This window comes from Dyadobacter beijingensis DSM 21582 (assembly GCF_000382205.1).
GTDB classification, from domain to species: domain Bacteria; phylum Bacteroidota; class Bacteroidia; order Cytophagales; family Spirosomataceae; genus Dyadobacter; species Dyadobacter beijingensis.
Genome location: NZ_KB907794.1, coordinates 1 through 57,671, shown reverse-complemented (window position 1 = coordinate 57,671; position 57,671 = coordinate 1). Strand labels below are relative to the sequence as shown.

The window sequence follows — 57,671 nt, the reverse complement described above, 5'->3', positions numbered from 1 at the left end:
AGCAATACTTTCGGTTTCGGAGGTCATAATGCGTCAGTCGTTTTCAAAAAGTATGAAGACTGATTAATTCTCTACCATTGGCAAAACGAATTCTTATACCGATACTTTCCCTGTTCAGGAGTGGAACTGCTGAGGATAAAAAATTTAAGGAGTCGATTGCGCATGTTATAGGCGACAAGCCTTCCAATCTCGGCGTTTATCAGCTGGCTTTCAGGCATACTTCCGCTTCCCGCGAAACCGCTATCAAGGGTTTCAGGGAGTCGAACGAGCGTTTGGAATACCTCGGTGATGCAGTGCTGGGCATGGTGGTAGCAGAATTTCTTTTTACCAAATATCCCTACAAGGACGAAGGCTTCCTTACCGAAATCCGCTCACGTATCGTAAACCGCGAATCGTTGAACCAGATTTCACGCAAGCTGGGCCTCGACCGCCTCATCGAATACGACGGGAACCGCCGCGGTATGTCGCCGCGCTCTTCCATGTACGGGGATGCGCTCGAAGCATTCGTGGGTGCCATTTACCTCGACAAAGGGTTCCGTTTCACGCGGACCTTCATTATCAGCAAGCTCATTACGCATTACGATCTGGACAGCATTATCCAGAACAATGTGAACTTCAAGAGCCTCATCATCGAATGGGCGCAGCGCGAAGGGAAGGAAATCCGCTTTGAAATACTCGAAGAACGGGGTACGCGCCATCACCGCGAATTCATTTCCCAGATCCTGGTGAACGACGAGCCGTTTGCGATCGGCAATGGCTTTACAAAGAAAAAAGCCGAGCAATCCGCGTCGGAACAGGCTTGCACCATTCTTGAATTAAAATAACCAGTCCTTATTGAATAGTTATCGCTCATTGGTGTTCCAATGGGCTGATGGTGTTTTTGGCATTTTGTTAGCTCAAATGCAGCCATTTTGTCGGTACTCTAATTTTGATTTTGCAAAAATCGGTCATTTTGTCGCTTATTTTATGTTTTTTTTAGCCCGGAACGGAAGTTGTTACACAGAGGGCATAACCGCAACGGTTAGAAAACTGAAAAACTAAAAACAAAACCTTATAGCAATGAGCACGTTAGTCAAACATTTCGCAGCACCTTCTTATTTGAATGGATTTTTTGGTAAAGACCTTTTCAACGAATACAATGCTCCTGCGTTCGCAGGCACCGTCCCCGCTGTGAACGTGGTTGAAAGTCAAGAAGGGTTCCGCATCGAAGTAGCGGCTCCCGGCCTTCAAAAATCCGACTTCAAATTGAACCTCGAAAAAAATCAACTGACCATTTCGGCTGAGAAAGAGGTGAAAGAAGAAGAGAAAAACGAAAAGTATACCCGGAAAGAATTTAAATATAACTCTTTCCAAAGGACCTTCACCTTGCCTAACACCGTGGATGGCGATAAAATCGAAGCTAACTATGCCGATGGCATTCTGAGCATCGCACTGCCTAAAAGGGAGGAGGCGAAAGAAAAACCAGCCCGCGTGATCGAAATCGCTTAACCGGACTGACCTGCATGATGGGCGTTATTCGTTGGGATAACGCCTTTTTTATGAGCGCCGGAGGATAATCCCGTGGCAGGATATTTTAGTAAATTCCCAAATGGAATATCTTTGTTAAAAGATGTTAAACGAATCCACGACGGGAATAATTTGTTGATCGATTTGCGTTATTTGTCCATAAAAATATAACCCCAACATATGTCTATGAAAACAAATTGGAAAGGTTTGGTGTTGGTTGGGTTGATTTCAAGCGCGTCAACCATAGCTGGCCTCAAACTACTTGGCCCTGATCATGATAGAGATGTAATTTTCAAAGAAGCAGGTTCCGAAAATATAGCACGTTTTACATCGGCAGGTGCTCCTGCGGGTGCGCCGGGAGATTTCGTATATGCGGCTGAGGCTACCACGCCAACGGTAGTCCACATTAAATCCACCAGTACAAGACAGTCTTCCCGCGGCCAGCAGCAGATTCCCGACATTTTCCGTGATTTCTTCGGAGATGATTTCGGCAGCCCGCGCGGCCCGCAGCAGTCCGAAGCAACCGGCTCGGGCGTAATCATTACCAACGACGGCTACATTGTGACGAATAACCACGTGGTGGAAGGCGCGCAGGAGCTGGAAGTAACTTTGCATAATAAAAGCAAATTTCGCGCAAAGGTGATCGGTACCGACCCTTCTACCGACATTGCGGTGATCAAAATCGAAGGTAAAGACCTGCCGGCCGTAACGCTGGGCAATTCCGACGCGGTGAAAGTAGGAGAGTGGGTAGTGGCCGTTGGTAACCCTTTCAACCTCGAATCTACTGTAACAGCGGGTATCGTAAGCGCAAAAGGCCGTGGATTGGGCATTATCGGCCAGTCGCGCCGTAATCAGATGCAGCCAACCGCAGCCGCAGCCGGCGACTCCCCGCTGGAATCGTTTATTCAAACTGACGCTGTCGTGAACCCCGGTAATAGTGGCGGTGCATTGGTGAACCTCAAAGGCGAGCTGATCGGTATCAATACCGCCATCGCCAGCCCGACAGGCAGCTTCGCGGGCTATGCATTCGCCGTGCCTTCGAGCATTGTGAAGAAAGTATCGAGCGACCTGATCAAATTCGGTAATGTACAGCGTGGCTACCTGGGTATTTCCCTGGACGACCTCGATAGCAGAAAAGCCGAAGAATATGGTGTGAAAGTCAATGACGGCGTGTACGTGCGTGATTTCACCGAAAACAGCGCAGCGAAAGCTGGCGGAGTAGCCAAAGGCGACGTGATCGTGAAAGTGGACGGAATGAATATCCATTCGATCCCTGAATTGCAGCAGTCGATCGGCTTGCACAAGCCTGGCGACAAAGTGAATGTGACCGTCAACCGCGATGGTAAGGAGAAAGACCTGAGCATTACATTGCGCAACCGCACAGGCGGTTCCGAAATCATCAAACGCGACGAATCGGCGGCGGTGATGATCTCGCTCGGCGCGCAGTTCGGTAACCTGACGGATCAGGAAAAACAAAGATTATCACGTTATAAAATCGATGGCGGTGTCAAGGTACTCTCGATCGAAGGCGGCAAATTCGCCCGCTCGCAGGTGGAAGAAGGCTTCATCATTACCAAAGTGAATGGCAAGGCTGTGAAAACCGTGAAGGAGTTTGAAGCAGCAATCGCCGGTAAGGAAGAATCGATGGTACAGTTCGAAGGACTTTACCCGGATGCCCCTTACGATATCTACTCATTCGGATTCAGGTTGTAATTCAGTTGAAAGCATAAAGAAAGGGCTGCGGTGATCGTCATCGCAGCCCTTCTTGCTTATAATACCTTGCTTTTACAGCAAAAACTTCAATTTAATCACCTCTTTCTCGCTCAGGAAACGCCATTTGCCGCGGGGCAGGTCTTTTTTGTTCAAACCTGCGAAAACGGTGCGGTCGAGTTTCTGCACTTCGTAGCCCAAATGCTCGAACATCCGGCGCACGATGCGGTTGCGGCCGCTGTGGATTTCCAATCCCACGACGAATGCATCGGGTGTGACAATACCCACTTCGTCGGGACGGATAAATCCGTCTTCGAGTTCGACACCGCGTTTTAATGCTTCGAAATCCTCCGTGGCAATCGGCTTATCAAGCTCCGCCTGGTAAATCTTCTTGATACCGCTCGACGGGTGCGTCAGCTTCTCAGCCAGTTCGCCGTCGTTGGTGAGCAATAGCAAACCGGTCGTATTGCGGTCGAGGCGACCTACGGGGTAAACACGCTCCGAGCATGCTCCTGCGATGAGGTCGAGTACGGTTTTCCGCTCTTCGGGATCGTCGGTGGTCGTAATGTAATCCTTTGGTTTGTTAATGAGGATATACACCATTTTTTCCGGGTTCAATGCCTTCTTGCCGTATTTCACCACGTCGGTAGGGCGTACCTTGTAACCCATTTCGGTGATGATCTTGCCATTCACCGAAATCTGGCCGGAAGAAATGAGGTCGTCGGCCTCGCGGCGCGAGCAAATGCCCGCATTCGCGATGTAGCGGTTGAGACGGATCTCGTCGGTTTCCTCCTTATCTTTCTGTCTTGCCGAAGGCTTCCGTTTATGCTCGTAGCTGTCAAGATTGTAGCGCGGTGCGGTTTCGTACCGTCCTACTCGTCTTTCCAACCCGCTGCGGTCTTGTTCTTCGTCATCCTGAAACCGGGAGCGGTAGGAGTTTTCGTCCCTATCGTCTTTTTTTTTAAAAGAACCTTCGTTACGGTCGAACGAACGTGCCGGCCTGGATTGATCGGGTCTTTCCGATCTTGACCCGCGATCACCATTATCCCTTTCGAAACGTGGTTTGAACTCGCGGTCGCCATGATCCCTGTCGCTCCGTGGTTTGAACTCGCGGTCGCCATGATCCCTGTCGCTCCGTGGTTTGAACTCGCGGTCAGCATTGTCTCTGTCGCCACGTGGTTTGAACTCACGGTCGCCATGATCCCTGTCGCTCCGTGGTTTGAACTCGCGGTCGCCATGATCTCTGTCGCCACGTGGTTTGAACTCGCGTGAATCTCTGTCGGGGCGTGGGCGGAACTCGCGCTCGTCATTGTCACGGTCGAAGCGCGGTTTAAATTCGCGGTTACGATCTCCGCTGAATCCCGGTCTTTCCGGACGGTCGCCAAAAGGCTTTCTGTCGCCTCCACGATCTCCGCCGCGGAACGGGCGCTCATTGCCCCCGTTATCGGAACCGTATTTTTTGAAATCGGGCTTGCCGTAGCCTGGTTTGTCGAAGCGCGGTTTGTCGAAACGTGGCTTTTCGAAGCCCGGCTTGGAGAATCCCGGCTTGTCGAATCCCGGCTTGGAGAAGCCCGGCTTACCGAAGCCCGGCTTGGAAAACCCTCCGCGGTCATCGCGTGGTTTTTCGTGGTCGAAACTAGGGCGGGCTTTCTGGCCTTTGTTGTCGGAAGCGGAAAATTTCAGACTTGATTTTTTGATGCTTGGCTTGGAAAACCGGCTTTCAACTTCCGGCTTTGCACGTTTGAAGAAGCCGCCTCCACCTTTGGAGCCTCCGGCTGACGGGCGGGCACTATTGCCGCCTCTGGAACTATTTCTGTTTCTCATCAGGAATGCAGTATCACTACTGGATTTATTTCCTCTTACAAATTTACCTTGTAACCGATTAGTGCCTTAATTCGCACAAAATGGTATGAATTGCCACTAAAACAGGTTGGCCAACGTATCTGATGGTCAGAGTACTTGTGTTAGAAAAATTTAGCCTGCAAAGATACGGGATTTTTTTGAGTAAATATTTTTCAAAGTGTTTATGTCAAAAGTGATATGGAAACGTTTATAAGTTCTATCGGTAAAATCCGGTCAGGAATGCCGGTTTTCCCTAACTAAACCTTCATTAACAAGTGCATTATGTCAGTTGAGGCGCAGGTTCAACCTTTGTGGAAACCGGGAAGGACCCTGTTGGAACAGTCCAATCTCAAAAAGTATATGGACTGGCTGTTTGTCAAAAAAGGGCTCTATTTCCGTTCCTACCACGATTTATGGGAATGGTCGGTAACCGACCTGGAAGATTTCTGGGAAAGTCTCTGGAATTACTTCAATATCAAATCGCACGATCTATACCTCGAAGTGCTGCAACGTCCCATTAGCGGGCTCATCGGCACACGCTGGTTCACGCGCTCGAAGCTCAATTACGCGGAGCACATTTTCAGGAACAAAACCAAAGACCGTCCGGCGCTCGTATTCCAGTCGGAAAGATCGGAAATGACGGAAATCTCGTGGGAAACGCTCGAACTGCAGGTAGCCGCCGTCTCGACCTGGCTCAAACAGCGGGGCGTGAAACCGGGCGACCGGGTAGCTGCCGTGCTGCCCAATATACCCGAAGCGGTTGTCGCATTCCTCGCTGCCAATGCGGTAGGCGCCGTATGGTCGTCGTGCTCGCCCGATTTCGGCAAACCTGCCATTACCGAACGCTTCTCGCAAATCGAGCCGAAGGTTTTGTTTACGGTAGATGGCTACGTATATAATGGCAGGACTTACGACATTACCTCGTTTGCAGCGGAACTTTCGGCATCGCTGCCCACTGTGAAGGATACTGTTTTGCTCAATAATATCTTCTCGGAAACACGCCCCGACCGGTTCACTGCCTGGGACGACATTCTGCATTTCGAGCATTTCGGCATCGACTTCGAACCCGTACCGTTCGATCACCCGATCTGGATTCTTTATTCTTCCGGTACCACCGCGAAGCCCAAAGCCATTACCCACAGCGTCGGCGGCTGCCTCATCGAGCATATGAAAGCGCTGATGCTGCATCAGAACGTGAAACCGGGCGACCGCTACTTCTGGTATTCGACTACGGGCTGGATGATGTGGAATTATGCATTGGGTTCGCTACTATGCGGTGCAACGCTGGTGCTGTACGACGGCGCGCCGGCCTATCCGTCGTCGCAAGTGCTCTGGACCATGATCGAGAAAGCGCGGATTACGCATTTTGGCAGTGGTGCCGCGTTTTTTATCGCTTCCATGAAAAGCGGCGTGAGCATTACCTCCGAGCGGCTGGGCCATTTGGAAACAATCGGTTCCACGGGTTCGCCATTGCCGCCGGAAGCATTCGAATGGATTTATAAGCAGGTCAAAAAAGACGTATGGCTCATCTCCCTGAGCGGCGGCACGGATGTGTGCAGCGCCTTCGTAGGCGGGTGCCCGCTCCTGCCCGTGTATGCGGGGGAGATCCAATGCAGGATGCTCGGCGCCCGGATCGAGGCATTCGATGAGGATGGCAGGCCCGTACTCGACGAGCTCGGAGAGATGGTCATCACACAGCCGATGCCGTCCATGCCTATTTACTTCTGGAACGACGACCACGACGAAAAATACCTTTCCAGCTATTTCGAAATGTACCCGCACGTGTGGCGGCACGGCGACTGGATCAAAATCACCGACCGGAAATCGGTCATTATCTACGGCCGCTCCGACGCTACCTTAAACCGCGGCGGCGTCCGGATTGGTACGGCGGAGATTTACCGCGCCGTAGAAAGTATCCCGGATGTGAAGGATAGCCTCGCCGTTTACCTCGAAAAATCGAACGGGGAGGGGACGATTTCCCTATTTGTCGTCCTGGCAAAGGATAAGGAGCTCACCGACGAGCTGAAAGGCCAGATCCGGGACACGCTCCGCACCCAGTACAGCCCGCGCCACGTGCCCGACACGATCGAGCAGGTAAGCGACATTCCCTACACGATCAACGGCAAAAAGATGGAAGCGCCCATGAAACGGATACTCATGGGCCAGGACCCGGCCAAGTGCATTAATATCGATACGATGCGCAATCCGGAGTCACTGAAAGCATTCATCTAGAAATACGCGCCGTTGGTCTGTTAACGCCCTGCATTCATTTGCATTAGGCAACCAAAATTGTTTAATTCACGTTGGGGAAAATAGTCTTTTCCTGCACGCATACTCCAAATTTTTAACGGTATGAATCCACATAGCCCCCAACCCCCGATTCAGAACTCGAAATCCACGGTTCGTTTGCCCATCATCATCGCGATCACGTTGGCGGCGGGTGTGCTGCTGGGAAGCACGTTTTTCAGCGGCGGGAAAAAACTTTCCGACGTGGCCAAAGGCTACGGTAAGTTCCGGGAAGTGTTGATGCTCGTGGAAAACAATTATGTGGATTCCGTCAATACCGACGAGCTGGTGGATTTCTCAATTTCCAAAATGCTCGAAAAGCTCGATCCGCATACGGCCTATTTCAATGCGGAGGAAGCCACTGCAGCCCGCTCACAGCTCGAATCAGGGTTTGACGGCATTGGCGTCGAGTTCAACATTTATAATGATACGGTGTACGTGGTGACGCCATTGAGCGGCGGGCCTTCCGAGGCGGCCGGTATTCAGAGCGGAGATCGCATTATTTCTGTCAATAAAGAAAACCTTTCCGGTCCGGGAGTCACCAATGCGCAGGTTTACAAGCTGTTGCGCGGAAAAAGAGGCACGAAAGTCGACCTGGCGATCGAACGTGTCGGTTTGAAAGACAAAATGAATTTCGCCGTCGTGCGCGACCGTATCCCTACCTATTCGGTAGACGCGTCTTATATGGTGGATGACGAAATAGGGTATATCAAGGTTAGCCGTTTTTCAGAAACAACTTTCGACGAGTTTAAGTCCGCATTGAAAACATTGAAATCCAATGGCTTGAAAAACCTCATCCTCGACCTCCGCGGCAACCCCGGCGGCTATATGGAGCGGGCGACGAGCATGGCCGACGAATTCATTTCCGGGGACAAATTATTGGTATACACCGAAGGCAAAGACAGCCGCTTCGACCGCAAAACACGCTCGCATGTAGACGGCCTGTTCGAGCAGGGCCCGTTGATCGTACTCGTGGATGAAGGCAGCGCCTCGGCATCCGAAATCCTGGCAGGCGCATTGCAGGACCACGACCGCGCATTGGTGGTAGGCCGCAGATCTTATGGAAAAGGATTGGTTCAAATGCCGATCAAGCTTTCGGACGGCTCCGAGCTCCGCCTGACCATTTCCCGTTACTACACGCCAAGCGGCCGGAGTATTCAAAAACCTTACGAGCTCGGCAAAGGGGAAGATTACAGCCAGGACCTCGCGCACCGGTACGAGAGCGGTGAGCTTTTCAATGTCGATAGCATTAAATTCGATAAGAGCAAAGTCTATAAAACGGACGGCGGTCGTGTCGTTTACGGCGGCGGCGGCATTACGCCCGACATTTTTGTGGCCAAAGACACTTTGCAGAACAGCAAATACCTGTTTGAATTGTATTCCAAGAATATCATCCGCGAATATGCGCTGCGCTATGCCAACGAAAACCAGAAAAAACTGGAAAAGCAGCCGTTTAAAGAATACCTGAAAACATTCCAGGTGTCCGACGCCATGATGGCGGAACTCGTGAAGGATGCCTCCAGGGCAGGCATCAAGCCCAACGAAAAGGAACTGAACCTCTCCAAATCGCTTATTACCTCGCAAACCAAAGCGATTATCGGCCGGTATGTGTGGGGGAGGAAGCAGAAGAACGGTTTGAACAACGAGGTGTTCCAGGTACTGAATCCGACCGATAATGTATACCAGCAGGCCGTACAGCTTTTCAGTCAGGCGGCACAGCTGGAAAAGGGCGAGTTCAGCAGCCTTAATATTCCCAAAAACAAAAAGTAAAATCACCCCTATTCAATGTCCCGTATTGCATTTGTTACCGGAGCCACATCCGGTATTGGTAAGGCCACGGCAGAAGCGTTTGCCGGCGCCGGTATAGATCTTGTTTTGTGCGGCCGCCGTCAGGACCGCCTGGATGAAGTCGCCGGAGAACTTTCTTCCCAGGTAAAAGTAACCACGCTGTTGTTTGATGTCCGGGATAAGCAAGCCGTTTTAGCGGCGGTGAACTCGCTGCCCGACGAATGGAAAAATATCGATATCCTTGTCAACAATGCAGGTAATGCCCACGGACTCGGCACGCTCGACCAGGGCGATACCGACGATTGGGACGCCATGATCGACGGGAATGTGAAAGGGCTTTTGTATGTTTCAAAAGCCATTATCCCCCTGCTGCTTGCACGCGGTAAGGGGCATATCGTGAACATCAGCTCCATTGCCGGCAAGCAAACCTATGCGAATGGTGCCGTGTATTGTGCTTCCAAAGCGGCGGTAGAAGTGATCAGCGAGGGAATGCGCCTGGAACTCACGCAGCATGGTATTAAAACGACGAATGTCGCGCCCGGTGCGGTAGAGACGGAATTCTCCCTCGTGCGTTTCAAAGGCGATGAGGAAAAGGCCGAAAAGGTGTATCAGGGCTTCGATCCGTTGCAGGCCGGCGACATCGCTGATGCCATTCTCTATGCCGTGAATGCACCCGATCGCGTCACGATTGCTGACATTACCATCCTGGCCGGTGCGCAGTCCGCCGCGACCACTATTCATCGGAAATAGAATTTTCTTTGGTTTCCGGCCATTATGCAGGCTGAAATCAATATCTTTGTCATTCTTTTTTAGGCCCCAACTTCCAGTTTATGCAAGTTGGGGACATTTTTGATTGCCTATGAAAAGTTTTGACCAAAGTTCCCCCGCCGAATCGACGGCCGCCGCAGTTCCAGCCTCTCAGACCGTATTCCCGATCTTGCTGGCACTGAGTTTCTCCCACTTGCTGAACGACACGATGCAATCGCTCATCCCGTCGATCTACCCGATGGTGAAGGAGTCGTTCAACCTCAGTTTTTCACAGATTGGCCTCATTACTTTCACGTTCCAGGTGAGCGCGTCGGTATTCCAGCCGCTCGTGGGCTCTTTCACGGACAAGCGGCCGCAGCCTTATGCATTGGCGGTAGGGATGTGTTTTACGCTGCTGGGACTGATCTCGCTATCCATGGCCGACAGTTTTCAAATTGTATTGCTTTCGGTTGGACTGATCGGCATTGGCTCGGCGGTATTCCACCCGGAAGCGTCGCGGGTGGCGCGGATGGCGTCCGGCGGCAAGCACGGAATGGCGCAATCGCTGTTCCAGGTGGGCGGTAATGCGGGCAGCTCGCTAGGGCCGTTGCTGGCGGCGTTGATATTGCTGCCTTACGGCCGTTTTCAGGTGATCTGGTTTTCGCTCGTCGCATTGCTCGCGATAGTCATTCTTTCGTGGGTAGGCGGCTGGTATAAGCAGAATCTGGGCGGTGTGGTCAAAAAAGCGGTGAACACCGTGAAATCAGAATCGCATCTCTCCAAAGGTAAGATCGTGCTGTCTATCAGCATTCTTCTGCTTTTGATATTCTCGAAATACATTTATATGGCTAGCATTTCGAGCTATTTCACATTTTATCTGATACACAAATTCGGCGTTTCCATTCAAAGCTCGCAGATTTACCTGTTTGCATTCCTGTTTGCCGTGGCTGCGGGCACATTCGTAGGCGGCCCGGTGGGTGATCGCATTGGTCGTAAATACGTAATCTGGATCTCGATCCTCGGCGCTGCACCGTTTGCATTACTGCTGCCGTACGTCAACCTCTTCTGGACAGGCGTATTGAGCTGCATCATCGGCCTGATCCTTTCCTCGGCATTCTCGGCCATTCTCGTGTACGCACAGGAGCTGATACCAGGCAAAGTAGGTATGATCGCCGGCCTGTTCTTCGGTTTTGCATTCGGCATCGCCGGCATCGGATCGGCTATTCTTGGCACGCTGGCAGACAAAACCAGCATCGAATATGTATTCTGGATCTGCTCCTTCCTGCCGCTGATCGGGCTCCTGACTGGGTTTTTGCCTAATCTGGAGCGGAAGGGTTAATCGGCAACCCTCAAAATCAGCCCCGGATCGGGACATAAGTTCCGGTAATAAGCCCAATCATCCGCATGACACACGCCTGGGAAGTCGCCGCGGCGTGTGCCCATATCTCGTATGACCTGGAAATGCAAATGCGGCGGCCAATCGCCGTTTTCCGGGTAGGGGCCTATCGCGGCGAAATGTTCGCCGGCCAGGATGTCTTTTCCTTCGTAAAGCCCATCGAGGGAGGGAAGCGACAAGTGCCCGTAAAGCGTGAAGAATGTCGTGCCGGCCAGCTCGTGCGCGAGGATGATAGTCGGACCGTAATCTCCGTAATGGTCGTTGAATGCAAAACTGTGCACCCTGCCGTTCAGCGGCGCGTGGATCGGCTCGCCGGCTTCCGCCCAGATATCTACGCCCAGGTGAATGCTTCTCGGTTTCTCAGAATCGGCGGTGAAATGCTTGCGGTGCCGGTAAATCACCCGGTCTTCGCCATAGCCGCCGATGCCATTGCAGGTCCCGTTTGAAAGCAATTCACCGAAAACATAGGCGGTAAAATCAGCCGTTTCGGACAAGTCACGCATTAGCAGATCCCCATTCGCCTCGGTGAAATCCAGCTGGCGGTAAGGCTTGCCATTTCGAATGACAGGTTCGAATGCAGGCTGTGCAAGGAGTATTTGAATCAGTTCTGACATTTTATTTTACCTGTAAACCAATCAGGCAAGCCATTACGACTTGCCTGATGATAATGCAACATTATTTCGGATCGAGCGCTTGCTTGATTCGCTCCGAAACATCCCGCAAATGATAGCGGGTGTTCTTGTCGGTGCTTTTGGCGCTAGCCGCCGTGATCGAGGTCTTCAAACTTTCCAGATGCGCCCGCGCGATGGACGGCAAGTCCGTCTTTTCCAATTCCACCGAGCGCGTCGAGAAGCCGTAGGTAATGCCCACCGGGATCGACTGGACATTGGCGCGGCCCGGTTTCAGTAGACTGATTAGCTTTTCCGCATATACCTTTTGCAGGTTTCTGCGGTACAGGTCAATGGCTTTCCCCGTTTTTGTTTCCGACCATATTCCCGCTTCGAGGTCTGTGAAAAGGTCGTCGAGGGTGTAATTTTTGGCAGTAACACCTGTTTCCATCAAACGTACAGCCCGATCGCCGGCGAAAAGCGAAGTCAATGCAAATTCCTGCAACGCCTTCACGGCTTCCACGCCCGTTTCGGGCTTCACTTTGCTGAGGATATTCTGGTCGAGGAGCCAGGTAGGGGTTTTGAAAAGCTGCGCATTCAGGAAGTCGATCGCCTCTTTTTGCGTGGCTTTCGGAACGGTCGTGAACGTCGGGCCTTCCATATCGTAGGTGATCGGCGTGTCGTAGATACCGCCAACATTCTTGATCACATGGCCGAGGTAGCGGCGGTACTGCGTCACCACATTGCCGTAAATTTCGTCCAGTTCCTTGTAGCTCTCGCCGTCTTCCTTACTCCATTCGATCAGGTTCGGGAGAATGCGTTTCAGGTTTCTGATACCATATTCCGACGCTTTCATCGCATTATCACCCAAATCTTCGGTCTGGTACCGCGGGTCGTACGGGCTGATTTCCGTTCCGAAATGCAGGCGGTCATCCTTATAGGCCTCCTTGGTCATGGTGTTCAATGCCAGTTTCTCGGCCTTGGCGTCCTTATCGGTAAAGTTGCTGTAACCCCATTGAATGGCCCATTTGTCATAATCGCCGATGCGCGGAAAGAGGTTGGTAATGCCGTCTTCCGGCTGCGCTACGTAGTTGAATCGCGCATAATCCATGATCGACGACGTGTGCCCGTGTGCATCCACCCACGCTTTGTCGCGGAGCTTTTCCACCGGCGTGGCCGAGCTGGCGCCCATGTTGTGCCGGAGGCCCAGTGTATGGCCGATTTCGTGCGACGATACGAAGCGCACCAACTCGCCCATCAATTGATCGTCAAATTGCTTGCTGCGCGCTTTTGGGTCTACCGCTGCGGCCTGGATAATGTACCAGTTGCGCAAAAGCCGCATGACATTATGGTACCAGCCGATGTGGCTTTCAAGGATCTCGCCGCTGCGCGGGTCGTGTACGTTAGGCCCGTAAGCATTCTGAATATCGGCCGCGAAATAGCGGATCACGGAGTAACGCGCATCTTCCAGGCTCATCGTCGTGTCGCCTTCGGGCCAGTACTCGCCGCGGATGGCGTTTTTCCAGCCTGCTTTTTCAAATGCAACCTGCCAGTCGTCAACGCCCGCTTTCAGGTATTTGCGCCATTTTTCCGGGGTTGCGGGGTCAATATAGTACACAATCGGCTTTTTCGGCTCGATCAGCTCGCCATTCTGCTGCTTACGCGCGTCCTCGGCGTTTTTGGGTTCCAGGCGCCATCTTACGGCAAAAACCTCGGTATCCGACCGCTGCGACTCTTCACCGAATGTCGCATATTGATTGGCAAAATATCCCACCCGGCTGTCGAAAATCCGTTTTTTCATCGGCGTTTTAGGCAGCAGGATGAGCGAAGTGTTCATTTCAAAAGTGACTACACCGGCATCCAGCCCCGATGGCAGGTACTGACCGATCGACGGCACAGGCGTAGGCGTAAGCAGCTGCGGCGTCACAGAAAAGGTTTTCACCGACCGTATTTCCGTATTAATAGGATAGGAGCTGATCTTTTCAATAAACGAAGCTTCTTTTTTAAATGCCGCCAGTTTCAAAAGCTGCTTGCTCACCGAGCTGAGCGAGAAAACCTGATTATCCGCATTGAAATAGTCGGTAACGTCGATCACCGACGACCTGGACGGTTCTTTTTTCACCGCCTTAATATCGAAAACACCGATAATCGGGTCGGAATTGGAGTTTTTGACGGCCTGGAATATCGGTTTGGTGCTGTCGGGGCTCGCTACCACGATCGTTACCGAGCGCAGGAGCAGGTTATTGTCCATCCCTTTTTCCCAGCGGATCATCTGGCGGTTTACTTCCTCACCCCCGAAAATCCCGCCTCCCGCGGCGGTTTTGGAATAGCGGGTCACGGCCATAATGTCGCGGTTCAAAAGTGAATCCGGGATTTCGAAGTACCATTTGTCGTCCATCTTATGCACCGAGATCATGCCTTTCTGGCTCACGGCATTGGTGCTGTCGATGAGGTCTTTAAATGCTTTCGGGCCTTTCTTTTTTTCGTCTTTCAGCTTGTCTTTCACCGCCGAGGCCACGGCTTCCACGGCCTTGTCGATCTTGACGTCTTCCTGTTTGTCTTTCTTTTTCTTTCGTTGAGCCTGCGCGTCGTGCATACATACGAATGCCAGCGCTGCGAGGAAAAGGTAACGCATCAATCTCATAGAGTTGGTTTGGTTTTTGGATAAAGAATTAAAATAAATGGATGGGGTTACGGGACTTAACGGGCCATTAAATCGGCCAGGACGCCTTCTTTGAGGGCATATTTCGACACCTGGATGCGACGGATGCCGTGCGTTTTGAGCACATAATCGATCAGGCACACGGCCACCACGATCATGTCCACACGCAGTTCGATCATACCCGGAATCGCCATGCGTGCATCGTGGTTGCCCGAAAGGATCAGGGCGTAAGCACGGTAAAATTCTTCGAGCGGAATTTCAAAATCAGTTTGCCCGGCAGGCGGCCAGTCGCTGGTGCGATGATGAAAGTCGATATCTACGAGCGTATCGAACGTTCCCGAGGAGCCTACCAGCTTGTCGGGCGCATATTGATGGACCGCGTTGGCGAGCGGAATGAGGTTTTCGTCGAAATGGTTGTAGAGATTGCGGCGGTCGCCCTGGGAGAGCGGGTCATTCCGCATGAATTTTTCCATGAGCCGCTGCCCGCCGATCTCGAAACTTTGTTTCCAGAAGATCTGCGCGCTGTTCCCGATGATGAATTCGACGCTGCCGCCACCGATGTCCATGATCAGCGAGGGGCCATTGCCAATGTCGGCGCCGTGGCGGACGCCCTTATATATGTACTCGGCTTCGCGGTTACCATCGATCACCGTCACTTCGATATTCGTTTTTTGCAGGATTTCGGAGCAGAATTCGTGCCGGTTTTCCGCATTGCGCACGGCGCTGGTGCCGAATGCGAAGGTTTTTTCAGGCATTACCCCGAATGAATCGAGCTTTTCGCGGAAATAGGAGAGCGCTGCGAGCGCGCGGTCCTGCGCTTCGGGGGTGATAATGCGCTTGTTGATACCGCCCAAACCGATCCTGGCCGGTCTGCTTTCGTGGAAAACAGTCTTGAAATGAGCGCCGTTCGGCTCGGCGATGAGCAGGTGAAAAGTGTTGGTGCCTAAATCAATAATTCCCAGTCTCGAACTCATATCGGGCTGTTTAATCTGTTAATGACTTTCGTTTCAATGCAATGGATACAAAAATAAATGAATTTTAACGACTTATTTCTTGATTTTCTGTTGGATATAGTTTTTCTTTGCAGTCCGATTTCAGAAACCAATTCAAAGAACAAAAGAAATTATAAGCATGCTTATTATTAACATTAAAGACAACGAATCGATTGATCGCGCTCTTAAGCGTTACAAGAAGAAATTTGAAAGAACTGGTACAATGCGTGAGCTCCGTGCCCGTACGGCTTTCGAAAAACCATCTGTAAAGCGTCGTTTCGAAGTTTTGCGTGCCGTTTACAAGGAAAAAACTTACGGTCACCTGGAAGACTAATCCTTCACGGAATGGTTCTCTGAAAGACTTCTACAGGATTATTGTATCCATATCATATGAAGAGGAGCTGTCTTGAATAAGATAGCTCCTTTTTGTATGTTCGGACTATGATAACGCCGTTTCTGGAATTCCTCCAATTTGAAAAGCGCGCCAGTGCGCACACGATCAAGTCGTATCAGACTGATCTCGACCAGTTTCAGAAATACCTCCTTTTTCAATATGAATGCGCCGAGCCCGAGATAGCCAAGCCGCCGATGCTGCGGTCGTGGGTGGTGAGTATGATGGAAGAAGGGCTCAATCCATCGTCCATTAACCGGAAAATTGCCGCACTCCGTACTTTTTATGGTTATCTAAGGAAGAAGAAACACATCGACGCCGATCCGACGAAAATCCTCTCGGCCCTGAAAACACGCAAAAAGCTGCCGGCATTCGTGGAAGAGAAATCAATGGAAATGCTTTTCGAGGAAGGCACTTTCACGGACGATTTCGAAGGCCTGCGCGACCGGGTGATCATGGAGCTGCTGTACGGCAGCGGTATCCGGCTCTCGGAGCTCGTGGAGCTCGAAGTGAAGGACCTGAACCTGCCCGCGCGTACGATCCGCGTTTTCGGAAAGCGGTCCAAAGAACGCATTGTGCCCGTTTCTACCGCCCTCGCGCAGCTGCTGCATAAATATACTGAACAGCGCGCCCCGGAGGAAACTACCGATGTTCTCATTCTAACCGATTCACACAAAGCAGTTTATCCTGTGTTCGTTCAAAGAAAAGTAAAACAATACCTCTCAGCCGTCACGACGCTCTCCCAAAAAAGCCCACACGTGCTCCGGCACACGTATGCGACGCACCTGCTCAACCGCGGCGCCGATCTGAACGCGATCAAAGAATTGTTGGGCCATGCCAACCTTGCCGCGACGCAGATTTACACCCACAACTCCATCGAAAAGCTTAAAAAAACGCATCAACAAGCGCACCCCAAGGCCTGAAACCGATTTTTTAAAGTTATATTTGCCTTCAGTGCAAATTTCAAAATATAATTTCGTCACTCCATTATGAATAATAGTTTCCAGGACGCAGTTGTAACGAAGTATAATATTTTTAATAGCCTGTTTCTGAGCTTACCTTATCGCGGTATCTTCCAAACCGGCTCCTTACTTCCGATACTGACCCAGCAGAGTGAGATTGGCTTTCAGGAAGGCAAATCTCCCAAAGAAATCATCGAACTCTTTTTTTCTGAGCTGCTGGAAACGGCTACCCCCAAGGAGCGTGCGGATTTACTTTTTGCATTTATCCAATATATCGAACGGCAGGTCGTGCTTTTCGATTCGGTGGAGGACGCCGCGTTTGAGCAGACCCACGACCTGACCGGCAAGGGCTCGGTAACCTACCTCACCGAACGGCTCGACAATGACGAACTGAAAAAGAAATTGCTCGCCAAGCTGGAAGATTTCAGCGTACGCATTGTCCTCACGGCCCACCCGACGCAGTTCTATTCGGGCAAAGTGCTTGGGATCATCAACGATCTCGAAGACGCGATTAAAGAAAACGACTTCACGGAGGTTAACCAGCTCCTGCTGCAACTCGGCAAAACGGCATTTATCAATCACGAAAAGCCTACGCCATTCGACGAGGCGGTGAGCCTGTGCTGGTTCCTCGAAAATGTATATTACGACGCCATCCCGTCCATCCTCGAAAAGCTGATCAACGGCCTGGGAATGAGCGTGCACGACTGGCCTTACCCAAATGTGTTCCGCCTCGGCTTCTGGCCCGGCGGCGACCGCGACGGTAACCCGTTCGTAAACCCGGAAATTACCCTGAAAGTTGCCGACCGCCTGCGCGAGACGCTGCTCCGCGGCTATTACCGCGATATCCGCCAACTGAAACGCCGCCTTACATTCAAAGGAGTGGACGACGCGGTTTCGCTTGCCGAGAAAAAGATGAACAGCACCATTTTCGGACCGTTCGAGGAAGGGTACGAAAATGCGCAGGAGCTGATCGACGAGCTGTTGAAAGCCCGGGAAGTGCTGGTGAACAAGCACCAGGGGCTGTTTGTGGAGTTGCTGGATAATTTTATCCTGAAACTGAACCTGTTCGGGTTCTTCTTCGCAAGCCTGGACGTACGCCAGGACAGCCGCAAGCACGGCAAGGCATGGGAAGATATTCTGAAAAGGCTTGAAAAGAAAATCCCGCTGCTGAAATACAGCGATTACGAGAGCTGGGACGAAGCGAAAAAAATCGATCTGCTCCTTTCTCTTAATATCCCGCTTCGCGATGAAGATTACGAGGATGAGCTGACGAAGGATATCCTCGGCTCGATCAGGGCCATTAAAACGATCCAGGAAAAGAATGGCGAGAAAGGCGCGCATCGCTATGTGATCAGCAATAATACCTCCGCGCTGAATGTAATGCAGGTGGTGGCGCTGGCCAAAAACCTGATTGCCGACGAAGAAGGCAAGCTCGCGGTGGACGTCGTGCCGCTTTTTGAAACGGTGGACGACCTCGCCAATGCGCCAGGCATTATGCGCTCGCTGTATGAAAACGACTATTACCGCAACCATTTGACTAACCGTGAAAACCACCAGACGATCATGGTGGGCTTCTCGGACGGTACCAAGGATGGTGGTTATCTGCGTGCAAACTGGTCGATTTACCGCGCTAAGGAAGAACTGACGAAAGTTTCGCGCGAGTTTGGCATCAAAGTCACGTTCTTCGACGGCCGTGGGGGGCCTCCTGCACGCGGCGGCGGCAATAACCACAATTTCTACTCATCGCTCGGCAAGGACATCGAGGATAAGGAAATCCAGCTGACCGTGCAGGGACAGACGATCAGCTCCAACTACGGAACCGTTACGACGGCGATGTATAACCTGGAAAGATTGTTCACGGCGGGTCTGGAAAACCACCTTTTCAAAGGCAACCGCGAGGATGAACTGACGGATGCGGACAAGGAACTCATCGAGGAGATGGCGGAAATCGCTTATAACTCCTACCTGGACCTGAAAAACCATCCGAAGTTTGTCAAATACCTGGATAAAAAGACGCCGTTGCGCTTCTATGGCCAGACCAACATCGGAAGTCGTCCTACCAAACGCGGCAACGACGATGGCGGTTTGAAGTTCGAAGACCTGCGTGCGATCCCGTTTGTGGGCTCGTGGGCGCAGATGAAGCAGAACGTGCCGGGCTTCTATGGTTTCGGAACGGCGATCCGCGAGTTGGTGAAAGAGAACAAAGTGGAGGAAATCAAAAAGCTTTACCAGAAATCGCTTTTCTTCCGCACACTGATCGAAAACTCGATGCAGTCGCTCTCGAAAGCGTTCTTCCCAGCGACGAAATACCTGCGCGAAGAAGAGGATTACCGCGAATTCTGGGATAAAATGTATGAAGAATTCCTCCTTACCCGCGAGCTGCTGCTCGACGTATCGGGCCAGAAGGAGCTCCTGGATAGCAATAACGTCACCAAAGTGTCGATCAAAACCCGCGAACGCATTGTTCTCCCGCTGATCACGATTCAGCAATATGCATTGCAAATGCTGGCTGGCGATCCGAAGGACTTGCAGGTAGACGTAGAAACGTATAACCAGCTGATTATCCGGGCGATGTTCGGAATTATTAATGCGGCGAGGAATTCGGCGTAGCGTATCGGTAAGATGTTTATCAGGGCCGGGCACATGTGCCCGGCTTTTTTTGTGATTATTTGTCAACTATCAATTTTTCCTCCGCAATTATTAGTAGACGAATTGTTGCAAAGGCTTATATTTGATATATACTCAATCGATTCCAAACTCTACTTTACTTCCACATCATGACACATCAGTCGGATCATCGTGCCTATTTTTTTAAGATAGATACGACTATCAAAAAGATTCGGAATGCCCTGCAAAAACAACTGACAGAAGCCGGATTTGACCTTACCGTCGACCAATGGGTGCTGATAGACCATATTTTCCGAAAACAGGGAATCAGCCAGAATGAGCTGGCCGAAATGACTTTCAAAGACCCGCCGACCGTGACGAGGATCATCGACCTGCTCGAAAAGAAAGGATTGGTTGAGCGCGGTCCCGCTGCCGGCGACCGCCGGAAATTCAATTTGTTCCTTACCAAGAACGGCGAGGCGATCTACAACCAGGCTTTCCCGATCGTAGCCGATATCCGGCGCAAGGGCTGGGGTAGTCTCAGCGACTCCGATTACCAGCATTTCGTCCGCATTATGGACTCCATTTACCAGAATTTTACCTGATCTGACAAAATTTTTACCTGCCCAATAAGTGGAAGAATGACAGCTTTTTAGCCCGTTCTTCCACTTTTTATTTAGCCGGATACCGAAATAAACGACCCATGCAGCCGGTTTCGGATTAAACCTTTCGCCCGGTTTTTGTATCTAAACCATAGAACAGTTCGAAAGACGGCAATGTCCGACCGGGCTGTCTGGTTTATTATCCGTTTCATTTTTATCCATCTTGAAGCCATGAAAAAGATTTTTTTGCTCGGCGCTTTACTTACTTCATCACTGCTGACTCCCGCATTCTCACAAGTCAAAACTGAACAGCTATACCAGGTTCCGAATATAGAAGTGGCAGGGTTTGCCGAAATGGAGGTGGTGCCCGACGAAATTTATTTCAATATTTCACTCCGCGAGTATTTCCAGGACGAGAAAAACCAGAAGGACAAGGTCAATATCAGCACGTTGGAAAAACAGCTGATCAAGGCTGTGGCCGACGCCGGTTTGCCGAAAGAGGCATTGTCGATCAGCGGGGTGGGCGGTTACCAGAATTATGTGGACAAGAAGAAAAAACCTGCCACATTTCTCGAAGCGAAACAATATGAATTGAAAGTTTCGAGCGCCGAAAAGCTGGACGGTATTTTGTCGAAAGTAGAAAGCCGCGGCGTGCAGTACGCCAATGTGGCGCGGGTTGATCACTCGAAACGCGAGGAGTTTAAAAAACAGGTGAAGATCGACGCGTTGAAAGCTGCAAAGGTGAAGGCGGAATACCTCGTTGCTTCGCTGGACCAGAAACTGGGCAAAGTGCTCGAAATCAAAGAGCTGGATGAGAATTTGTATTTCCCTCAACCGGTGTTTGCCAAAGCCAATGTCCGCGCTTTTGCCGCCGAGTCTGCGGATGCCGTTCAGGACAGTGATGTGCAGTATCAGAAAATCAAAATCAGTTATCGTATGCAGGCTGCATTTGAGATCAAATAGGCCGTTTCACGCATAACCTTTCCCTTTCAGGTGCCCGGTGACCATGTTACCGGGCACAATTTTTTTCGGTGTGGCGCATCCGCATTTGTCGATCCGTTCTTTTGACGGGAGTATTAGTTTCTTTAACTTGAATAATCAAATCTCAAACTAAGTAACTGGAAATCATGAGCATTAACGCAAAACACCTGGCCACATTCATTTTGGGCGCCGCTGCCGGCGTAGCTGCGCACAAATACCTTCAAACAGAAGAAGGGGAGAAGCTTTTGGAAGATCTCAAAGCAAAGGCTAACAACCTGAAAGACGAAGCGGAAGGGGCCATCGATAAAGCTCCTGAGTATTTCGAGGAACTTAAATCCAAAGGTGCCGAGACGCTCAAAAGCAATTTCCCCGATGCCGAGGCATTTTTCAAGGATTTGTTCGAAAAATTCAAGGGTAGCAAGGGTACTTCGCCTGAAACGGACGTTACGCCCACGCCCGACCCTATTTCCTGATAATAAAAGTCACTAGCCGGAGGATAACCGTTGATCCTCCGGTTTTTTCATGCCCGTACCAATCCGTTGATCTGTGCATACTGGATGAGCATGATCGTCTTGGCGTCGTTGATTTCGCCGCTGGCGACCATTTGTAAGGCATTTGAAAACGGCATTTCCATTACCTCGATATTTTCCTGTTCCGTGGCGCAGCCGCCGCCGTCGCTCACTTTCATATCGTCGGAGTATTCAGCCACGAAGAAGTACAGGATTTCGGTCACCGAGCCAGGCGACATATAGGCTTCGAATATCTTCCTTACCGAACTTACCTGATAACCGGTTTCTTCTTCCGTTTCGCGTTTAATGCATTCTTCCGGGTTATCCCTGTCGAGCAGGCCGGCGCAGGCTTCAATCATCATGCCGGTAGCATTGCCGTTGGTGTAGGTCGGTAAACGGAACTGACGGGTGAGTACCACCGTGTTTTTTTCCTGGTTATAAAGCAGGATCACGGCACCGTTACCGCGGTCGTAAGCCTCGCGAGCCTGGCGCTCCCACGAGCCGTCGGCGCGCTGGTAGTCAAAAGTGTATTTACGAAGGGTGTACCAATTGTTGGAGAGCACTTCTTCTTGCTCAATCTTCACGCGCGGATTTTTCATTGACCAAAATTGATTATTTATGATTGAATTTGATCAAAATTAGTCAAAACTTTGCTTTTGGCAAAAAACAATGAGCCACCGGTGAATAATTCAGGATACGGATTACTTTGCGGTACTACTAACCGACGTCCCATGAAACCTGTATCGTACTGGATTGAGAAATACCACCTGCTGCCGCATCCCGAAGGCGGCTACTATGCTGAAACCTACCGTGCATCCGAAACAATCGGACACGCGGCATTACCTGCCCGTTTCAGTGGCGACCGGGCGTTTTCCACCGGTATCTATTTCCTGCTCGAATCGCATAATTTTTCCGCATTTCACCGCATTCAGGCCGATGAAATGTGGCATTTCTATGCCGGCGAGGCATTGGAAGTATTCGTGATCGACCCGGTGTCGGGCGAATTGAATGTGATCCGGCTCGGGAATGACCCGGATAACGGGGAGACGTTCCAGGCGGTGGTACCGGCCGGCGCGTGGTTCGGGTCTAGGCCGGCTGGCGGGAGCAGCTATGCGTTGGTCGGCTGCACGGTAGCGCCGGGGTTCGATTTTGCCGATTTTGAAATGGCAGGTCGGGACGCGTTGTCCCAGGAATATCCGGAGCACGCCGGGCTGATCGCCGAACTCACGCGTTGCTGATCAGCCCGGCGCGGGGTTAATATCCTACGCTGGTATCGTCGCCGCGCGGGTCGGAGCCGCCTTCGAGGGAGCCGTCAGGCAATACGAGAATGCAATCCATCCGGCCAATCGAGTTACGTTGTTGTTCGAGGATATAGCCTTTGTCCTGCAACTTTTTAATGGCGTCCGCCGGGAATGCATTTGCTTCGAAAGTGGTTTTGTCGGGCAGCCATTGGTGATGGAATTTCAATGCATTTACGGCCTGCTGCATCGTCATGCCGTGTTCCAGCACATTCAATATCGTTTGGTACACGGAGGTGATGATCGTCGACCCGCCGGGCGTGCCTACCACCATCAGCAGCTTTCCGTCTTTTTCAATAATGGTTGGCGTCATGGACGAAAGCATTCTTTTGCCCGGCGCGATCGCATTGGCCTTGTTGCCGATGAGCCCGTACATATTCGGGGCGCCTGCTTTCACGCTGAAATCATCCATTTCGTTATTCATAAAAAAGCCGCCGCCTTTGATCACCACCCGGCTGCCGTAGCCGCCGTTCAATGTCGTGGTAACCGCTACCGCATTGCCTTCTTTATCCACGACGGAGAAATGCGTCGTTTCGAGGCTTTCGTAGCCCGGTAACTCGCCGCCGTGGATGTTTTTGCTATCGGTCGCTTTGTCCCAGGAGAAATCGCTCCAACGTTTTTGCAGGTAATCCTTGCTGATAAGCTCGTTCACCGGCACTTTCACAAAATCCGGATCGCCGAGGAATTTGGCACGGTCGGCATAGACGCGGCGCTCCGCTTCGATCATGACCTGGATGGTGGAATCACTGTGCCAGCCCCATTTGCGGAGCGGATGCTGCTCGGTAAGCCGCATTAACTGCAACAGTGCCACACCTCCGCTGGATGGAGGCGCCATCGTGATCACTTTATAGCCTTTATAGCCCTCTGTAATGGTTTCGCGCCATTGCGCGTGGTAGTCGGCCAGGTCCTGCCTGCTGATAATGCCTTCGCCGCCGCGGTTAATATCCTTCACAAGCCGTTTGGCTACTTTGCCCGCATAGAATCCTTCGCGACCTTTCTTTTGAATGCGTTTCAACACATTGGCCAGGTCTTTCTGCACGAGCAGATCGCCAGCTGCCCAGTCTTTGCCGTTCGGATTGAGGAAATAGGATGTGCCGGGGTTGACTTCCAGCAGGTCTTTTTTGATGGAGTTAAGGCTACGGGCCTCTCTTTCGGTGAGAATCACCCCATTTTTTGCAATATCGATGGCGGGCTGCAAAACCTGTTTCCAGCTAAGCTTCCCGAATTTGGCATGTGCCTGCACCATCCCGTCCACAGAGCCAGGTACGCCCGAAGCGAGGCGGCCCAGCGTGCTGGATTTGGGGATGATGTTGCCGTCTTTGTCGAGATACATGTCCGCGTGGCCTTTGCCGGGTGCCTTTTCGCGAAAATCGATGCTGTGGGATTTGCCATCCGTGCCGCGGAGGACGAGAAAGCCGCCACCGCCGATGTTACCGGCCGAAGGGTGCACAACCGCCAGTGCAAACTGCACGGCCACGGCGGCGTCCACCGCATTACCGCCGGCTTTCAGAATATCAATGCCGACTTTCGAAGCTTCGGGATGAGCCGAGGCCACGATGCCGTTGCGGGCTATGACACCTTTGCGGTCGCTGAAAAAAGGCTTCTGATTGGGATCGTCGGAGAGGAACTGGTAAAAGCCGGTGGATTCCTGGACGGGTTTCTGAGCGTATGAAATGCCGGGCAATATGCCGGCAATAAGGATTAGCGTATAGCGTAAATTCATATAGGAGTGTTAAGGTTAATGTCGTAATTTATTAAATCCAACCCTTTTTCTTACCTTTTATACCAATTTATTTCGATGCATTGGGCCGATCCGCTAACTTTTGAATTCAAATTGTCCGAACGTCAATGATGAAGTTTTTACGACAGGTCTGGGAAAGTTTCAGGTTCGCCTGGGGAGCCCTCAAATCCAACATTACCCGCACCATCCTATCGCTTCTCGGCGTGACGGTCGGTATTTTTGCGATCGTCGCCGTGTTCACGATCGTGGATTCCCTGGAACGCAGCATTCGTGAAAGCCTGAGCTTTATCGGCGACAAGGTTATTTACGTACAGAAATGGCCCTGGGGCTTCGGGGGCGAATACCAATGGTGGAAATATTTCCAATGGCCGGAGCCGACTTATTCCGAATACAAATACCTCTACGACAATCTTGAATCCGCGAGTGCGGTGGCCGTGATGGATTTCAAGGGCGGTACCACGCTCAAAAACGGCTCCAACAGCATTAACGCCACCATTCAAGGGGTGTCATTTGAATACAACCTGATTTCCGACATCCCCGTACAGAACGGCCGCTATTTCATCCCGCTCGAAACCAATAATGCGCGGAATGTGGCGATCGTCGGTGCGGACATTGCCGAATCGCTTTTTCCCGGGCAGGACGCGATAGGCAAGCCGTTCAAGCTGGCCGGGCATCCGTTTACGATCATCGGCGTGCGGGAGAAAAAGGGGGAGAGCCTCGTCGACTTCGGCGGCAGTCCCGACAAAATCTGCATTATTCCTTTCTCCGCATTTTCGAAACTGTTCCAATCGGGCCGCCGCAGCGCTGATATTGTCGTGAAGGGGTTCCCCGAAGACGAAGGCATGCGGGAGGTGGAAGCGGAAATCGTCGGGTTGATGCGTACCAAACGCGGTATCAAGCCCAGGGACGGCAATAACTTCTCGCTGAACAGGCCGGAAGCTGCCGCTGCGGCTATTTCTGGACTATTCGCTGTATTGACCGTCGCGGGTTGGGTAATAGGCAGTTTCTCGATCCTGGTAGGCGGCTTTGGGATTGCCAATATTATGTTTGTTTCGGTGAAAGAGCGGACAAACCTGATCGGCATCCAGAAATCATTGGGCGCGAAAAACTATTCGATTTTGTTCCAGTTCCTGTTCGAAGCGGTAATGCTCAGCCTGGTCGGCGGAATGGTTGGCATATTTTTGGTATACCTGCTTTCATTCATCCAGCTGGGATCACTGGAAATCCTGCTGCTGCCCCGCAATATCCTGCTGGGGCTGGGAGTGTCGAGCATCATTGGTGTGCTTTCGGGTATTGTGCCCGCGATGCTGGCCGCGCGTATGGACCCGGTGATCGCCATTCGCTCGAAATAATAACTAGGAAAAATCAAACTGTTTTGCGAAGTTCGCTTCCATCACTAACACTATAATCGACTGTTATGCGTAAATGGGTCATATTCGCCATATTTCTGGCTATCATATTCGGAATTTTGTATTACATCACTTTTGGATATTACAGTGAAGGAAAGAGGGGAGGATATGTGACAAGGCTCAGCAACCGCGGCTATTTGTTCAAAACATACGAAGGCGAGCTGCGTATGGGAGGCCTGTTCGAAGGCGATGGTACCATGAATTCTTCGCAATGGGTATTTTCCGTCAGCGCGAAGAACAAAGACGCGATTTCCAAGCTGGAAGAGGCCATCAAAAACGGCCACCGCGTGTCGCTGACTTATGAAGAGAAGTTTTTCAAACTACCCTGGAACGGGGATACCAAGTTTTTCGTGACCGACGTGGAAGTGCTCGAAACGGGCCGGCAGCAAGCCACTCCGCCGCCTTCCACACTTCCCGCGCCGACAGAAATCGATACAACCAAAACATTATAACCCAAAGCCGGAGCTAGCCTCCGGCTTTTTTGGCTTTATAATTCTTGCCGGTAAGCCAGGTAATGGCCTTGTCGCGATGGTCGCCCTGGATCTGGATCTCGCCATCTTTTACGGTACCACCGGTTCCGCAGAGGTTTTTAAGTTGTTTCCCCAATGCTTCCAGGTCGGCGGAGGTGCCGATAAATCCTTTCACGATGGTAATCACCTTGCCGCCGCCTTTGCGGTCGAGCCAGATGCGCAGGTCCTGCTGCTGCGGTGCCAGGGTTTCGATCTCGTCGTCCTGATCGTTGTATTCAAACTCCGGATTGGTGGAGTACACAATGCCTGAGCGGTTTTTCTTGGACATAATGGTAATCGTTAAGGGAAGTCAGATGATCACATGCAGGCTTCCGGGCTTTATTTTCACCTCGATGCGTGTCGTATCCAGTTGCAGCGGTTCGCCGTCGTAATGGATCATGGCAGGAGTTTCGGTTTCCACCACGGCCGTCGTAGCCCGGCGGTAATCGATATAGCGCGATTGTTTCAGGCTCTTGGTAAATAAACCGCAAGCCAGCACGGTGCCGTACCATTGCGGGAACGGTCCGATCTTGCAAATATCGAGCAGGCCGTCCTGCAAGCTTGCCTGCGGGGCCACCCAGGCATTGTTTCCGAACTGGCCCGCATTGGCAAACGAAAGCGAAAATGCCCGGTTTTCAACGCCATCAAGCAGGAACGGCTGCGGCTTGTAAGACCAGTACGCGCTGAAAGATACTTTCACGTAGGTTCCCAATCCGCGCGCTTTTTGCTGACTGAACAGATGTCCCACATAGGCATCGAAACCCATTCCAGCCGTACAAAAAAAGGGAATATCGTTCAGCTCGGCGCTATCGATGGTGGTAGGCGTGCCTTCGAAAAGGCGTTTCAACGAGGCGTCGAGCGTGAGCGGCAGGCCCAGGTGCCGGGCAAGGCCGTTCCCCGAGCCGAGCGGCAAAATGCCAATCGGAATGTCCGTCCCGACGAGCGGCCGGGCGATTTCATTGACGGTACCGTCACCACCCACGGCCACAATAGCCTTCCATTTCTCCGCATGCATATGCTCGCGCACGAGCTCAGTCGCGTGCGCACGCTCCTCCGTGAAGAGGATCTGCGCCGAACCTGCATTCTTTTTAGCCACGGCGTGAATCCTTTCCCGCACGCCGGCGCTGTTCTTGCCAATGGAGGTACCCGAGTTGGGATTTAATATAAATAAATAAGGATGAGTCACTGGATTTGATATTTCGGCCATGCGCCGTTCTGCGGCGCCGATCTTTCCGTTATATTTAGAAATCGTCAACGGCATTACAAAAATCCACAAAAAATATGAGAAACTGGCTTTTTACCCTCATTCTGATAGGCGCAGCAACGATCGTCCGTGCACAGTCGGCGGGCGATAAGGAAGTGATCCTCGGCATTCTGAAACGGCAGGAAGCCGATTGGAACAAGGGCGACGTGAAGTCGTTCATGAACGGCTACTGGGAGTCCGATTCGCTGATGTTCGTCGGGAAGGCGGGCATTACCTACGGCTACAAGCCCACCTACGAAGGTTACCTGAAACGCTACCCCGACCGCGCGACGATGGGGACATTGCAATTCACTTTTCTTAACTTTTCATTTCCCGGCCCCGGAGTAGCATTCGTAGTAGGTAAATTTCACCTGACGCGCCCCGAAAAGGGCGATCTGGAAGGGCATTACACGCTGTTGTTCCGAAAGATCAAAGGCAAGTGGCTGATTGTGTGTGATCACACAAGCGGGTAAAAGAAAAGCCGGACCTTCGGGGCCCGACTTTTTTGATTGTGGGAATATGTCCTAAACCTTTTTGAAATTCAATACTGCATTCACGGCTGCCGAAGTGCCGCTTGCCGGAACATTTACATTGATTTTCAGTTCAGTAGCAGTCTGTGTGAATTTCAGCGACTGGTTTGTTGTGCCTTTGGTGAGGATCAGGTTGTCGTTTTCCACTTTCCAGGTCGCGCCGGAAATGGGTACGAACGTATCGATGGCTGTTACCGCTGTTGGACAGTCGGCAGTAGTGATGGTGTTGTCGGATTTAAAAGTCACTTTCAAGTCGTACAGGCAAGGAACTGCCGCTTCGATCAATGCCAGATTTGGGATCGTGGTACCGGCTGTTTGCGGGGTAATAGCTTCCAGTTCCCAGGTGGCTACAATAGGATTGTTGTCTACGGGTTTCGGATCGTCGTCCTTGTCGTCGCTGCAAGCGAACACAACCGAAAGAATGAGGAACAATGCGAGCAGGGATGTTTTACTCAGGGAGTAGGCTTTTTTCATGATTGCGGGAGTAAAGAGGTTAAGATCAATAGAGTTGACATGCGTTTGTTTCAACGCTCAAACTTACTCAAAAATGCGTTTTTCAGGAATTTTTATGACTTACCGGAAATTTCGGCGGGCTTAGCGGGAGATTGGAGAAAAAGCTCGATCAGTTCAGCGGCCGCTTCAACCGGCAGTTGCAGCCCGCTTTTTACCCGTTCCGCTACGGTCGCCATTTGCTGACGAACGACCGTATTGGTATAAAACCGCTCTTCCAGCGACACCCGGATCTGATCGCGGAGCCAGTCGCCCTGCTGCGCCTGCCTGTTGGCTGCAAAAAAGCCGCTTTCGGTCGTTTTGGAACAATATGCATCGATGATCTGCCAGATCGTCTCCATTCCCGTACCCTCCGCCGCCGAGCAAGCCACCACCTGAATGGGCACGCCCGACGGGCTTTCGGGCAGGTAATGCAATGCCTGCCGGTATTCGGCCACGGCATTCTGCGCCGCATTCCCATTGCTGCCGTCGGCCTTGTTCACCGCCACGGCGTCTACCATTTCCATAATGCCCTTTTTGATGCCCTGCAACTCGTCGCCCGCGCCTGCGAGCATGAGGAGCAGGAAAAAATCGGTCATTCCTTTCACGAGGGTTTCGGATTGGCCAACGCCTACGGTTTCGACGAGGACGATATCGTACCCGGCCGCTTCGCACAGCAGAGCGGCCTCCCGCGTGTGCCGCGCTACGCCTCCTAGCGAAAGATTGGTCGCGGAGGGACGGATATAGGCATTCGGATTGCGGGCGAGCTGTTCCATGCGGGTTTTGTCCCCGAGAATGCTCCCGCCCGACTGCTGGCTGCTCGGATCGACGGCCAGGACGGCCACCCGTTTGCCCAGCGATGTAAGGTAGTTCCCGAATGCCTCGATAAACGTACTTTTTCCCACGCCCGGCACCCCCGTAATGCCGATCCGAACGGATTTGCCCGTATGCGGCAGAAGACCGCGGAGCATTTCGGCCGCCAGCGCACGGTCGTCTGGCAGGCTGCTTTCCACAATCGTGATGGCGCGGCTGAGCGTCGCGCGGTCGCCTGCGAGGACCCCGCGGATATAGGTTTCAACAGACAGTCGCTGGCGCATGAGATCGGTGATTTTGCATTGGCAGACAATTCACGGCTGTCTGTCGTTAAAATGAAAGTTTTTCTCCTAAAACAGGTGAAAAGGTGTATATTGCTCGTTTACAACCCAATATTTTCAATTTTTAACCATTATAATGAAAATTTCAATATTTCGTCTGGGCGTCATTGCAATGAGCAGCCTGGGCTTCTTCAACAACACTATCGCACAGGAAGCGGAGAAGGTGAAATATGATGCCCATGTGCTTTTTCACCCGCTGTTCAACTTCCAACCCGGCAATGAATACCGGACAGGCAGCGGAGCCCCTGGCCCCAAATACTGGCAAAACCGCGCCGATTATAAGATCAACGTAGCGCTTGAAGAGGAGAAGGGCACCGTGAGCGGGGAAATTGAGCTTACCTATAAAAATAATAGCCCCGAAAACCTGGAATTTATCTGGCTTCTACTCGATCAGAATGCATTCGGAAGCCATTCGAGAGGCGCACAAACCACACCCGTGAGCGGCGGCCGCTTCGGCAATATGGGCTTCGACGGCGGCGATTCCATCAAATCCGTGAGCGTGCAGCAGGGTAAGGGCGCATTTGTGGATGCGGAATACAAAGTGACCGACACCCGGATGCAGATCCGCCTGAAAACGCCGGTGAAAGGTAATGGCGATGTGATCAAAATCAAACTCGCTTATTCATTCAAAATCCCCGAATACGGCTCCGACCGGATGGGCACGCTCGAAACGAAGAACGGTATCGTGTACGAAATGGCGCAATGGTACCCGCGCGTGGCGGTATTCGACGATATCGAAGGCTGGAACCTGTTGCCTTACCTGGGCGCAGGCGAGTTTTACCTCGAATATGGTGACTTTGAATACAATGTGACCGTTCCCTGGGACCACATCGTCGTAGGATCGGGCGAATTGTTGAACCCAACCGAAGTACTGACGGCCGAGCAGCGTAAAAGACTGGCCGACGCCGCCAAAAGCGACCAGACCGTCGTGATCCGCAGCGCGGAAGAAGTGACCAACCCGAATACCCGTCCGAAACAATCGGGCACCCTTACCTGGCGTTTCCGCTGCCTGCAGGCACGCGACATTGCCTGGGCTACTTCCAAGGCATTCGTTTGGGATGCGGCAAAAATGAACCTGCCCAAAGGTAAAACCGCATTGGCGCAGTCGGTATACCCGGCTGAGGACGGCGGGCTGGATGGCTGGGGCCGTTCCACCGAATACGTAAAGGGTTGTATCGAGTTCTATTCCAATTATATACATGAATTCACCTACCCTGTGGCAACGAACGTGGCCGGTATCGTGGGTGGTATGGAATATCCCGGCATCGTATTTTGCAGCAGCAAAAGCCGTAAAGAAGACCTGTGGGGTGTAACCGACCACGAGTTCGGGCACAACTGGTTCCCGATGATCGTGGGTAACAACGAGCGCAAATATGCCTGGATGGACGAAGGTTTCAACACGTTTATCAACTTCCTGTCGGGCGATAATTTCAATAATGGCGAGTATAAAACTACCCAGATGAACGATATGCAGCGTCTGGCGCCTATGATCTTCCGCCCGAAAGCCGACCCGATCATGACCATTCCCGACGTGGTACAGGCCGTAAACCTGGGCTGGGAAGCTTATTACAAGCCGGCATTAGGCCTGAAAATGCTGCGCGAGCAAATTCTTGGAAAAGAGCGTTTCGACTACGCATTCAAAATTTACGTGCAGCGCTGGGCGTTCAAGCACCCGACCCCTTACGATTTCTTCCGTACCATCGAAGACGCGGCAGGTGAGGACCTGGGCTGGTTCTGGAAAGGTTGGTTCTTCGAGAACTATAAGCTCGACCAGGCGGTAAAAGAAGTAGCTTACGTAGAGCAAAACCCACAAAAAGGCTCTTACATTACCATCGAAAACCTCGACCAGCTGGCCATGCCGGTGAAAGTGGATATCGAAGAAGTAAGCGGCAAGAAGACCCGCGTGCAACTGCCGGTTGAAATCTGGCAGCGCGGCGGCAGCTGGACCTTCAAAGCAGCTACGCAGCAGCCTATCCGTTCGGTAACGATCGATCCCGAGCACAATCTACCGGATATGGACCCTGAAAACAATGTCTGGAAACCGGCTTCGTACAACTCGGAACCGGAGGTGAACTAGGCATTCACGACGATAAAAAAGGCCTTCCATCCGCAACGGGTGGAAGGCCTTTTGCATTTAAATGAGCTTTTATCAGATCGTAAGCAGCATGGCGCCGTAAGAGTAGCCGCCGCCGAAAACGGTGATCACGATATTTTGCCCCTTGGTAAACTTCTCCTTATTCTCCGAAAGCGCGATCGCGCAGCCGGCACAGCCGGTATTACCGAGGTATTGAATGTTTGAAATCAGCTTTTCGGACGGTATTCCCAGCGTGTTGATCACATTCAGGCTGATGCGGTGATTGGCCTGGTGCGGAATGAGGTAATCGAGGTCGTTGATCGTCAGGCCGCATTCCTGCAACACCTGCTGGCTTACTTTCGGCATGTACACGCAGGCATTCTGAAATACATCGCGGCCGAATGGCATTACTACACCCCGGTCGTTCGGGCGGAGCACCACGGCTTCGATGGCCTTTCCGCTGGTGGCCGCGCCGCCGGTAATGAGCTTTTTGATCTGCATATCGCCCTCGGTCTGCCGCTCTTTCGAGATCAGCAATGCCGAAGCGCCGTCACCCCACAAATGCCCCGAAACGGTATCCATTTCATTATAATAAGCCGTATTATGGTCGGAAACGACTACCAGCGCCTTCGAAGCCTTGCCCATGGCGAAATAGCCTTCCACGATCTCGATCGCATTGAGCAGGGAAGAGCAGGCGGAGGAAATGCTGACGACCGGAATATCGGGTATTTGAAGCTGATTCTGAACCGCGTGGGCCAGCGTCACGATGGTATCGTAGGGCGTGTAAGTGGCGCCTACGATCAGGTCTATTTCGTTTTTACTGTATGGAATGCTTTCAAGAAGCGTTTCGACGGCCTTCATGGCCATGGTCGAGGTATTTTCGTCTGCTGATGCTTTACGTCTTTCCGAGATTCCTGTCCGTTCTACGATCCACTCGTTTGATAAGTTGTTGAGATTTGTAAAATATTCATTACCAATAACTTCGCTTGGCAAATAATGACTAACCGTATTAATATACATGATTGAGAAGTTGACTTCGCAAGCTACAATTCTTTTCGATTCCGAAAGTTAAATATTTCGTAGAAATCGTAGCACTTAATATTTGAACAATTCAATAATAAATTTATATAATCATAATGTAACCGAACCCGCGTGAGCGGTATCGTGACACAACATGTCGTTGTAAAATGACAGCAGCCTCGCCTCTTCCGAAGCCCAGTTGTAAGTCATTTCCGCTGCGTTCCGGCCATTCCCGCCCATTCGGTTTCTAAGTTGCGGGTTGTTTATCAATTGTTCCAGCTTCTCGCACAATGCCGACGGATCGTCGGGTGAAATGCAGAACCCACATGCTGCATTGTCCACGACGGGCCGGTAAAGCGGGAAGTCGGAGGTGATCACAGGCAATTTTAATGCCATATACTCAAATAGCTTCGTCGGAAACGACTCCGGGTAATCGGCTACCGGTTTCAGCAGCGCAATGCCCGCTACGGCCCGTCCGGCGCGTCGCAATGCCGTTTTCAGGTCGGTGTAGCCGTGAAATGTGAGGTGATCTTTTACAGCGGCATAGCCTTCGATCTGTTCCAAATCCTCCGTGCTTATCCGCACCGGGCCGAATAAATGCAGGTGAAATGCGCTTAACCGTGTTTTCAACAATGCCATTGCGGCGATCATCGTGTCCAGGCAACGTTCCGGCGATACCACGCCCAGGTAGAAGAACTCCGGCACACGCGCATGCTCCCGCGTATGCGCGAGCGCGTCGATCACGGGCAGCGACACGTAATTGTGTATCACCGAAAATGGTTTGGCCAACGCCTTATATTCGGCCAGGTAGGCATCGTCCGTGAAGATGCAGTGGAATCTGCGCCTCGCCAGTTTGTCAAAAAATATAAACAGCTTTCTGAAAATCAGATGATTATTGTATTTTTTGATTTCGAATTTCTTGAAAAGATTTTCCTGTACCTCGTAAATCACCCGGGTACCCAGCCATTGGAAAATGAATGCGACCGGCAGCAACTCCGGCACGAATATGTGCACGATATCGGGTCGTAAGCGAAGACATTTGAACAAAACCACCGGATGCGCAAACAGCAGCCTGGATACTAATCGCTCAAATTTCGGCAACTGGATTGCCTGGAATGCAGGCCAATCGGAAGCGTTCAGTCCCGGTAAGGCACAGGAAACATGGTAATGCCTCGCCAGCGACGGCGCGATCTTGTACATGATGCGCGAATCCGTGGGCGGGTGCACCGTGCTCAGCAGCAGCACGCGTTTCATGCGCGGGTTACGATGGCCACGCCCGAAGAAGTACCAATGCGCGTCGCGCCCGCCTCGATCATTGCCACGGCTTGTTCGTAAGTCTTAATGCCGCCCGACGCCTTGATCTGCACCTCGTCCGGGAGAATGGACCGCATTTTCCGGACAATTTCCGCATCCGCACCTGCGGGGGACCCGTTGGATACTGCAAAGCCGGTAGATGTTTTCACAAAATCAGCCTTCGCCTCCGCGCAGATCTCGCATACCGTGTAGAGGTCGAACGAATCGAGGTAAGCCGTTTCGATGATCACTTTCAGCAATGCATTTTGTTCATGCGCCAGTTCTGCAAGCTGTCTCAGCTCTTCGCGGATGCTGAGGTACGCCATCGATTTGAATTGCGACAGGTTCATCACCACATCCAGCTCGCTCGCTCCGCTTTGCAATGCCTCCCGGGCCTCCGCAACCTTCACCGCCGTCGTCGAATAGCCCATCGGGAAGCCGATGACCGTCGCTATTTCGATTTTAATGGGACAAAATTCCAGCATTTCAACGACATATGGCACATAAGTCGGCGACACGCATACTGCCTTGAACTGGTGTATCCAGGCTTCTTCGCAGATTTTACGGACGTCGGTTTCGCTGGCGGTGGCGCTTAGCAGCGTATGGTCGATGTAGGCGGAAAGATGATCCATGCAGTGTGTACACGAGGGGTTCAAAAAAGGAAAACCCTGCCCGGTCAGGCAGGGTTCCGACATATATTCAATGCGACTAAGCTTTGCTTTTCTCTTTTTTCGCGGCCTTTTTAGCAGGCTCTTCTTTTGTATCTTCTGCAACAGGCTCGGTAGCAGCGTCTCCCGCCGCAGCCGGTTCTGCTTCTGCTTCGCTTGCTACGAATGCTTCCGGAATGTGCTTCGAAAGCAGGTTGTACCAGGTAATCACCTTTTTTATGTCCGACACGTACACTTTCGTGCGGTCGAAGTCAGGCAATACCTCGGCCAGGAACTCGATCAGCTCTTTGTCCGATGCCGATTTCACAGACAGCGTCACCTCTTCACCATGGATTTCACGGATTTTCAGGAACACCTCCGACAAAGCCACGGATTCCTCTGCGCCGTCGGTAAAAATCGAAACGTCTTTCAAAACCGACACGCGGGCTGTTGGCCCGATGAGCGTTTTTTCGCGTTTCTCGTCCAGGCTTTCCACGATCACACCTGCACGGCTTGGTTTCAGAATGCGGAACAACCCTGGTTTTCCGGATACATTGGCTACTTCTTTCAGCAAATCCATTCCTGTTGACTCTACTTTATCACTCATCCTTTCTTACTATGGTTATATCTTTAATGTTAATGTTGGATGCGGCAATCAATTTTTGCGCAAAATAACGGAAAGATTGCCCGGGAAACAACCGAAACCCTATTTTGTCTTCACAAACGACTGATTATAAGTTTCTATTGCCGCCAGCACGGGCTCGCGGCCTTCATTTTTCTCTGCCGATGTGACGTACATTTCCGGTAATTCTTCCCAGATTTCGCCCATTTTACGCTTGTAGGCCTCCACCTGGTTAGCCACCTGTCCGGGTTTCAGCTTATCCGCTTTGGTAAATATGATTTCAAACGGGATACCCGCCTCGCCCAATGCAGCCATAAATTCGAGATCGACGGCCATGGCGCTGTGCCGTACGTCCACCAGCACGAAGGTGCAAATGAGGTTTTCGCGGTAGTGCAGGTAATCGTGGATCATTTTTTCCCACTTGTCGCGCTCCACTTTACTTACTTTGGCATAACCGTATCCGGGTAAATCGACGAGATACCAGGTGTCGTCGATGATAAAATGGTTGATCATCTGCGTTTTTCCCGGCTGCTGCGAGGTTTTAGCCAAGGCTTTTTTGCCGGTCAGCATGTTGATAAGCGATGATTTGCCCACATTGGAACGACCGATAAAGGCATATTCGGGAAGTGTGGGTTCCGGACATTTCTCGTAATCCGAATTGCTCATCACATACTTGGCTTCCTGAACTTTCATGGTTTTCTGGCGTTAATGAAGTTGCAAAGGTACCGTTTTTGGGCTTCACATCAGCAAAGCGGTGCGAGATAGCGGCGGAGGCCATGATTGTGTAAAATAAAACAAAGGCGTATTTTCGTTAATGCAATGTTGAAATCATTAAATGTCTTGAAAATGAAAAATTTGAAGAATCTCGGGCTTGCGGTCGTGACGCTGATGCTGGCCATGTCGGTGGCGATGGCGGGAGAAGGCGATAAAAAGGCTGCGAAAAATGCCGAGAAGGGCATCCAGTTCACCGAAGGTAAATGGGCCGATCTTTTGAAACTGGCTAAAAAAGAGAACAAGCTGATCTTCCTCGATGCCTATACCACGTGGTGCGGGCCGTGTAAATTGCTGCAAAAGAACGTGTTCACGCGTGACGACGTCGCTTCCACTTTCAACGGGAATTTCATCAATGTGAAAATAGATATGGAAAGCGGCGAAGGGCCCGCGCTCACTAAGAAATATCCGATCGAAGGCTACCCGACATTGTTTTTCATCAATGGAAAAGGTAAGGTCGTGAAGCAGTTGCTGGGTTACCAGCAGCCTGCGGAGCTGATCAAGGCGGCCAAAGCGGTGCAAAAAGGACCAGCTATCTAAATTGTTAGTAACAAAAAAATGAAACCCCCGTGGATCAGCTCCGCGGGGGTTTTTTATGCTTCGTACTGTCTTATTCGTAGTAGTTGGGAACGCGGTGGCCGCTGCTTTCCAGCAAACGGTCTTTGCGGAACAACTCAACGTCGGCGGCAACCATGTCGTTTACGAGCGCTTTCAGGTCGTACTTCGGTTTCCAGCCCAGTTTTTCGATCGATTTCGTAGGATCGCCGATGAGCAGCTCCACCTCGGTAGGGCGGAAATAGCGCGGGTCTACCGCTACCACTTCTTTGCCGACCTCCACCTGGAACTCAGGGTTGTTGCATTTCACCACTTTCGCGATTTCTCCCGCACCTTCACCGCTGAATTCGAGTTCGATGCCTACTTCCGCGAATGCCATCCGTACGAAGTCGCGGATGCGGGTGGTAACGCCCGTCGCGATCACGAAATCTTCCGGCGTTTCCTGTTGCAGGATGAGCCACATCGCTTCTACGAAATCCTTGGCATGGCCCCAGTCGCGCTGCGCGTCGAGGTTGCCGAGGAAAACCTTGTCCTGCAAGCCCAATGCGATACGTGCTACCGCGCGGGTGATCTTGCGGGTTACGAAAGTTTCGCCGCGTAACGGGGATTCGTGGTTGAAAAGGATTCCGTTCACAGCGAACATATTATATGCTTCGCGGTAGTTGACCGTGATCCAGTAGCCGTACAGCTTCGCCACGGCATAAGGAGAGCGCGGATAGAACGGCGTGCGTTCCGATTGCGGCACTTCCTGCACCAATCCGTACAATTCGGAAGTGGATGCCTGGTAAATCTTGGTTTTCTGCGTCAATCCCAGCAGGCGTACCGCTTCGAGGATGCGCAGCGTTCCGATACCATCAACATTGGCCGTGTACTCAGGCTCTTCGAAACTCACCTGTACGTGGGACATCGCCCCCAGGTTGTATATTTCATCCGGCTGAACCTCCTGGATAATGCGAATAATGTTGGTCGAGTCGCTCAGATCGCCGTAATGAAGGTGAAAGCGTACGTTTTTCTCATGCGGATCTTCGTAAATGTGGTCGATCCGCTGGGTGTTGAACAACGAACTGCGGCGTTTGATACCGTGCACTTCATATCCCTTGCTCAAAAGGAGCTCGGCCAAATAGGAGCCATCCTGGCCGGTGATCCCTGTAATTAGCGCTTTCTTCATTCTAGTCTTAGTATGTATATGTGGATAATTTATCCGGTTAATAAGTAATGTTCAAAACTTCTTCAATGGCCGCTCAATTGTGGTCGGAGGCCGCATTGACCAGCAGGCTTCGCTTGATATCCACCCTGTCGGCAAGGATCACGGCCGAGGCATATTGCTCGCGGATCATGTCTAGGTATTGTTCAGCATCGCTCCGGTACATAAAGTCGCCCACCTTCACGCGGTAGGTAGGCTGGGAGTACGAAACATACGGGTTCAGGTCCGGGAAGGCCTGGTACACATACGACTTCGCATTGTCGGCCTCCTGTCGCACATTGCCTACGTAAATCTGGATTCTGAAACCATTAATGTAGCGGATTGCCTTGTTTTGTTTGGCCAAAGTATCCAGCACGGATTCCAGTTTCTTGTTGACGTACAGGGGCTTATCCACGTCTGCCTTCACGGTATTGGTGCTCTTCGAAGGTGCGGCCGGTTCGGGGCGCGTTACAATGGTCGGTTCCACATATTCGTAACGGGGACGGACCGCCGAAAGGTCTTCCTTGTAATCGGAGCCCGAGCTCACCACCGACTTTTTGCTACAACCTGAAATCAGAATGATACCAAGATGCAGAGCCCATAAAAATTTCTTTTCCAGCGTCATATCCCGAACCATTGTAACTGAGCCCACAAACTTAATCAAAATTGGATGAATCACCATACCGCTTAATTTTGAATGTAATACCTAACTTTACCCGGTTTATTCCCGATTTCAATGCAAATACAGTCCAACGTTTCACTTCGTCATCTTAATACATTCGGCCTCGACGCCGAAGCCCGGTACTTCGCCGGCATCCGGTCCGTGGAGGAGCTTACCGCCCTGCTGCACGACCCGCAATGGAAGGATTTTCCGAAATTCATCCTGGGCGGCGGCAGCAATATCCTGCTTACAAAAGACATCGAGGCGCTGGTAATCCACCCGGACATTCGGGGCATTGAAATACTCGAAGAAAACGACGAATCCGTTGTCCTGAAAGTGGGCGCAGGCGAGGTATGGCACAATTTCGTCATGTTTTGCGTGGGTAAAGGCTACGGCGGTGTGGAAAACCTCTCGCTCATTCCGGGAACGGTGGGCGCGGCACCGATGCAGAATATCGGGGCTTATGGGGTGGAAATCAAAAGCGTGATCGAGTCGGTGGAAGCGGTGGACATTGCGACAGGCGAAAAACGGGTATTCTCGAATACCGAATGCGAGTTCGGCTACCGGGAGAGCATTTTCAAGAAAGCATTGAAAAACCGTTACATCATCACCGGCGCTGTTTTTAAATTGAATAAAAAACCAATACTCAATGCAGCTTACGGTGATGTGCAAAAAACATTGCAGGAAATGGGCGTTGCCGAACCAACGATCCGCGACATCAGCGAGGCAATCATGCAAATCCGACGCAGCAAGCTCCCCGACCCGGCCGAAATAGGTAATGCAGGCAGTTTTTTCAAAAATCCGGAGATACCGCTCGCTCAGTTCGACCAATTGAAAGAAACCTTTCCCGAGATGCCGGGTTATCCTGTGGATGCCCTGACGGTGAAAGTGCCGGCCGGCTGGCTCATCGAAAAGGCGGGCTGGAAGGGCTTTCGCGAAGGAAATATCGGTGTACATGCCCGGCAGGCGCTCGTGCTCGTCAACTACGGCGGCGGCACCGGGGCGCAAATCCGCGCATTATCGGAGAAAATTCAGGCGTCGGTGGCGGAAAAGTTCGGTGTCCGGCTCAATGCAGAAGTCAATTTTATATAGCATATGCACCCCAGGAAATTATATACCTCATTAGCCCTTCTTGCTGTATTCATTTTTGTATTCTTCCTGAAAGACCGCTTTACGATGGATCTTTACCAGGACGAAAACCATTACCTGCCCACGGCGGCGCTGTTCGCCACGGAGCCGATTCCGTCGCTGCACCTGCTGCAAAGCTACAACGAGCTGAATACGCCCATTCCGTTCATTCTCGGTGGATGGACGCTCAATTTATTCGGGGAGGATATTCAAAACCTGCGCCTGCTCACGGCATTTACCAGTTTTGCATTGCTGATGCTTTTCGTCTGGTACAGCCCCGGCCGCACGAAACGTTTCTGGCTGTGCCTCGGAGGATTGCTGATTTTTCCTAACTACTATCTCGTCAGCGTTTATTACTACACCGACATTTTCGCGATGGTTTTCACGCTCGCGGGCGTGATCGCGTACCTGCGCAAATGGCACTGGGCAGGCTTCCTTTCGCTGGCCGCGGCCGTTTGCTGCCGGCAGTATATGCTTGCATTCCCGGCTGCTATTCTCGCTTTCGAGGTATTTAAAAATGTAAAATGGAGCACCAATCCGATGGTTTTGCTCAAAAGTGTGTTCGCTGATCCCGCCTGGATCTGGTATGCGCTCGCCGTGCTGTCCATTGTTCCCTGGGTGATGATCTGGCACGGGCCTGCCCCGGCGTCCGTCATGGCCGACCAGCATTACGATTCCGACAAGCTTGTACAGTACAATTTTGGTTATTTAATGTACGCGTCGGTCGTGGTGGCGGTGTACTATATCATTCCTGAAACGTTGGTAACCCGTCGTTTTTCACATTACCTAAGCTATCCGCGGAAGCATCCGGTCATGTTCGGGGCTTTTTTGTTGATCCTTGGGTTGATCATTGCCTTTTTTCCGGCCAAACAGGCCTACAATCCCTATTTTACCTGGCCTTACCTGGGTTATGTGGATGAATTATTGATGAAAATCGGCATCAGCGGATTGCTGAAACAGCTCGTTTTCGGGGTGTTGGCGCTTGTCACGCTCGTCCGTTTCGTATCGCCGCGCTTCACGCTGGCTACCTGGGTATATGTGCTTAATGTGTTGCTGCTGGGTAAAGCACAACTGTCATGGGATAAATACTCCCTGCCGATGATCATGGTATTGTGGTTCCTGGCCATGTACGACGAGCATTGGGCGCTCGCCGAAACCCGTACCGAAAACGAACCGGAAGCGGTTAATTTGAAATACTGAAACTATATTTATAACCATTTGAATACGCGCGCACGGCGGGCGGGTTCTCTTTCTTACCGAAAACTGTTTCTTGATGAAATGAAGTTTACACACCTGAAATCCTTGCTTCTTTGCCTTCTCCTGAGCTGCCTGGGCGGCAGCACGCAGGCCCAGCGTTTTTTTTCCGTCGTTTTCGACAAGCTGCCGAAAGACATGCAGCTTTATGCGCGCGGCGACGACAATATGGCCGAAGTGCCCGTTTCGGGCGTGATCGAGCTGCCCGGTTGGGACCATATGTCGGTGGTGGTGTTCCGCAACAACCAGCGCGTCGGCTACCAGAAATCCGCCATCAACTACGGCGGCAAAACCACCGGTACATTCAGCATTACGCCCAAAATCAAGGCCGAGATGGCCGATTATTCCATTGCGGTATATGCCTGCCAAACGACCGACTCGGTGCTGATCGTCCGGCGGAATGAACTGGTCGGCGGAGATTTTTATGTGATCAGCGGCCAATCCAACGCGGCAGCCACCATTTTTGGCGCCTGGCAGAGCAAATACGCCCGCACGATCGCCCGTACACCCGACAGCAATCCCGCCAAAACCGAAGGCGACACATTATGGACGAATGCCGCGTGGTCGTGGACGTATGTGGGCGCGTGGGGCCTGGAAATGCAGCGCTCGATCATCGAGCACGACAGCATTCCTACCTGTGTCATCAACGGGTCGCTTCCCGGTGCGAAACTGGCCGCGTTTCTCGAACGGGACCCCAAAGACCCAACCAGCTTTTCGTTGTACGGCGGATTGTTGAAACGCGTCAGGGTGGCGAAGCCGGCGCGTATCCGGGCGTTCATCTGGATGCACGGCGAGCAAGAAGTATTCGAAAACCTCAACGGGTATGCCGAGGAATATGATAAAATGTACAACTTCTGGAAGCAGGACTATCCCGAAGTGGAGCAGTTCGTAGTGGTACAATCCAACCTCGTCCTCCTGCGCGGCGACGCTGCCGAGCGCGTAGGCGGTTCGGTGCGGGACTTTCTGAGAAGGACCAAATACATTTATCCTAAAACCGACCACTTCGCGGCCGTAGGCACGCCGGGCTATGATGCCGTGCATTATGAAAGGTCTGGCTATGAAGAGTTTGGTCGCAGGATGCACCGCTTCTTCGCTCCGAGGGTTTACGGGTCGAAAGACACCGACAACGTGACCTGCCCCGACATTAAGAAGGCATTTTATACGAATGCCGAGAAAAAAGAGATCACATTGATTTTCGACGAAGGCCAGGACCTGAAATGGCCTGCCGATACAACGGTAAAGGGCCAGGACGGAAAGCCGCTTATTTTAAGCCTGAAAAACTTCTTTTACCTGGGTGGGGATGAAAAGAAATCGCCATTCTCGGCCGGAAAAGCGCAGGGAAACCAGGTAACATTGACGCTCAAAGAGGCTTCCAACGCGACGAAACTGAGCTATTTGCCCTCATTCTACCCGGATAACCTGCCGCTGATCGAACCGTTTTCATTCAATATCGCCCTCTACACCGGCCCATATCTACTGAACAAGCGCGGTTTGGGCGCATTTTCGTTCGATAAAGTCGGTATCGGTATGCTCCTGCCGAATGTAGAACTCTCTGCCAACCGGACCTTCAATTCGGTCATCCTTTCGTGGAAAGCCGTGGAAGGCGCTACGGGCTATGTGCTCGAAAAGAAGACTTCCGACGCGGGTGCTTATGCCCCGTTGAAGACATTGGATTCCAAAACACTGCTTTTGGAGGACAAAGACATTGAAATCAATGCGACCTACACGTATCGTATTCAGGCGGTGAGCGACATTTCACAGTCTGCCTACGCCACCGTGCGCGTCGATCTGACGCCTATTTTGGGCGTGGAGCACAACGGCCGCGAACTGACCTGGGAAATTTATCCTAACCCGGTCGACGAGGTGCTGAAAGTAGGCTTCAAAAACCCCGAGTCGGGCGTGATCCGGGTTTTCAATGCAGCGGGCCAATCGAAGGTACGCTCGGAGTACCGGGCCATGCAGGACTGGGAAATAAACATTTCCAAATGGCCGGCGGGCGTTTACCTGTTGCAGGTGGAGCAAAAGAATGGTTTCAAGGCTGCCCGTAAGTTTGTGAAGCGGTAAGTTATTCAGGCGGTGGTGCGATGTATTTTTCGTAAAAAGAACCGGTTTTTCCCAGGTATTGCTCCGCCTCCTGCTGCGACCACCGCTGGCGCAATGTTTCGTATAAACTCGGATAGGCATTGTACGGTATGGGCACGAACCTCGACTCCGCCGGGCTCCATAATGCGGTGATGCGGTTAAACCGCGCAGCACGGTGAAGCCGGCCCATCCCGACCACCGCCTGCAACAGAAGCGCCAGCCCGATCATCATGCAAGCCATGTTACCCTTGAATGCCGCAACGACCTTGGGCCACGGCTCGCGCGCGAGCGGGTACAGCAGATAACAGCCGATCAGGAGCAGAACGGGCATCATCCCGCGCAGCAGCATATCATTCACTTTCCCTACGCGGACCAGCGGAAACAGCATTGTAATGCCGACAAGCAGCCAAAATGGCCCCGTCGAGGCATTTGAAAAGCCTGCCCGCCGGAAAACCAGGAACGCCGCTGCAAAAAGCAGCACATCCGCGACCGTGTTCGTCAGGTACTCGCGTAACAGATTGGCGGCATCGCTCCGAAATGTCCAGATAAACCCATTCTCGGGCGGCTGCGGATGCGACTGAAACAGCAGCATTACCGGCAGCGCTGCAACGAGCGGCAGCAGCACGTCCCCCCACAATTGCCGGTAAGTGGCACCCCACCGAATCCACTGCGCCACCAGCAGCAGCGCAGCCAGCAATCCTACCACCAATGCGGGAAAGGCGGCCCACCAAAGCGAAAGCACCGTTGGAAAGCAAAGCAACGCAACATCGAGCCGGTGCCGGATCACATAAAAAAGCATTCCGCCGAGGATAAGGGAAGGAATGAACTGATTGGGTGCCCAAAAGAGGTTTTCGAAGTTCGACCAATGCTCCACGCCAATTTCCTCATACCGGTATAGCGGAAAGGACCAATTTGCCGCAATGCCTTTAAAAAACCTCGGAAAATCCCCCACGCACAGCACCAGCAGCATAGCCCACCATTTTCGGCAGAGGGCAATGTACAGCCACAGCAATCCCAGCATGATGCCCACACCCGTCCAGATCATTATCGCCGCTGCCGACACCTCGCCGGATAGCTTCGAGAACGCCGCAGGCACCAGGTAATAGCCGAAATAGTAAGCCATGACGGGCCTGTCAGCCGGAAAGCGGAGTGGCCACTCATTTTGCAGCAGCTCCTGGAACTTCGCATTATGACACCAATAGTCCATGGTTTGAAATGCAAACCCGCCGATACCCGAAATCAGCGTCAGGCTAATTGTTGCGGCAAGCGTAATACACAGGTCTTCTGAATCGATACAGGTTTTACAAAAGCCATTTTGCGCGCACACCTTTTTATAAAGAATATATAATGCCAATGCAATTGTAATACATGCAATAACTGGCTTTGTCCAATAGATATAATAAATAACATTCGGAATTAGTAAATATATGATCGATGAAACATAAAGTGTGTGATGACGCATTGAATTATAAATGTGTGTGTAACTGTTTTGAATTATTAATCGGTAATTGCGTCTGTATTTCCGTTCGCTAATTGAAAATACCGTTTGCTATTTGTGAACGAGAATGTAAAGCTTCCGCAGGTAGTCACGGTTCACGATACAAAACCTTATAAGGTTTGTACGGCCGCTGATTCCCAGCTTTTTACTGATCCGTCGCTTGTAGTTTTCAATGCTTTTCCGCTCGATTGTGAGGCACAGGGCCATTTCAACGGTGGTGAGGCCGTCGGCCATGAATGATACCACGTCCCATTCGCGGTCGGTAAGTTGGAGCAGTTTTTTGTTAATGGGCCGGTAATCGTCGACCAGCAGCAAAGTGGCTTTTTCCGATACAGGGGTCATGAATAGCGTGATGATAGTGTTATTTGAAAAGGGTTTTGTAATCAGATCAGGTTAAGAACTAATCCGATGTAAGGGCAAAGTTATTTGTTTTATTTAAAATAAAAACCCATCAAAAATTGAGGTGTAATGCACAAAATTCTGATGGGTAACAGAAATAGGTGAAGTGAAATAGCCGATCTAATTTTACGGAAACAACTTTACTTATTTCGTTATGCACACTACTATTCAATTAGCTGGCTGCATGCTGGCCTGGTTGCTCTTTTTAAATGCAGGCCATTTATCGGCCGGTGGTTTTGTGGACGGAAATGAAGCGGATATTGATCCCGTTTTGTTTTCAATGGCTGCGGACAGGCCCGTCGTAACGGTTGACGAGGAGTTTTCGATCGACATTCAATGTACACTGCGGGACCTGTCGGCCCTTCGCATGTTTCCCGTTTCGCTGGATGGCGAGTTTGTATTGAAGGTGGTGTTCCCTGATGGCTTTGTGCAAACGGCTGGTAACTATTATCCAATGGTATCTGCCAGGCTGCTCCGGCCGGGAGAAAAAGTGACCTACCGGCTGACGGGCAAGTTCATATCACGGCCTCCTTCCGGCAAATTTACGCTGCTTCGGGGCACGCGGCATTCCTTGGAAATGGGACGGTTTCTTTATCGGGGAGAGTTGGTCGTGCCCATCGCTGAGAATGCTGCAAGGTCCGGCGCGACGAATGCATTCAGCCAATGTCTCGAAGCGGAATCAATGTCCGGCGCGAATGGCCCGGTAACCGGCGACGCGAATGCATCCAATGGGCAGACGCGCGGCGCGGAGAACCAGTATAACCACTTCGTGGATTACCTCGTGAATGTGCCTGCCGCAGGTTCCTACCAGCTTACGTTGCGTTATTACTCATCGGCGGCACCGGTAGTGAGCGTGACCGTGAATGGCGGCAATGCGCAGAGCATTTCCCTGCCCAATTCGGGTGCCTGGAATATTGTGTACGCCGATTACACGTTTCCCGTGATCCTGAATGCGGGCGCGTCGACGGTCAAAATAGCCGGTACGGGCGGGGGCAGTTGCCGGCAGGACAAGGTCTGCGTCACCGGCGGTGCGCAGCCATGTTCAGTGGTGAATAAAGTCAGGCTGCATTGGCGTACGGCCGATTTCAGCAGGCTTAACGGGGCAAAAATCCAGGGTTCGAATGATGGAGCCAGCTGGACCGATATTTTCACAATCGGCGTAAATGCGACGGGTAGCTGGCAGGAATTTACGTTCCCCAACGCGACGTCCTACCAGCATGTGCGCTACGCCGCAAGCCCCATTGGATACGGAGAGCTTCGCGAGATCGAGTTTTACAATGGAACGACCAAGCTTTCGGGAACGCCATTCGGCTCCGATCCGAATGTGGCCGCTATGGGCTGGCAATTCGCTATCGATGGTATTGTGAATGAATCCTGGCATGGCAAGTACCAGGGTGTTGGCGCACACGCGGGGCCAAGCAACTTCGCCGGCATTTCCATTACCGGCTGCGCGACGACCTGCATTACGCCTGCCATTGTGCAAACGGCCGGGACAAATGTATGTCCGGTAACCAACCAGCAGGTAACGCTGGCTGCCTCGGGCTATACGGGCAATGTAAGCTGGCTCCTGAATGGGTCACCGGCCGGGAGCGGTGCTTCGTTGACGACGGCCAATGCTGGTACCTACACCGCCACCAGCAGCAACGGCACTTGCACGAGCGGGCAATCGAATGCATTCGTGGTGGCGCTGGCGGCCAATTGCGCGGGTCCTGCGTTGGCGCCTAAGATTTCATCCAGCGGTTTTCCGGAAATTCTCAACCTATCGATCGTAGCCGATCCCGCTAATCCCGGCGGCTGGCTGCTGAGCGATGTGGGTACGGTGAGCTTACCCGCCGGTTATGAATGGTCGTATTTCATCGGCAGCAAATGGCTCAGAACGACTGCCAATCTGACCAATGAGCCCTGGCAGGCGAGCGTGCCAGGGCGGGTCGTAAAAATGGCAACGAAGATCGGGCTCGATACGCTTAACCGCTGGCCGTGCCCACCTGAGGGGTGCACTTATTATTATCAAAACGACGCAGTCGCACAGCTCGCGCCCGGCGCGCGGGGAGGTCTTACCACTTTTATCTTCAACTGACTATGAAAAAGCGTATCCTGCTTTGGGTGCTCCTGGGCACCCAGACCCTCCATGCCCAAACTATTCCGGTCACTTTCAAAAATACGATTCCCACCGGCTACGACCCGACTTCCCAGGCACCCGGTTTTATGGAAGTGAGCCCGAATAGCACGATGCCGGTCGGGCACGCGCTCGTGAAACCGCCCACCAAGCAGTCGTACACGTGGGCGCAGACGTTCGCGAAAGGCGGCACGCATTACAACCGCAACGAGCTAGGCAACGAAGGCACGCTGGGGACATTCCGAAGCACATACCCCGACAAGGAATACAACGGCGTCCCTACCATCCCGACCATTTTCGGGCTGCCCTGTTCCGGGCCGGAGGAATGGGTGGACGGCTACAATAAGAAATGCTGGCCAAACGGCCCGTTCACGGACGCGCAGGCACGTGCGAAGGCGCACGAGGTATGGGATAGCGGCAATGCTTCCAACCTGTGGATCGGGGAGACGATGGAGAATTTCCCGTTTATGCCAGCCGATAAACCGATGTGGAATTCGTTCTATGACGAGCTCGCGAACCTTTACGAGGCAAAAAAGGCGCAGGACCAGAAGCCCTATTTCCTGTGTCACAACTATTTCACGACAAGCCCCTATTACCTGGGAAATACTGCCAAAACCCAGGCCGATTGGGAGGTTATGTACACGCAGACGCCCGCGCAATGGCAGCAGAAAAGCTGGTTTCACCCCGGTGCGTCGTTATCCCGCACCAATACCGTCATGGAGGGCATTTACTTCGGCGCATTCGACCTGAACCCCGGGCAGGCGATGAATGCGCTGTTCTGTATGGAACTCTGGCAGAAGCTGGGTAAATACACGGGAATGTTCTTTTACAATCACCACGAATGGGCGCCGGAATCGTTTACCGACAAGGTTACATTTCCCGAGGGCACCTTCTTCCGTGCCGATAAACCCGTGCACGACCCCGCGTTCCAAATACTGATGGGCTTCCTGGCGCACGAGTATGGGAATATCTTTGTCGATTGGGGCACGTTTCTGAAACAGCCTGCCGGGAAGAAGCCTGTCGGCTATTACCAGCCGGTCCATCAGAGCATGGACCACTGGCGGCCCAATGCGGGCGGTCCGGCTACATTTCCCTACTATTACCAGTTGGGCGTAGGCTTGCCGCCTCAGGATTTTTACTCACCGCTGGCTGTCAGCAGCGATTACAGCTATTTCGGGAATCTGCTCTGGATGCAAACAGGCGGGGTAGTCGCGAACGGAACGCCGTATTACTGTTCCTACCGTCTCGATGGCAACGCGTGGATCGACCGGCAACCGACTGGCTGCGACATTGTTACAGCCTATTTCGCCAAACGGGGCGTTGCACGGTGCCGCATTGCGGGGAACAAAATGATTGTATACTACTTCAATATGTATGCGGATAACCTCAGGCATACCATTGAAATCAAACATCCTGCAAACCCTGCGAAGAGTTATACCGGCACGGTCTGCGGCAGTGGCATCCATGTAGTACTGCTGGATATTTGAATAAAAGGAATTGGATACCTGGACGGCTGAAATAAGCTGGCGGGACGATTGGCTTTTAGCGCTTAGCTGCCCAATCCGTAGCGCACAATGCAGTACAACGCCCGGAAGCCGTCTTTCCAGTTGATCTTCTTGCCTTCGTCGTAGGTGCGGCCGTAGTACGATACGCCTACTTCGTAAATGCGGATCTTGGGTATTTTAGAGATTTTGGCCGTCACTTCGGGTTCGAAGCCGAAGCGGTTTTCGACCAGTTTGAGGCTTTTGAGCAGATCAGCACGGAAGAGTTTGTAGCATGTTTCCATGTCCGTTAGGTTGAGGTTGGTAAACATGTTGCTCAGGAACGTCAGGAATTTGTTCCCGATCGTGTGCCAGAAAAAAAGGATGCGGTGTGGCCTTCCGCCCATGAAGCGGGAGCCATACACCACATCCGCATATCCTTCGATAACCGGTTTTAGTAATATATTGAATTCCTGGGGATCGTATTCAAGGTCGGCGTCCTGCACGATAATGTAATCGCCCGTTGCACGACGGATGCCCGTGTGCAATGCCGCCCCTTTTCCCTGGTTATATTCATGCCGGAAATATGCTACTTCCAGCTCGGGATTATCTTCAATAAATCTTTTTGCAACCGCCTCCGTGTTGTCGGCAGAACAGTCGTTCACAATTACGATCTCCTTTTGAAAATTGCCTATCAGTTCAACGGATTTCAGTTTATCCAGCACATTCCGGATGGTTTTTTCTTCGTTGTAGGCAGGCACTATAACCGATAATTTCATCAGGGATATAATAGTATGTATGACCGTTTAAGAGTGAATCTTTCGTGTTTCGGGGTGATAGATCATTCAAAGCACAACGAAGCGGCTCCAAGCAGTCCGGCGTCATTGGCAAGCGTCGCGCGTTTGATATTGATGGTTTTCAGGTAATAAGGCGTCAGCCAGTACTTGAAACGATCGTTGATCGCGGGCAAAATAAATTCAAATGAAGCAGAAATACCACCTCCGATCAAAATAGTTGTGATATCGAGGATGCGGATCATCGAAACCAGTCCTTCGCCCAGCAGGTAACCCATTTCGGTGAAAACAGCTTTCGCGAGTTCGTCTCCGGCAGAAGCAGCTGCTACCAGCCCGGTGGTTGAAATGGTGCCGTCGGATGGCAATTGAGTTGTTCCCGTGTAAGCCGCGCGCATGGCATTGGCCATATCGAGCAATTCTTTCTTACCGATGTTGCGTTCGAGGACTTTGCCGTTTTTGGAAGGTACGTGACCCGGCTCCATGGCATTACCGCCGCCGCCTTTGAATACTTTTTTATCGATAATCGCCGCGCCGCCGATGCCGGTGCCGAGCGTTACGAAAATGTAGTCTTCCGGAAGTTTGTCTTCGCCAAAGTAATATTCGCCCAAAGCCGCCGCGTTCGCGTCGTTTTCGAGGTAAAAATCATGCTGCGGGAAACGCGCTTTCAGATCCGGAACAATGGTGATCCCGTCGATTTCGGGGATTGCCGTGATTTCGATCAGCGTGGTCCTGTCGCGGGAAATCAACCCCGGGACACCGATCCCTACTTTTTTGACTTCGGGATATTCAACCAGCTGGAGCGCTATTGCATCACCTAATCTGTCTATAAAATGCCCTGAGCTACGCCAGCTAGCGGTATCGTGACTGTAAAAATTCGAGATTCTTCCATCCGTAGCGTCAACGATCCCCATTTTTACGTTAGTACCGCCCACGTCTATACCGAGGTATTGTTCCATGAAATGAAAATATGGGTTTAATAAATAATTTTAAAAATGCGGCAATTTAGTAAAAATGCGCTATTGTTCACGCATTAATCCAAATCTCCGAGTTGCGGGCGGATCAAAATTTCCTCGACAACCGCCCTGGACGACAATGCATAAACCGACCAGATCGAGTCGGCTACGTCCCTGGAATCCATGAACCGGTCTTCGGGCAGGTTGGTGCCTTTCCAGCTGTCGGTATACGTCGCACCGGGCAGAATGGCCGTTACCCGCACGTTGTAGGGCTTCATTTCCTCGCGCAGTACTTTGGTCATGCCGTACAATGCGAATTTGGAAATGCAGTAGGAGCCGCCGTTAGGGTAGGCGATAATGCTCGCTGTGGAGCAAATGGTGAATATATGGCCCTTTTTGTGCTCCATCATACCCGGCAGCAGGCCGCGCGTGAGGTGATAGGCGCTGTAAAGGTTGGTCTCCATCGTCTTTTCCAGCGTGCCCTCGGTTTCATTATGAACCTGCCCCGGGATAAATACGCCGGTATTGTTGATCAGTATCTCCACTCGCTGCGGATGGCTGTGGATAAATGCAATAAACGCGTCGACCTCGGCCCTTACCGAAAGGTCGGCCGTTAAATAAGTCAGTTTCGATTGGGGGAAATTTTGACTGAATGTTTGTTGCAGTTCGAGCAGATCGCTCTCGTTTCTTGCGCAGGTAACTACATCGAAGCCTTGTGCTAAAAATTTTTCTATCGCTGCCCTTCCGATCCCTTTTGTTCCACCGGTTACAACCGCTAATGGATTCATTTTTCTGATTACTTCTTTTTTTGCCTAATTTTCCCGAAAATATTGAATACAATTAAGATATCATGTCTGTAATCGGTAAATACTTCATTTTTTTAGGGACGCTGTTCGGGAAGGGCGAGAAATTATCGGTTTACTGGCGCAGGCTGATGGAGGAATGCGTGGGCATCGGCGTGAGCTCGATCTTCATCGTCGCGATCGTATCCACGTTTATCGGTGCGGTGTCCTGTATTCAGACAGCCTATAACCTCGTAAGCCCGATTATTCCAATTTCCACCGTGGCGTTGATCGTCCGCGACATGGAAATCCTTGAACTGGCGCCCACCATTACCTGTATCGTCCTGGCCGGAAAGGTCGGTTCCAATATCGCCAGCGAGCTGGGCACGATGCGTATTACCGAGCAGATCGACGCGCTGGAGGTAATGGGTATCAACTCGTCGTCCTACCTGGTGCTTCCCAAAGTAGTGGCAGCGATGCTCACATTCCCGATGCTTGTCATTTTTTCCGCATTTCTGGGCATTCTGGGTGGTTATCTGGCCGGGACATTAACGGGCGTCATCACGGAGCGCGACTATCTCTACGGTATCCGCGACTCGTTCGTACCCTATAACATATTCTTTATGTGTGTGAAACCTTTCGTTTTCGGCTTCCTGATCGCCTCGATTTCCTCTTTCAAGGGATTTTTTACGTCGGGCGGCGCGTTGGAGGTGGGTAAGGCCAGCACACAAGCTGTGACCAATAGCTGTATTTCCATTCTTATCGCGGATTACCTGCTCGCACAGCTGCTTTTGTAAGCGTTCCAAACGGACCACACAATGATCGAAATCAACAATATTTATAAGGCATTCAACGGTAAGGAAGTTTTAAAAGGCATTTCGGCGCAGTTCAAGAAAGGCGAAACGAACCTGATCATCGGCGGAAGCGGCACGGGTAAGAGTGTGTTGCTCAAATGCATGATCGGCCTCGTGAAGCCCGACCAGGGCAATGTGCTCTACAATGGCCGCGATTTTTACCATTGCGACAAGGATATGCAGCAATCGATCCGCCGCGAAATGGGCGTGCTGTTCCAGGGTGGCGCATTGTTCGATTCCAAAACCGTGGAAGAAAATGTGCGCTTTCCGCTCGATATGCTCACTTCTCAATCGGCAGAGGAAAAGCAGGAGCGTGTTGCGTTCTGCCTGCAAAGGGTAGGGCTGGAACAGGCGGCGAAGCGGATGCCTTCGGAGATCAGCGGCGGTATGAAAAAGCGCGTCGGCATTGCACGTGCTATCGTGATGAACCCGGCTTACCTCTTCTGCGATGAGCCCAACTCCGGCCTCGACCCGCTCACTTCGGTGAAAATCGATGAGCTGATCAAGGAAATTACAGACGAATACCAGATCACGACCATCATTATTACGCACGATATGAATTCGGTGATGGAGATCGGGGAGAACATCATGTTCCTCTACCAGGGCGACAAGCTGTGGGAAGGCGTGAATACCGACATTACCAAAACGACGGTGCCGGAGCTCAAAGAATTCCTTTTCTCCAATAAATTGCTCCGCGAAATGCAGGAATAAAGCACTAGCGGCGCTTCAATGCCGGAATGTTCTTTCTTTCCAACACAAATACCACCACCACGCACAACGTGAACAGCGCCATATGCACCGGCACCGATACCCGGAGGTCCGGTATTTTGAAGAGCGACGAGGCGTAAATCAGCAGCGCGCCTCCGCCTATATAGCCCAGCGCCGAAGGTATGTCATACGGCACGGGATAATATTTTTGCCCGAAATAATAGCAGAGTGACAGCATGATAAAGCCCGACAGCGCAAATGCGATCGCGAAACCCATGTAGCCGATCTGTGGTACGAGCAGGAAGCTCGTCGCGATGGTAATGCCCGCGCCCGTGAGCGTGAGCCAGGTTCCGTACTGCGTTTTGTCCGTGAGCTTGAACCATGTCGCCAGATTATAGTATACTCCCAAAAACAGGTAACCTGCCAGCAGCCACGGCACCACGGCCAGGCCTTCGTGATAAATCTTCTTTTTGAGGAACAGCTCGGCGAACAGGTCGAGGTTCAGGCATATGCCCACCCACATGAGCACGCATATGATGATGAAATACTTGGTAACCTTCGCGAAAACCGGCGGTGCATTCTTGTCTTCCCCTTTTGAAAAGAAAAACGGCTCCGCTGCATATTTGAACGCCTGAATGGCCAGGTTCATGAAAATCGACAGCTTGTAGCACTGCACGTAAATGCCGATGGCGGTTTCGTTGCTGCGGCCTGGGTAGAAGCCTTCGGGTAGCAGGAACTGGATGAAGGCCCGGTCGAAAAGCATGTTGAGCACCCCGCCGATATTCATCACCAGCACGGGAAATGCGTACACCCAAACCGGTTTGAAAATGCTTCTGTCGAATACGAAACGGAAATCGGCGAATTCTTTCCGCAGCATCCAGAAGAACGCGAGGTTGGCGATGAGGTTCGCGAGCACAATGTAATCCGGCGCGTGCAGCGGATTGTAGAACAGGTCGATGGCGGGTTTCAGGGCGGCAAGGTATTCTCCGGCAGAAATATCGCGGCAAACGAGCAGGAAGAACAGGTTCAGGAAAATGTTGATGAGGATGTTGCTCACCCGGATGATCACGAACTTTTTGCCTCTCCCTTCCAGCCGGAGCTTTGCGAACGGAATGGATACAATGCCGTCGGTAGCCATGATGATGGCGAACATTCGGACGATCGAGGTCGCGTCGGGGTATTTAATAAAATCAGCGACGGGCTGCGCGAACACGTACATGAGCGTGGAGCACACGATGCTCACAACGATGACGGCGCTCAGGATGACGTTGTAATACTGTTTCCGGTCTTTTTCCTCGCGCGCAAACCGGAAAAACGCCGTTTCCATCCCGAATGTATAAAGTACCAGGCCCAGGCCGGCATAGGCAAAAAGCTGCCCTTGAGCGGCGATCTGCTGGGGTTCGAAAAGTTTGGTATGCAGCGCGACCAGCAGGTAATTCAGAAAGCGGCCCAGCATCGTGCTGATGCCGTAGGTTGCGGTTTCACTGGCCAGTTTTTTCAGTACACTCATTCATGCGGGATTTTCAACCGCAAATATAGGCTAGTAATGCCCAATAAAAGGAAAGGCCCTTCCCGTTTCATGGGAAGGGCCTGCGGTTTTTTTATCGTCAGCCCCGAACATTCTGAATGATGTTATCGATCAGATGTTCGATGCGCTTCCAGCCTTCGTCGCTTTGAAGGTCTACGTCCAGCATTTTTTCACGATAATCGGAAGAGATGGTCAGGAAATAAATACCTGCGGAAAGAAATGCGATGAGCGCGGTGGTGTCCTTATAATAAGGAAGGTCGCCTATCGTGTTCACGATCCGTGTCGCAATCTGGTTGCGGGCGTCTGACAGCATCGACTTGCCGGTGCCGATCTCCCATCTGAGCAGGTCGCGCGTTGCTTTACGCTGGCGCAGGTCGTTCGTGAAAGTGTGCATCAGGGACGTGAGTGCCTTGCTCCGTTCGTCGGGCGTTAGCTCGGGAATGTTGTCAATGTAGTCTGTGCTGAGGGTTGACGTGTACTCTCCCGACCTGACATACTGTTCCATCAGGCCGTCTACGCTTTCAAAATACCTGTAAATCAGGACTTTGTTTACTCCGGCGGTACGGGCTATGAGATTTACCCCGACCTTTTCGGTGCCATGTTGTTCGATTACTTCACCGACCGCCTTGAGTATTTTACTCTTTGTGCGCTCGCGATCGCGCTTTTTAACTTTGTCTACTTTCATATGGGTGCTGTTTAGGTTAAAACATAGTAAATGTAACATTTCATATCCAAATTTTATAGCAGAAAAGTTACATTAAGTAACCAAAATTTTGAAATGGTTTCCTTAATGTCACCTGCAAATCGCAAACGGATGGAAATGCTATTTAATGGTCATTTTAACCTTTGAAATTTGGAAGAATTATAAGGTAAATGGTGTGCCAGGGATGGAAATAAAAAAGAGCTCATTGAAAAATGAGCTCTTCGATTACTGTTGGCCGACAAGGACTCGAACCCTGAATAAGACAACCAAAATGTCCTGTGTTACCATTACACCATCGGCCAAAACCGTAAACAGTGGTGCAAAAGTAATGGGAGTCGGGTATCGTGTCAAGCTTTTTGAGAAAAAAATTAAATACTTTTTAGCGCTACGTTGCTAGCGATCTTTTTTACAAGGCCTTGCAAAACTTTGCCCGGTCCCGACTCGATAAAGATTTCCGCGCCGTCGGCAACCATTTGCTCCACGGATTGCGTCCACCTTACCGGTGCGGTGAGCTGCGATATCAGGTTTTCCTTGATAACGGCAACTTCGGTAGCTGGTTTGGCATTCACATTCTGGTATACCGGGCAGATCGGCTGCTCGAACTGTGCCGCATGAATGGCTGCCGCCAATTCTTCGCGCGCCGGCTCCATCAAGGGCGAGTGGAATGCGCCGCCTACCGGCAATACCAATGCACGTTTTGCGCCGGCCGCTTTCAGCAGCTCGCACGCGCGCTCAACGCCTTCGATAGTACCGGAGATCACCACCTGGCCCGGACAGTTGTAGTTCGCCGGCACGACGATCTCGTCCGTAATGCCCGCGCAGATTTCTTCGATCACATTGTCGGCAAGGCCCAGGATCGCCGCCATTGTCGATGGGCGGATTTCGCAGGCTTTCTGCATGGCCGCGGCACGCTTGGCCACAAGCGAAAGGCCGTCTTCAAACGAAAGCGCGCCAGCCGCTACCAATGCCGAGAATTCACCGAGGGAGTGGCCTGCAACCATGTTAGGAGCGAAGTCGGGCGCGATCTTCGCGAGGATAACCGAGTGGATGAATATCGCTGGCTGCGTCACATTGGTTTGTTTCAACTCTTCGTCGGTTCCTTCGAACATCACTTTCGTGATCTGGAAGCCGAGGATTTCATTGGCTTTTTCAAACAATGCCTTGGCGGAATCGGAGCTCTGGTAGAGGTCCAGACCCATTCCTTTGAACTGTGAGCCCTGACCAGGGAAAACATATGCCGTTTTCATATGGATGTTTTATGGTTATTCATGATGAAACAAAATAGCCCGGCGCAAAAACCGGGCTACAAAGGAAATACTTGAATGTGAAAGAAAAAAGCAATGCCGGCTATCGCAGCAGCTGCACCCAGCCTTTCATGGTGACCGGCGTGCTCTGTTTCTGGAACGACTCGAAATAGATGGTTACTTCATAATAATACTGACCGGCGGCGAGCTCTTTTCCACCATTGGTTTTACCGTCCCAGTTAATGTCGACGTCTTTGGTAGAAAACACCTGTGCGCCCCAGCGGTTGAATGCCTTGAATTCAAGCGACTGTACAAATGCGGGGCATTCCATGGGCTGGAACGTATCGTTTTTGTTGTCGCCGTTCGGGGTAAATACGTTGGGCAGGACATACATCGGACAGTTGTCGCGGCATACGGTGTTGCTAGGCGCACTTTCGCTGCCGAACCGGTTGACGGCCGTCACGTAATAACATCCTGCAAATGAGGTTAGTCCCTGGTGGTCGAAGAAGGTTTGCAGCGGTGAAGGCGGCGTGGTGACGGTCGCGATCAATGCGGGCGCATCGCCCTCGTACCTGGTGTAGTACACGCGGTATGCGGTCACGAGCGGGTCGCAGTCGCGGCCGCCGGCCTGTGCGGGATATTCCCATGTGAGGTGGTTGGTAAAGCCGCCCGGTGCGCAGAATGCTTCTGGATGTGCCCGCAACGAATCGCAGTTCAGCGGATCGAGCGTCAGCACCGGCGGGCATGGCTTGGTGGTATCCGAGGAGGAAATGCACAGGATCTGCGAGAAGTTGTACAGCACCGACGGTTTGATCTGGCTGTTGTTGTAAGAACCGACGGTTTCGACTTTATAGCAATAGGTAGAATCCTTGACGATCGTCACATTGACCGTGCCGTCGGCTGCATATTTATCCGAACCATCATCGACGAATGTAAATGTCTGCGGTCCCTGGACGGAGACATCGGCAATGCGGTTGAATGTGCCTGGTTTGGTTTTATCCTCCCGGTAAATCCTGTGGACGCGGTTTTCATTGCTCCACGGGACCAATGCGGTCCATTTCAGGCCGATCTGGTTGGGTTGTGCGGCGGCTTGTTCGAGCCTGACGGAGCTGGCGGTTTCGGTTTCGTCGAACTTGGTCAGCTGGCCGTTTTGAGTGGTCCAGTATTCGAGTTTATAGTTGTAAGCGTTGGCCTCGGTGTTCAATGCGCGGTCTACGAAGATGGTGTCGACCGTTCCTGGCGTAAGGCTGGCGTTGATGGTGGCTACCTGGGTAAATGTCGGGCCGTTCTGGCCGATTGCGCGGTAGAGGCGGTACTGTGCAGGCGATCCGGCAGAAGCGGCAGGCCGGGTCCATTTAA

General features: G+C 51.8%; 53 protein-coding genes and 1 tRNA gene (1 of these 54 running past the window's edge). 27 read left to right on the top strand and 27 right to left on the bottom strand.

Annotation, left to right across the window (positions count from 1 at the left end; genetic code table 11):
* The 4 genes from fabF to H144_RS0130515 all read left to right on the top strand — a co-directional run.
* Positions 1 to 63: the 3' portion of a beta-ketoacyl-ACP synthase II gene (gene fabF, locus H144_RS0130530; protein ID WP_026351126.1), read on the top strand. 1,191 nt of this gene lie to the left of the window's left edge; 63 of the gene's 1,254 nt are visible here — the last part of the coding sequence; its start codon lies beyond the left edge, outside the window; its stop codon occupies positions 61 to 63.
* Positions 64 to 77: 14 nt separating this feature from the next.
* Positions 78 to 824, top strand: a complete 747-nt coding sequence (gene rnc, locus H144_RS0130525; RefSeq protein WP_019945936.1) for a ribonuclease III — start codon at positions 78 to 80, stop codon at positions 822 to 824.
* A gap of 235 nt (positions 825 to 1,059) precedes the next feature.
* The gene (locus H144_RS0130520) at positions 1,060 to 1,488 is read left to right on the top strand and encodes an Hsp20/alpha crystallin family protein (protein ID WP_026351125.1); all 429 of its coding nucleotides are present in this window, start codon (positions 1,060 to 1,062) and stop codon (positions 1,486 to 1,488) included.
* Positions 1,489 to 1,692: 204 nt separating this feature from the next.
* Complete coding sequence (locus H144_RS0130515) at positions 1,693 to 3,219, top strand: Do family serine endopeptidase (protein ID WP_019945934.1); 1,527 nt, start codon at positions 1,693 to 1,695, stop codon at positions 3,217 to 3,219.
* Between the two features lie 72 nt (positions 3,220 to 3,291).
* On the opposite strand, the gene H144_RS0130510 is transcribed toward H144_RS0130515, so the two are convergent.
* Positions 3,292 to 5,040, bottom strand: a complete 1,749-nt coding sequence (locus H144_RS0130510; protein ID WP_019945933.1) for a pseudouridine synthase — start codon at positions 5,038 to 5,040, stop codon at positions 3,292 to 3,294.
* 300 nt (positions 5,041 to 5,340) lie between these two features.
* Between H144_RS0130510 and H144_RS0130505 the strand changes: the two genes are divergently transcribed.
* From H144_RS0130505 to H144_RS0130490, 4 genes are all read left to right on the top strand, one after another.
* On the top strand, positions 5,341 to 7,290 hold the full coding sequence (locus H144_RS0130505) for an acetoacetate--CoA ligase (protein ID WP_026351124.1): 1,950 nt from the start codon (positions 5,341 to 5,343) through the stop codon (positions 7,288 to 7,290).
* A gap of 120 nt (positions 7,291 to 7,410) precedes the next feature.
* Positions 7,411 to 9,114, top strand: coding sequence for a S41 family peptidase (locus H144_RS0130500; protein WP_019945931.1), 1,704 nt, complete (start codon positions 7,411 to 7,413; stop codon positions 9,112 to 9,114).
* 15 nt (positions 9,115 to 9,129) lie between these two features.
* Positions 9,130 to 9,882, top strand: coding sequence for an SDR family NAD(P)-dependent oxidoreductase (locus H144_RS0130495; RefSeq protein ID WP_019945930.1), 753 nt, complete (start codon positions 9,130 to 9,132; stop codon positions 9,880 to 9,882).
* Positions 9,883 to 9,991: 109 nt separating this feature from the next.
* On the top strand, positions 9,992 to 11,218 hold the full coding sequence (locus tag H144_RS0130490; protein ID WP_019945929.1) for an MFS transporter: 1,227 nt from the start codon (positions 9,992 to 9,994) through the stop codon (positions 11,216 to 11,218).
* Here the strand turns inward: H144_RS0130490 and H144_RS0130485 are convergent.
* The 3 genes from H144_RS0130485 to H144_RS0130475 form a co-directional block, all read right to left on the bottom strand.
* A complete protein-coding gene (locus tag H144_RS0130485) occupies positions 11,215 to 11,889 on the bottom strand; it encodes a peptidoglycan DD-metalloendopeptidase family protein (RefSeq protein WP_019945928.1) in 675 nt (224 codons plus the stop codon). The genes H144_RS0130490 and H144_RS0130485 overlap by 4 nt on opposite strands.
* 61 nt (positions 11,890 to 11,950) lie before the next feature.
* On the bottom strand, positions 11,951 to 14,527 hold the full coding sequence (locus tag H144_RS0130480; RefSeq protein ID WP_019945927.1) for a zinc-dependent metalloprotease: 2,577 nt from the start codon (positions 14,525 to 14,527) through the stop codon (positions 11,951 to 11,953).
* A gap of 56 nt (positions 14,528 to 14,583) precedes the next feature.
* Positions 14,584 to 15,519, bottom strand: a complete 936-nt coding sequence (locus tag H144_RS0130475; RefSeq protein ID WP_019945926.1) for a Ppx/GppA phosphatase family protein — start codon at positions 15,517 to 15,519, stop codon at positions 14,584 to 14,586.
* 157 nt (positions 15,520 to 15,676) lie between these two features.
* Here H144_RS0130475 and rpsU point away from each other — a divergent pair, with 157 nt between their 5' ends.
* The 6 genes from rpsU (at position 15,677) to H144_RS0130445 (ending at position 21,553) form a co-directional block, all read left to right on the top strand.
* Positions 15,677 to 15,871, top strand: a complete 195-nt coding sequence (gene rpsU, locus H144_RS0130470) for a 30S ribosomal protein S21 (RefSeq protein ID WP_015813375.1) — start codon at positions 15,677 to 15,679, stop codon at positions 15,869 to 15,871.
* A 107-nt stretch (positions 15,872 to 15,978) separates the two neighbouring features.
* The gene (locus H144_RS0130465) at positions 15,979 to 16,851 is read left to right on the top strand and encodes a phage lytic cycle repressor MrpR family protein (protein WP_019945925.1); all 873 of its coding nucleotides are present in this window, start codon (positions 15,979 to 15,981) and stop codon (positions 16,849 to 16,851) included.
* 66 nt (positions 16,852 to 16,917) lie between these two features.
* Positions 16,918 to 19,500 carry a phosphoenolpyruvate carboxylase gene (locus tag H144_RS0130460; RefSeq protein ID WP_019945924.1) on the top strand — a complete coding sequence of 861 codons (2,583 nt, stop codon included), beginning with the start codon at positions 16,918 to 16,920 and terminating at the stop codon, positions 19,498 to 19,500.
* A 167-nt stretch (positions 19,501 to 19,667) separates the two neighbouring features.
* A complete protein-coding gene (locus tag H144_RS0130455) occupies positions 19,668 to 20,102 on the top strand; it encodes a MarR family winged helix-turn-helix transcriptional regulator (protein WP_015813381.1) in 435 nt (144 codons plus the stop codon).
* Between the two features lie 228 nt (positions 20,103 to 20,330).
* Complete coding sequence (locus tag H144_RS0130450; protein ID WP_026351123.1) at positions 20,331 to 21,062, top strand: SIMPL domain-containing protein; 732 nt, start codon at positions 20,331 to 20,333, stop codon at positions 21,060 to 21,062.
* A gap of 164 nt (positions 21,063 to 21,226) precedes the next feature.
* Positions 21,227 to 21,553 (top strand): YtxH domain-containing protein, encoded by a 327-nt coding sequence (locus H144_RS0130445; RefSeq protein ID WP_019945922.1) that lies wholly within the window; start codon positions 21,227 to 21,229, stop codon positions 21,551 to 21,553.
* Positions 21,554 to 21,600: 47 nt separating this feature from the next.
* Here the strand turns inward: H144_RS0130445 and nudK are convergent, their stop codons facing one another.
* Complete coding sequence (nudK, locus tag H144_RS0130440) at positions 21,601 to 22,188, bottom strand: GDP-mannose pyrophosphatase NudK (RefSeq protein ID WP_019945921.1); 588 nt, start codon at positions 22,186 to 22,188, stop codon at positions 21,601 to 21,603.
* Between the two features lie 132 nt (positions 22,189 to 22,320).
* Here nudK and H144_RS0130435 point away from each other — a divergent pair, with 132 nt between their 5' ends.
* On the top strand, positions 22,321 to 22,827 hold the full coding sequence (locus H144_RS0130435; RefSeq protein WP_019945920.1) for a cupin domain-containing protein: 507 nt from the start codon (positions 22,321 to 22,323) through the stop codon (positions 22,825 to 22,827).
* A 16-nt stretch (positions 22,828 to 22,843) separates the two neighbouring features.
* Here the strand turns inward: H144_RS0130435 and ggt are convergent, their stop codons facing one another.
* Positions 22,844 to 24,610: a gamma-glutamyltransferase gene (gene ggt, locus H144_RS0130430; RefSeq protein WP_019945919.1), complete on the bottom strand. Its 1,767-nt coding sequence runs from the start codon at positions 24,608 to 24,610 to the stop codon at positions 22,844 to 22,846.
* Between the two features lie 125 nt (positions 24,611 to 24,735).
* On the opposite strand from ggt, the gene H144_RS0130425 reads away from it, so the two are divergent.
* Positions 24,736 to 25,980 (top strand): ABC transporter permease, encoded by a 1,245-nt coding sequence (locus tag H144_RS0130425; protein ID WP_019945918.1) that lies wholly within the window; start codon positions 24,736 to 24,738, stop codon positions 25,978 to 25,980.
* Positions 25,981 to 26,045: 65 nt separating this feature from the next.
* On the top strand, positions 26,046 to 26,489 hold the full coding sequence (locus tag H144_RS0130420; RefSeq protein WP_019945917.1) for a DUF8785 domain-containing protein: 444 nt from the start codon (positions 26,046 to 26,048) through the stop codon (positions 26,487 to 26,489).
* Positions 26,490 to 26,502: 13 nt separating this feature from the next.
* Here the strand turns inward: H144_RS0130420 and H144_RS0130415 are convergent, their stop codons facing one another.
* Positions 26,503 to 26,835 carry a translation initiation factor gene (locus H144_RS0130415; protein ID WP_019945916.1) on the bottom strand — a complete coding sequence of 111 codons (333 nt, stop codon included), beginning with the start codon at positions 26,833 to 26,835 and terminating at the stop codon, positions 26,503 to 26,505.
* Positions 26,836 to 26,856: 21 nt separating this feature from the next.
* Positions 26,857 to 27,732 carry a diacylglycerol/lipid kinase family protein gene (locus tag H144_RS0130410; protein ID WP_033403572.1) on the bottom strand — a complete coding sequence of 292 codons (876 nt, stop codon included), beginning with the start codon at positions 27,730 to 27,732 and terminating at the stop codon, positions 26,857 to 26,859.
* Positions 27,733 to 27,827: 95 nt separating this feature from the next.
* Here H144_RS0130410 and H144_RS0130405 point away from each other — a divergent pair, with 95 nt between their 5' ends.
* Complete coding sequence (locus H144_RS0130405; protein ID WP_019945914.1) at positions 27,828 to 28,262, top strand: YybH family protein; 435 nt, start codon at positions 27,828 to 27,830, stop codon at positions 28,260 to 28,262.
* 51 nt (positions 28,263 to 28,313) lie between these two features.
* On the opposite strand, the gene H144_RS0130400 is transcribed toward H144_RS0130405, so the two are convergent.
* Positions 28,314 to 28,793 (bottom strand): DUF5004 domain-containing protein, encoded by a 480-nt coding sequence (locus tag H144_RS0130400; RefSeq protein ID WP_019945913.1) that lies wholly within the window; start codon positions 28,791 to 28,793, stop codon positions 28,314 to 28,316.
* Between the two features lie 92 nt (positions 28,794 to 28,885).
* Complete coding sequence (meaB, locus tag H144_RS32900) at positions 28,886 to 29,905, bottom strand: methylmalonyl Co-A mutase-associated GTPase MeaB (RefSeq protein ID WP_019945912.1); 1,020 nt, start codon at positions 29,903 to 29,905, stop codon at positions 28,886 to 28,888.
* A gap of 133 nt (positions 29,906 to 30,038) precedes the next feature.
* Between meaB and H144_RS0130390 the strand changes: the two genes are divergently transcribed.
* Positions 30,039 to 32,039 carry a M1 family metallopeptidase gene (locus H144_RS0130390; protein WP_026351120.1) on the top strand — a complete coding sequence of 667 codons (2,001 nt, stop codon included), beginning with the start codon at positions 30,039 to 30,041 and terminating at the stop codon, positions 32,037 to 32,039.
* A gap of 72 nt (positions 32,040 to 32,111) precedes the next feature.
* Here the strand turns inward: H144_RS0130390 and H144_RS0130385 are convergent, their stop codons facing one another.
* From H144_RS0130385 to yihA, 5 genes are all read right to left on the bottom strand, one after another.
* Positions 32,112 to 33,056, bottom strand: coding sequence for a 3-oxoacyl-ACP synthase III family protein (locus H144_RS0130385; protein ID WP_019945910.1), 945 nt, complete (start codon positions 33,054 to 33,056; stop codon positions 32,112 to 32,114).
* 111 nt (positions 33,057 to 33,167) lie between these two features.
* On the bottom strand, positions 33,168 to 34,310 hold the full coding sequence (locus H144_RS0130380; protein ID WP_019945909.1) for a glycosyltransferase: 1,143 nt from the start codon (positions 34,308 to 34,310) through the stop codon (positions 33,168 to 33,170).
* Complete coding sequence (deoC, locus tag H144_RS0130375) at positions 34,307 to 34,981, bottom strand: deoxyribose-phosphate aldolase (protein WP_019945908.1); 675 nt, start codon at positions 34,979 to 34,981, stop codon at positions 34,307 to 34,309. The genes H144_RS0130380 and deoC overlap by 4 nt, the downstream gene beginning before the upstream one ends.
* A 76-nt stretch (positions 34,982 to 35,057) precedes the next feature.
* Positions 35,058 to 35,603: a DUF5606 family protein gene (locus H144_RS0130370; RefSeq protein WP_019945907.1), complete on the bottom strand. Its 546-nt coding sequence runs from the start codon at positions 35,601 to 35,603 to the stop codon at positions 35,058 to 35,060.
* A 99-nt stretch (positions 35,604 to 35,702) separates the two neighbouring features.
* Positions 35,703 to 36,311: a ribosome biogenesis GTP-binding protein YihA/YsxC gene (yihA, locus tag H144_RS0130365; protein WP_019945906.1), complete on the bottom strand. Its 609-nt coding sequence runs from the start codon at positions 36,309 to 36,311 to the stop codon at positions 35,703 to 35,705.
* Positions 36,312 to 36,464: 153 nt separating this feature from the next.
* On the opposite strand from yihA, the gene H144_RS0130360 reads away from it, so the two are divergent.
* Positions 36,465 to 36,929, top strand: coding sequence for a thioredoxin family protein (locus H144_RS0130360; protein WP_026351119.1), 465 nt, complete (start codon positions 36,465 to 36,467; stop codon positions 36,927 to 36,929).
* Between the two features lie 70 nt (positions 36,930 to 36,999).
* Here H144_RS0130360 and gmd read toward each other — a convergent pair whose 3' ends face one another.
* Complete coding sequence (gmd, locus tag H144_RS0130355) at positions 37,000 to 38,112, bottom strand: GDP-mannose 4,6-dehydratase (RefSeq protein ID WP_019945904.1); 1,113 nt, start codon at positions 38,110 to 38,112, stop codon at positions 37,000 to 37,002.
* A 73-nt stretch (positions 38,113 to 38,185) separates the two neighbouring features.
* Positions 38,186 to 38,779, bottom strand: a complete 594-nt coding sequence (locus tag H144_RS0130350; protein ID WP_229208039.1) for an SPOR domain-containing protein — start codon at positions 38,777 to 38,779, stop codon at positions 38,186 to 38,188.
* An 84-nt stretch (positions 38,780 to 38,863) separates the two neighbouring features.
* Between H144_RS0130350 and murB the strand changes: the two genes are divergently transcribed.
* The 3 genes from murB to H144_RS0130335 all read left to right on the top strand — a co-directional run bounded on the left by murB (position 38,864) and on the right by H144_RS0130335 (position 43,234).
* Positions 38,864 to 39,880 carry a UDP-N-acetylmuramate dehydrogenase gene (gene murB / locus H144_RS0130345; protein WP_019945902.1) on the top strand — a complete coding sequence of 339 codons (1,017 nt, stop codon included), beginning with the start codon at positions 38,864 to 38,866 and terminating at the stop codon, positions 39,878 to 39,880.
* Positions 39,881 to 39,883: 3 nt separating this feature from the next.
* A complete protein-coding gene (locus H144_RS0130340) occupies positions 39,884 to 41,116 on the top strand; it encodes a hypothetical protein (protein ID WP_019945901.1) in 1,233 nt (410 codons plus the stop codon).
* 78 nt (positions 41,117 to 41,194) lie between these two features.
* Positions 41,195 to 43,234, top strand: a complete 2,040-nt coding sequence (locus H144_RS0130335) for a T9SS type A sorting domain-containing protein (protein ID WP_019945900.1) — start codon at positions 41,195 to 41,197, stop codon at positions 43,232 to 43,234.
* Position 43,235: 1 nt separating this feature from the next.
* Here H144_RS0130335 and H144_RS0130330 read toward each other — a convergent pair whose 3' ends face one another.
* Together H144_RS0130330 and H144_RS0130325 are read right to left on the bottom strand one after the other, a co-directional pair.
* A complete protein-coding gene (locus tag H144_RS0130330) occupies positions 43,236 to 44,459 on the bottom strand; it encodes a hypothetical protein (RefSeq protein WP_157505261.1) in 1,224 nt (407 codons plus the stop codon).
* Between the two features lie 342 nt (positions 44,460 to 44,801).
* Positions 44,802 to 45,092 carry a helix-turn-helix transcriptional regulator gene (locus tag H144_RS0130325; RefSeq protein ID WP_019945898.1) on the bottom strand — a complete coding sequence of 97 codons (291 nt, stop codon included), beginning with the start codon at positions 45,090 to 45,092 and terminating at the stop codon, positions 44,802 to 44,804.
* Positions 45,093 to 45,303: 211 nt separating this feature from the next.
* On the opposite strand from H144_RS0130325, the gene H144_RS0130320 reads away from it, so the two are divergent.
* Together H144_RS0130320 and H144_RS0130315 are read left to right on the top strand one after the other, a co-directional pair.
* Positions 45,304 to 47,226 carry a galactose-binding domain-containing protein gene (locus tag H144_RS0130320; protein ID WP_157505260.1) on the top strand — a complete coding sequence of 641 codons (1,923 nt, stop codon included), beginning with the start codon at positions 45,304 to 45,306 and terminating at the stop codon, positions 47,224 to 47,226.
* A gap of 2 nt (positions 47,227 to 47,228) precedes the next feature.
* Positions 47,229 to 48,752: a hypothetical protein gene (locus tag H144_RS0130315; protein WP_019945896.1), complete on the top strand. Its 1,524-nt coding sequence runs from the start codon at positions 47,229 to 47,231 to the stop codon at positions 48,750 to 48,752.
* 62 nt (positions 48,753 to 48,814) lie between these two features.
* Here the strand turns inward: H144_RS0130315 and H144_RS0130310 are convergent, their stop codons facing one another.
* The 3 genes from H144_RS0130310 to H144_RS0130300 all read right to left on the bottom strand — a co-directional run bounded on the left by H144_RS0130310 (position 48,815) and on the right by H144_RS0130300 (position 51,281).
* Complete coding sequence (locus tag H144_RS0130310; protein WP_019945895.1) at positions 48,815 to 49,525, bottom strand: glycosyltransferase family 2 protein; 711 nt, start codon at positions 49,523 to 49,525, stop codon at positions 48,815 to 48,817.
* 62 nt (positions 49,526 to 49,587) lie between these two features.
* On the bottom strand, positions 49,588 to 50,496 hold the full coding sequence (locus H144_RS0130305) for an ROK family protein (protein WP_019945894.1): 909 nt from the start codon (positions 50,494 to 50,496) through the stop codon (positions 49,588 to 49,590).
* A 74-nt stretch (positions 50,497 to 50,570) separates the two neighbouring features.
* Positions 50,571 to 51,281 (bottom strand): SDR family oxidoreductase, encoded by a 711-nt coding sequence (locus H144_RS0130300; RefSeq protein WP_019945893.1) that lies wholly within the window; start codon positions 51,279 to 51,281, stop codon positions 50,571 to 50,573.
* A 62-nt stretch (positions 51,282 to 51,343) separates the two neighbouring features.
* Between H144_RS0130300 and H144_RS0130295 the strand changes: the two genes are divergently transcribed.
* Together H144_RS0130295 and H144_RS0130290 are read left to right on the top strand one after the other, a co-directional pair.
* Positions 51,344 to 52,072, top strand: a complete 729-nt coding sequence (locus H144_RS0130295) for an MlaE family ABC transporter permease (protein WP_019945892.1) — start codon at positions 51,344 to 51,346, stop codon at positions 52,070 to 52,072.
* A 21-nt stretch (positions 52,073 to 52,093) separates the two neighbouring features.
* Entirely contained in the window at positions 52,094 to 52,840 is a 747-nt protein-coding gene (locus tag H144_RS0130290; RefSeq protein ID WP_019945891.1) for an ABC transporter ATP-binding protein, read from the top strand.
* Positions 52,841 to 52,844: 4 nt separating this feature from the next.
* Here H144_RS0130290 and H144_RS0130285 read toward each other — a convergent pair whose 3' ends face one another.
* The 5 genes from H144_RS0130285 to H144_RS0130265 form a co-directional block, all read right to left on the bottom strand.
* Positions 52,845 to 54,347 carry a lipopolysaccharide biosynthesis protein gene (locus H144_RS0130285; protein ID WP_019945890.1) on the bottom strand — a complete coding sequence of 501 codons (1,503 nt, stop codon included), beginning with the start codon at positions 54,345 to 54,347 and terminating at the stop codon, positions 52,845 to 52,847.
* A 97-nt stretch (positions 54,348 to 54,444) separates the two neighbouring features.
* On the bottom strand, positions 54,445 to 55,050 hold the full coding sequence (locus H144_RS0130280) for a TetR/AcrR family transcriptional regulator (RefSeq protein ID WP_019945889.1): 606 nt from the start codon (positions 55,048 to 55,050) through the stop codon (positions 54,445 to 54,447).
* Positions 55,051 to 55,299: 249 nt separating this feature from the next.
* Positions 55,300 to 55,370 (bottom strand) — tRNA-Gln (locus H144_RS0130275).
* 66 nt (positions 55,371 to 55,436) lie between these two features.
* A complete protein-coding gene (gene fabD, locus H144_RS0130270) occupies positions 55,437 to 56,315 on the bottom strand; it encodes an ACP S-malonyltransferase (protein ID WP_019945888.1) in 879 nt (292 codons plus the stop codon).
* 100 nt (positions 56,316 to 56,415) lie between these two features.
* Positions 56,416 to 57,671, bottom strand: a 1,256-nt coding sequence (locus H144_RS0130265; protein ID WP_019945887.1) for a T9SS C-terminal target domain-containing protein, incomplete at its 5' end; no start/stop codon positions are given.

Bases quoted from the DNA above. Each gene is read 5' to 3' on its own strand.
- H144_RS0130520 (WP_026351125.1), top strand. From the start codon at position 1,060: ATGAGCACGTTAGTCAAACATTTCGCAGCACCTTCTTATTTGAATGGA.
- H144_RS0130515 (WP_019945934.1), top strand. From the start codon at position 1,693: ATGAAAACAAATTGGAAAGGTTTGGTGTTGGTTGGGTTGATTTCAAGC.
- H144_RS0130510 (WP_019945933.1), bottom strand. From the start codon at position 5,040: ATGAGAAACAGAAATAGTTCCAGAGGCGGCAATAGTGCCCGCCCGTCA.
- H144_RS0130505 (WP_026351124.1), top strand. From the start codon at position 5,341: ATGTCAGTTGAGGCGCAGGTTCAACCTTTGTGGAAACCGGGAAGGACC.
- H144_RS0130500 (WP_019945931.1), top strand. From the start codon at position 7,411: ATGAATCCACATAGCCCCCAACCCCCGATTCAGAACTCGAAATCCACG.
- H144_RS0130495 (WP_019945930.1), top strand. From the start codon at position 9,130: ATGTCCCGTATTGCATTTGTTACCGGAGCCACATCCGGTATTGGTAAG.
- H144_RS0130490 (WP_019945929.1), top strand. From the start codon at position 9,992: ATGAAAAGTTTTGACCAAAGTTCCCCCGCCGAATCGACGGCCGCCGCA.
- H144_RS0130485 (WP_019945928.1), bottom strand. From the start codon at position 11,889: ATGTCAGAACTGATTCAAATACTCCTTGCACAGCCTGCATTCGAACCT.
- H144_RS0130480 (WP_019945927.1), bottom strand. From the start codon at position 14,527: ATGAGATTGATGCGTTACCTTTTCCTCGCAGCGCTGGCATTCGTATGT.
- H144_RS0130475 (WP_019945926.1), bottom strand. From the start codon at position 15,519: ATGAGTTCGAGACTGGGAATTATTGATTTAGGCACCAACACTTTTCAC.
- rpsU (WP_015813375.1), top strand. From the start codon at position 15,677: ATGCTTATTATTAACATTAAAGACAACGAATCGATTGATCGCGCTCTT.
- H144_RS0130465 (WP_019945925.1), top strand. From the start codon at position 15,979: ATGATAACGCCGTTTCTGGAATTCCTCCAATTTGAAAAGCGCGCCAGT.
- H144_RS0130460 (WP_019945924.1), top strand. From the start codon at position 16,918: ATGAATAATAGTTTCCAGGACGCAGTTGTAACGAAGTATAATATTTTT.
- H144_RS0130455 (WP_015813381.1), top strand. From the start codon at position 19,668: ATGACACATCAGTCGGATCATCGTGCCTATTTTTTTAAGATAGATACG.
- H144_RS0130450 (WP_026351123.1), top strand. From the start codon at position 20,331: ATGAAAAAGATTTTTTTGCTCGGCGCTTTACTTACTTCATCACTGCTG.
- H144_RS0130445 (WP_019945922.1), top strand. From the start codon at position 21,227: ATGAGCATTAACGCAAAACACCTGGCCACATTCATTTTGGGCGCCGCT.
- nudK (WP_019945921.1), bottom strand. From the start codon at position 22,188: ATGAAAAATCCGCGCGTGAAGATTGAGCAAGAAGAAGTGCTCTCCAAC.
- H144_RS0130435 (WP_019945920.1), top strand. From the start codon at position 22,321: ATGAAACCTGTATCGTACTGGATTGAGAAATACCACCTGCTGCCGCAT.
- ggt (WP_019945919.1), bottom strand. From the start codon at position 24,610: ATGAATTTACGCTATACGCTAATCCTTATTGCCGGCATATTGCCCGGC.
- H144_RS0130425 (WP_019945918.1), top strand. From the start codon at position 24,736: ATGATGAAGTTTTTACGACAGGTCTGGGAAAGTTTCAGGTTCGCCTGG.
- H144_RS0130420 (WP_019945917.1), top strand. From the start codon at position 26,046: ATGCGTAAATGGGTCATATTCGCCATATTTCTGGCTATCATATTCGGA.
- H144_RS0130415 (WP_019945916.1), bottom strand. From the start codon at position 26,835: ATGTCCAAGAAAAACCGCTCAGGCATTGTGTACTCCACCAATCCGGAG.
- H144_RS0130405 (WP_019945914.1), top strand. From the start codon at position 27,828: ATGAGAAACTGGCTTTTTACCCTCATTCTGATAGGCGCAGCAACGATC.
- H144_RS0130400 (WP_019945913.1), bottom strand. From the start codon at position 28,793: ATGAAAAAAGCCTACTCCCTGAGTAAAACATCCCTGCTCGCATTGTTC.
- meaB (WP_019945912.1), bottom strand. From the start codon at position 29,905: ATGCGCCAGCGACTGTCTGTTGAAACCTATATCCGCGGGGTCCTCGCA.
- H144_RS0130390 (WP_026351120.1), top strand. From the start codon at position 30,039: ATGAAAATTTCAATATTTCGTCTGGGCGTCATTGCAATGAGCAGCCTG.
- H144_RS0130385 (WP_019945910.1), bottom strand. From the start codon at position 33,056: ATGTATATTAATACGGTTAGTCATTATTTGCCAAGCGAAGTTATTGGT.
- H144_RS0130380 (WP_019945909.1), bottom strand. From the start codon at position 34,310: ATGAAACGCGTGCTGCTGCTGAGCACGGTGCACCCGCCCACGGATTCG.
- deoC (WP_019945908.1), bottom strand. From the start codon at position 34,981: ATGGATCATCTTTCCGCCTACATCGACCATACGCTGCTAAGCGCCACC.
- H144_RS0130370 (WP_019945907.1), bottom strand. From the start codon at position 35,603: ATGAGTGATAAAGTAGAGTCAACAGGAATGGATTTGCTGAAAGAAGTA.
- yihA (WP_019945906.1), bottom strand. From the start codon at position 36,311: ATGAAAGTTCAGGAAGCCAAGTATGTGATGAGCAATTCGGATTACGAG.
- H144_RS0130360 (WP_026351119.1), top strand. From the start codon at position 36,465: ATGAAAAATTTGAAGAATCTCGGGCTTGCGGTCGTGACGCTGATGCTG.
- gmd (WP_019945904.1), bottom strand. From the start codon at position 38,112: ATGAAGAAAGCGCTAATTACAGGGATCACCGGCCAGGATGGCTCCTAT.
- murB (WP_019945902.1), top strand. From the start codon at position 38,864: ATGCAAATACAGTCCAACGTTTCACTTCGTCATCTTAATACATTCGGC.
- H144_RS0130340 (WP_019945901.1), top strand. From the start codon at position 39,884: ATGCACCCCAGGAAATTATATACCTCATTAGCCCTTCTTGCTGTATTC.
- H144_RS0130335 (WP_019945900.1), top strand. From the start codon at position 41,195: ATGAAGTTTACACACCTGAAATCCTTGCTTCTTTGCCTTCTCCTGAGC.
- H144_RS0130330 (WP_157505261.1), bottom strand. From the start codon at position 44,459: ATGGACTATTGGTGTCATAATGCGAAGTTCCAGGAGCTGCTGCAAAAT.
- H144_RS0130325 (WP_019945898.1), bottom strand. From the start codon at position 45,092: ATGACCCCTGTATCGGAAAAAGCCACTTTGCTGCTGGTCGACGATTAC.
- H144_RS0130320 (WP_157505260.1), top strand. From the start codon at position 45,304: ATGCACACTACTATTCAATTAGCTGGCTGCATGCTGGCCTGGTTGCTC.
- H144_RS0130315 (WP_019945896.1), top strand. From the start codon at position 47,229: ATGAAAAAGCGTATCCTGCTTTGGGTGCTCCTGGGCACCCAGACCCTC.
- H144_RS0130310 (WP_019945895.1), bottom strand. From the start codon at position 49,525: ATGAAATTATCGGTTATAGTGCCTGCCTACAACGAAGAAAAAACCATC.
- H144_RS0130305 (WP_019945894.1), bottom strand. From the start codon at position 50,496: ATGGAACAATACCTCGGTATAGACGTGGGCGGTACTAACGTAAAAATG.
- H144_RS0130300 (WP_019945893.1), bottom strand. From the start codon at position 51,281: ATGAATCCATTAGCGGTTGTAACCGGTGGAACAAAAGGGATCGGAAGG.
- H144_RS0130295 (WP_019945892.1), top strand. From the start codon at position 51,344: ATGTCTGTAATCGGTAAATACTTCATTTTTTTAGGGACGCTGTTCGGG.
- H144_RS0130290 (WP_019945891.1), top strand. From the start codon at position 52,094: ATGATCGAAATCAACAATATTTATAAGGCATTCAACGGTAAGGAAGTT.
- H144_RS0130285 (WP_019945890.1), bottom strand. From the start codon at position 54,347: ATGAGTGTACTGAAAAAACTGGCCAGTGAAACCGCAACCTACGGCATC.
- H144_RS0130280 (WP_019945889.1), bottom strand. From the start codon at position 55,050: ATGAAAGTAGACAAAGTTAAAAAGCGCGATCGCGAGCGCACAAAGAGT.
- fabD (WP_019945888.1), bottom strand. From the start codon at position 56,315: ATGAAAACGGCATATGTTTTCCCTGGTCAGGGCTCACAGTTCAAAGGA.